47 protein-coding genes and 4 pseudogenes (1 of these 51 cut by a window edge) are annotated in these 57,403 nt (G+C 58.8%); 27 read left to right on the top strand and 24 right to left on the bottom strand.

What is annotated here, in order from left to right; all coding sequences use genetic code 11:
* From JV551A3_RS19180 to JV551A3_RS19165, 4 genes are all read left to right on the top strand, one after another.
* A protein-coding gene (locus tag JV551A3_RS19180) for an MFS transporter (RefSeq protein ID WP_133971272.1) crosses the window boundary here: on the top strand, positions 1-989 show its 3' portion. Its footprint begins 187 nt before the window's first position; 989 of the gene's 1,176 nt are visible here — the last part of the coding sequence; its start codon lies off the left edge, out of view; the stop codon is at positions 987-989.
* A gap of 47 nt (positions 990-1,036) precedes the next feature.
* On the top strand, positions 1,037-2,347 hold the full coding sequence (locus tag JV551A3_RS19175) for an oxidoreductase (protein ID WP_133971274.1): 1,311 nt from the start codon (positions 1,037-1,039) through the stop codon (positions 2,345-2,347).
* Positions 2,348-2,689: 342 nt separating this feature from the next.
* Complete coding sequence (locus tag JV551A3_RS19170; protein ID WP_166674240.1) at positions 2,690-3,064, top strand: EthD domain-containing protein; 375 nt, start codon at positions 2,690-2,692, stop codon at positions 3,062-3,064.
* Between the two features lie 58 nt (positions 3,065-3,122).
* Positions 3,123-3,923 (top strand): SDR family NAD(P)-dependent oxidoreductase, encoded by an 801-nt coding sequence (locus JV551A3_RS19165; RefSeq protein ID WP_133971277.1) that lies wholly within the window; start codon positions 3,123-3,125, stop codon positions 3,921-3,923.
* Positions 3,924-4,075: 152 nt separating this feature from the next.
* Here JV551A3_RS19165 and JV551A3_RS19160 read toward each other — a convergent pair whose 3' ends face one another.
* The 5 genes from JV551A3_RS19160 to JV551A3_RS19140 all read right to left on the bottom strand — a co-directional run bounded on the left by JV551A3_RS19160 (position 4,076) and on the right by JV551A3_RS19140 (position 12,689).
* Entirely contained in the window at positions 4,076-5,749 is a 1,674-nt protein-coding gene (locus JV551A3_RS19160; RefSeq protein WP_133971279.1) for an FAD-binding oxidoreductase, read from the bottom strand.
* Between the two features lie 2 nt (positions 5,750-5,751).
* A complete protein-coding gene (locus JV551A3_RS19155) occupies positions 5,752-7,092 on the bottom strand; it encodes a (Fe-S)-binding protein (protein WP_133971281.1) in 1,341 nt (446 codons plus the stop codon).
* Complete coding sequence (locus JV551A3_RS19150; RefSeq protein WP_133971283.1) at positions 7,089-8,549, bottom strand: FAD-binding oxidoreductase; 1,461 nt, start codon at positions 8,547-8,549, stop codon at positions 7,089-7,091. The genes JV551A3_RS19155 and JV551A3_RS19150 overlap by 4 nt, the downstream gene beginning before the upstream one ends.
* Positions 8,550-9,159: 610 nt before the next feature.
* Positions 9,160-11,622: an efflux RND transporter permease subunit gene (locus tag JV551A3_RS19145; RefSeq protein ID WP_133971285.1), complete on the bottom strand. Its 2,463-nt coding sequence runs from the start codon at positions 11,620-11,622 to the stop codon at positions 9,160-9,162.
* Positions 11,619-12,689 carry a WD40/YVTN/BNR-like repeat-containing protein gene (locus JV551A3_RS19140; RefSeq protein ID WP_133971287.1) on the bottom strand — a complete coding sequence of 357 codons (1,071 nt, stop codon included), beginning with the start codon at positions 12,687-12,689 and terminating at the stop codon, positions 11,619-11,621. The genes JV551A3_RS19145 and JV551A3_RS19140 overlap by 4 nt, the downstream gene beginning before the upstream one ends.
* Positions 12,690-13,263: 574 nt before the next feature.
* Here JV551A3_RS19140 and JV551A3_RS19135 point away from each other — a divergent pair.
* The 5 genes and pseudogenes from JV551A3_RS19135 (at position 13,264) to JV551A3_RS19120 (ending at position 18,237) form a co-directional block, all read left to right on the top strand.
* Entirely contained in the window at positions 13,264-14,037 is a 774-nt protein-coding gene (locus JV551A3_RS19135; protein WP_133971289.1) for a TetR/AcrR family transcriptional regulator, read from the top strand.
* Positions 14,038-14,365: 328 nt separating this feature from the next.
* Positions 14,366-15,163: pseudogene (locus tag JV551A3_RS31445) on the top strand (Tar ligand binding domain-containing protein); the annotation flags it as partial.
* Between the two features lie 153 nt (positions 15,164-15,316).
* Positions 15,317-16,021: a methyl-accepting chemotaxis protein gene (locus JV551A3_RS31440; RefSeq protein WP_413038296.1), complete on the top strand. Its 705-nt coding sequence runs from the start codon at positions 15,317-15,319 to the stop codon at positions 16,019-16,021.
* Between the two features lie 377 nt (positions 16,022-16,398).
* Positions 16,399-17,253 (top strand): ABC transporter substrate-binding protein, encoded by an 855-nt coding sequence (locus JV551A3_RS19125; protein WP_133971293.1) that lies wholly within the window; start codon positions 16,399-16,401, stop codon positions 17,251-17,253.
* Between the two features lie 3 nt (positions 17,254-17,256).
* Positions 17,257-18,237 (top strand): fumarylacetoacetate hydrolase family protein, encoded by a 981-nt coding sequence (locus tag JV551A3_RS19120; RefSeq protein WP_133971295.1) that lies wholly within the window; start codon positions 17,257-17,259, stop codon positions 18,235-18,237.
* A gap of 61 nt (positions 18,238-18,298) precedes the next feature.
* Here JV551A3_RS19120 and JV551A3_RS19115 read toward each other — a convergent pair whose 3' ends face one another.
* The gene (locus tag JV551A3_RS19115; protein ID WP_133971297.1) at positions 18,299-18,910 is read right to left on the bottom strand and encodes a TetR/AcrR family transcriptional regulator; all 612 of its coding nucleotides are present in this window, start codon (positions 18,908-18,910) and stop codon (positions 18,299-18,301) included.
* Positions 18,911-19,197: 287 nt separating this feature from the next.
* On the opposite strand from JV551A3_RS19115, the gene JV551A3_RS19110 reads away from it, so the two are divergent.
* The 3 genes from JV551A3_RS19110 (at position 19,198) to JV551A3_RS19100 (ending at position 22,725) form a co-directional block, all read left to right on the top strand.
* Positions 19,198-20,130 (top strand): VOC family protein, encoded by a 933-nt coding sequence (locus JV551A3_RS19110; RefSeq protein ID WP_133971299.1) that lies wholly within the window; start codon positions 19,198-19,200, stop codon positions 20,128-20,130.
* A gap of 88 nt (positions 20,131-20,218) precedes the next feature.
* Complete coding sequence (locus JV551A3_RS19105; protein WP_133971301.1) at positions 20,219-21,121, top strand: SphA family protein; 903 nt, start codon at positions 20,219-20,221, stop codon at positions 21,119-21,121.
* Positions 21,122-21,612: 491 nt separating this feature from the next.
* Positions 21,613-22,725, top strand: a complete 1,113-nt coding sequence (locus JV551A3_RS19100; RefSeq protein ID WP_133971303.1) for an FAD-dependent monooxygenase — start codon at positions 21,613-21,615, stop codon at positions 22,723-22,725.
* A gap of 86 nt (positions 22,726-22,811) precedes the next feature.
* Here the strand turns inward: JV551A3_RS19100 and JV551A3_RS19095 are convergent, their stop codons facing one another.
* From JV551A3_RS19095 to JV551A3_RS19075, 5 genes are all read right to left on the bottom strand, one after another.
* Positions 22,812-23,840, bottom strand: coding sequence for a hypothetical protein (locus tag JV551A3_RS19095; protein WP_133971305.1), 1,029 nt, complete (start codon positions 23,838-23,840; stop codon positions 22,812-22,814).
* 192 nt (positions 23,841-24,032) lie between these two features.
* Positions 24,033-25,031: a transketolase family protein gene (locus tag JV551A3_RS19090; RefSeq protein WP_133971307.1), complete on the bottom strand. Its 999-nt coding sequence runs from the start codon at positions 25,029-25,031 to the stop codon at positions 24,033-24,035.
* The gene (locus tag JV551A3_RS19085) at positions 25,028-25,876 is read right to left on the bottom strand and encodes a transketolase (RefSeq protein ID WP_133971309.1); all 849 of its coding nucleotides are present in this window, start codon (positions 25,874-25,876) and stop codon (positions 25,028-25,030) included. Before JV551A3_RS19085 ends, JV551A3_RS19090 begins: the two co-directional genes overlap by 4 nt.
* 20 nt (positions 25,877-25,896) lie before the next feature.
* Positions 25,897-27,195, bottom strand: coding sequence for an MFS transporter (locus JV551A3_RS19080; RefSeq protein ID WP_133971311.1), 1,299 nt, complete (start codon positions 27,193-27,195; stop codon positions 25,897-25,899).
* A 76-nt stretch (positions 27,196-27,271) separates the two neighbouring features.
* Positions 27,272-28,021 carry an SDR family NAD(P)-dependent oxidoreductase gene (locus JV551A3_RS19075; RefSeq protein WP_133971313.1) on the bottom strand — a complete coding sequence of 250 codons (750 nt, stop codon included), beginning with the start codon at positions 28,019-28,021 and terminating at the stop codon, positions 27,272-27,274.
* A 196-nt stretch (positions 28,022-28,217) separates the two neighbouring features.
* Between JV551A3_RS19075 and JV551A3_RS19070 the strand changes: the two genes are divergently transcribed.
* From JV551A3_RS19070 to JV551A3_RS19025, 9 genes and pseudogenes are all read left to right on the top strand, one after another.
* The gene (locus JV551A3_RS19070) at positions 28,218-29,138 is read left to right on the top strand and encodes a LysR substrate-binding domain-containing protein (protein WP_133971315.1); all 921 of its coding nucleotides are present in this window, start codon (positions 28,218-28,220) and stop codon (positions 29,136-29,138) included.
* Between the two features lie 70 nt (positions 29,139-29,208).
* A complete protein-coding gene (locus tag JV551A3_RS19065) occupies positions 29,209-29,961 on the top strand; it encodes a FadR/GntR family transcriptional regulator (protein WP_133971415.1) in 753 nt (250 codons plus the stop codon).
* Entirely contained in the window at positions 29,958-30,329 is a 372-nt protein-coding gene (locus tag JV551A3_RS31435) for a response regulator transcription factor (RefSeq protein WP_133971317.1), read from the top strand. The genes JV551A3_RS19065 and JV551A3_RS31435 overlap by 4 nt, the downstream gene beginning before the upstream one ends.
* A gap of 251 nt (positions 30,330-30,580) precedes the next feature.
* Positions 30,581-31,674 (top strand): annotated as a pseudogene (locus JV551A3_RS19055) (class II histone deacetylase).
* A gap of 307 nt (positions 31,675-31,981) precedes the next feature.
* Positions 31,982-33,259 (top strand): sodium:solute symporter family protein, encoded by a 1,278-nt coding sequence (locus tag JV551A3_RS19050; RefSeq protein ID WP_205125958.1) that lies wholly within the window; start codon positions 31,982-31,984, stop codon positions 33,257-33,259.
* A 273-nt stretch (positions 33,260-33,532) separates the two neighbouring features.
* Positions 33,533-34,168 (top strand): annotated as a pseudogene (locus tag JV551A3_RS19045) (OprD family outer membrane porin); the annotation flags it as partial.
* Positions 34,169-34,543: 375 nt separating this feature from the next.
* A complete protein-coding gene (gene hpaR / locus JV551A3_RS19040; protein ID WP_133971321.1) occupies positions 34,544-34,966 on the top strand; it encodes a homoprotocatechuate degradation operon regulator HpaR in 423 nt (140 codons plus the stop codon).
* Positions 34,967-35,392: 426 nt separating this feature from the next.
* Positions 35,393-36,562 carry a p-hydroxyphenylacetate 3-hydroxylase oxygenase component gene (locus JV551A3_RS19030; protein ID WP_133971323.1) on the top strand — a complete coding sequence of 390 codons (1,170 nt, stop codon included), beginning with the start codon at positions 35,393-35,395 and terminating at the stop codon, positions 36,560-36,562.
* A 78-nt stretch (positions 36,563-36,640) separates the two neighbouring features.
* Complete coding sequence (locus tag JV551A3_RS19025; RefSeq protein ID WP_133971325.1) at positions 36,641-37,582, top strand: p-hydroxyphenylacetate 3-hydroxylase reductase component; 942 nt, start codon at positions 36,641-36,643, stop codon at positions 37,580-37,582.
* 69 nt (positions 37,583-37,651) lie between these two features.
* On the opposite strand, the gene hpaI is transcribed toward JV551A3_RS19025, so the two are convergent.
* The 8 genes from hpaI to JV551A3_RS18985 all read right to left on the bottom strand — a co-directional run bounded on the left by hpaI (position 37,652) and on the right by JV551A3_RS18985 (position 45,015).
* A complete protein-coding gene (gene hpaI / locus JV551A3_RS19020; protein WP_133971327.1) occupies positions 37,652-38,455 on the bottom strand; it encodes a 4-hydroxy-2-oxoheptanedioate aldolase in 804 nt (267 codons plus the stop codon).
* A 10-nt stretch (positions 38,456-38,465) separates the two neighbouring features.
* Positions 38,466-39,269, bottom strand: coding sequence for a 2-oxo-hept-4-ene-1,7-dioate hydratase (hpaH, locus tag JV551A3_RS19015; protein ID WP_133971329.1), 804 nt, complete (start codon positions 39,267-39,269; stop codon positions 38,466-38,468).
* A gap of 17 nt (positions 39,270-39,286) precedes the next feature.
* Positions 39,287-40,594, bottom strand: a complete 1,308-nt coding sequence (locus JV551A3_RS19010) for an MFS transporter (protein WP_133971331.1) — start codon at positions 40,592-40,594, stop codon at positions 39,287-39,289.
* Between the two features lie 45 nt (positions 40,595-40,639).
* Positions 40,640-41,050, bottom strand: coding sequence for a 5-carboxymethyl-2-hydroxymuconate Delta-isomerase (locus tag JV551A3_RS19005; RefSeq protein ID WP_133971333.1), 411 nt, complete (start codon positions 41,048-41,050; stop codon positions 40,640-40,642).
* Between the two features lie 56 nt (positions 41,051-41,106).
* Positions 41,107-42,030, bottom strand: coding sequence for a 3,4-dihydroxyphenylacetate 2,3-dioxygenase (gene hpaD / locus JV551A3_RS19000; RefSeq protein WP_133971335.1), 924 nt, complete (start codon positions 42,028-42,030; stop codon positions 41,107-41,109).
* A gap of 83 nt (positions 42,031-42,113) precedes the next feature.
* Positions 42,114-43,574, bottom strand: coding sequence for a 5-carboxymethyl-2-hydroxymuconate semialdehyde dehydrogenase (hpaE, locus tag JV551A3_RS18995; RefSeq protein WP_133971417.1), 1,461 nt, complete (start codon positions 43,572-43,574; stop codon positions 42,114-42,116).
* A 5-nt stretch (positions 43,575-43,579) separates the two neighbouring features.
* The gene (locus JV551A3_RS18990; RefSeq protein ID WP_133971337.1) at positions 43,580-44,347 is read right to left on the bottom strand and encodes a fumarylacetoacetate hydrolase family protein; all 768 of its coding nucleotides are present in this window, start codon (positions 44,345-44,347) and stop codon (positions 43,580-43,582) included.
* Complete coding sequence (locus tag JV551A3_RS18985; RefSeq protein WP_133971339.1) at positions 44,344-45,015, bottom strand: fumarylacetoacetate hydrolase family protein; 672 nt, start codon at positions 45,013-45,015, stop codon at positions 44,344-44,346. Before JV551A3_RS18985 ends, JV551A3_RS18990 begins: the two co-directional genes overlap by 4 nt.
* Positions 45,016-45,173: 158 nt before the next feature.
* Between JV551A3_RS18985 and hpaA the strand changes: the two genes are divergently transcribed.
* From hpaA to JV551A3_RS18960, 5 genes and pseudogenes are all read left to right on the top strand, one after another.
* The gene (hpaA, locus tag JV551A3_RS18980; protein ID WP_133971341.1) at positions 45,174-46,079 is read left to right on the top strand and encodes a 4-hydroxyphenylacetate catabolism regulatory protein HpaA; all 906 of its coding nucleotides are present in this window, start codon (positions 45,174-45,176) and stop codon (positions 46,077-46,079) included.
* Positions 46,080-46,263: 184 nt separating this feature from the next.
* Positions 46,264-46,686, top strand: coding sequence for a homoprotocatechuate degradation operon regulator HpaR (hpaR, locus tag JV551A3_RS18975; RefSeq protein WP_133971343.1), 423 nt, complete (start codon positions 46,264-46,266; stop codon positions 46,684-46,686).
* Between the two features lie 168 nt (positions 46,687-46,854).
* Positions 46,855-47,994: an aminotransferase class III-fold pyridoxal phosphate-dependent enzyme gene (locus JV551A3_RS18970; protein ID WP_166674241.1), complete on the top strand. Its 1,140-nt coding sequence runs from the start codon at positions 46,855-46,857 to the stop codon at positions 47,992-47,994.
* Positions 47,880-48,692: an aminotransferase class III-fold pyridoxal phosphate-dependent enzyme gene (locus JV551A3_RS31065; RefSeq protein ID WP_256660778.1), complete on the top strand. Its 813-nt coding sequence runs from the start codon at positions 47,880-47,882 to the stop codon at positions 48,690-48,692. Before JV551A3_RS18970 ends, JV551A3_RS31065 begins: the two co-directional genes overlap by 115 nt.
* Positions 48,691-49,371: pseudogene (locus JV551A3_RS18960) on the top strand (carbohydrate porin); the annotation flags it as partial. The gene JV551A3_RS31065 and the pseudogene JV551A3_RS18960, both read left to right, overlap by 2 nt.
* A 235-nt stretch (positions 49,372-49,606) precedes the next feature.
* Here the strand turns inward: JV551A3_RS18960 and JV551A3_RS18955 are convergent.
* The 5 genes from JV551A3_RS18955 to JV551A3_RS18935 all read right to left on the bottom strand — a co-directional run bounded on the left by JV551A3_RS18955 (position 49,607) and on the right by JV551A3_RS18935 (position 55,826).
* Positions 49,607-50,473 (bottom strand): urea carboxylase-associated family protein, encoded by an 867-nt coding sequence (locus JV551A3_RS18955; RefSeq protein ID WP_133971351.1) that lies wholly within the window; start codon positions 50,471-50,473, stop codon positions 49,607-49,609.
* A gap of 38 nt (positions 50,474-50,511) precedes the next feature.
* The gene (locus JV551A3_RS18950) at positions 50,512-51,183 is read right to left on the bottom strand and encodes a GntR family transcriptional regulator (RefSeq protein ID WP_133971354.1); all 672 of its coding nucleotides are present in this window, start codon (positions 51,181-51,183) and stop codon (positions 50,512-50,514) included.
* Entirely contained in the window at positions 51,180-52,679 is a 1,500-nt protein-coding gene (locus JV551A3_RS31265) for an amino acid ABC transporter permease/ATP-binding protein (protein ID WP_133971356.1), read from the bottom strand. Before JV551A3_RS31265 ends, JV551A3_RS18950 begins: the two co-directional genes overlap by 4 nt.
* A gap of 15 nt (positions 52,680-52,694) precedes the next feature.
* Positions 52,695-53,525: an ABC transporter substrate-binding protein gene (locus JV551A3_RS18940; protein WP_133971358.1), complete on the bottom strand. Its 831-nt coding sequence runs from the start codon at positions 53,523-53,525 to the stop codon at positions 52,695-52,697.
* A 906-nt stretch (positions 53,526-54,431) separates the two neighbouring features.
* Positions 54,432-55,826 (bottom strand): tyrosine-type recombinase/integrase, encoded by a 1,395-nt coding sequence (locus tag JV551A3_RS18935; RefSeq protein ID WP_133971360.1) that lies wholly within the window; start codon positions 55,824-55,826, stop codon positions 54,432-54,434.
* Positions 55,827-56,280: 454 nt separating this feature from the next.
* Between JV551A3_RS18935 and JV551A3_RS18930 the strand changes: the two genes are divergently transcribed.
* Positions 56,281-57,243 (top strand): hypothetical protein, encoded by a 963-nt coding sequence (locus JV551A3_RS18930; RefSeq protein ID WP_133971362.1) that lies wholly within the window; start codon positions 56,281-56,283, stop codon positions 57,241-57,243.
* Positions 57,244-57,403 lie beyond the last annotated feature (160 nt).

Raw genomic sequence — 57,403 nt, 5'->3', positions numbered from 1 at the left:
TGCTGACCCTGTTCCTGGGTTCGGTCGTGCTCAGCAGCCTGTACTTCGCGCCCAGGCTCACCCGGATCAACCGCCGGCGCATCCAGCCGATGGCCTATGCATTGGCTGGCTTGGCCTTTGCCTGGATGACCCAGGTCGGCAGCAACTATGGACTGCTGGCGACCACGCACGTCATCGCCGGTCTGTCGGTTGGCTGCGGCCTGTCGATTGTGCATGGCACGATGGGAGGGACTGGCAATCCGCACCGCACGGCTGCGATTGCGTTCACCATGTTGAGCCTGGTGTCCACACTGATGCTGTCGATCCTGCCGCCCCTGGTCGGCAGGATCGGCCCGAACGTGTTCTTCTACACAATGGCGGGCATCATGTTCATTGCTTCCTTGGCCGGGCTGCTTGCTTTCCCGCAGATCGACAAGGTGGCCAAGCACGAGAGTCTGGCAGTCAGCAGGCTACCGGCACGCGTCTGGTTCGCCATCGCCGGCGTCAGCCTGCTGATGGTGACGCACTCGATGATCCTCGGCTTTGTCGAGCGCATTGGCGTGTCGCATGGTTTCAGCACCGCGCAGATCACCACAGTGTTGGTCGTCAGCGGCTTGGCAAACCTTGTGTTTGTCACCCTGTCCGGCCCACTGGGGAGCCGCCTTTCGGCTGGCTGGGTGGTTGTGATCGGGCCGTTGATCCAGGCCACTGCCGCCTTGACCGTGGCTCAGCTGTCGATCTATGCGACCTACATTGTGGGGACCTCGATCTTTATCTCCGTGCTGACCTTCACCCATGTCTTCGCATTCGGGCTGATTGCGCGCATGGAGCCCACCGGCCGCGTACTGGCGGCGACACCGGTGATGATCATGGCCGGTTCCGCTGTCGGGCCGCTGCTCGGTGGCATGCTGGCGCAGCACGTCGACTATGCCAGTCTGGGTTGGGCAGCGGTGGCGTTTGGTCTACTGGCGGCCACGAGCTTTGGCCTTGCCACCCGCGGCCTGCGCTGAAGCCCTTCATATCCGTTGAATACCCATCCAATAGGCAAGGCACAACCATGACTACCACATTGAACAATGCGGCTGCGGTGCTGGGAAGCCCACTCAAGATCAATGGGCTGGAGATCAAGAACCGGATCATCCTCGGGCCGATGTCGGTCCTGCGCCCGACCCCCGACGGGCGGCCTAGCGCACAATCCATCGCCTTCCTGCAGCGGCGTGCTCAGGGTGGAGTAGGGCTGGTCATCGTCGGTGGCTCGGTGGCGACGACGCAGGCCTGGGACGAGTCGCCGTTCACGCCGCTTATCCGCTTCGACAAGGATGAATTCGTCGGCGATCTCAAGCGATTGACCGATGCCGTGCACGTTTATGGCACGCCGGTGTTCGCGCAACTGTTCCCCAGCTTCGGTCGCATGGGCGTGCCGCGCAACGGCAAGTGGATCTCGGCGGCCAGCCCGAAATCGGTGAACATGGGTGTGGCCGGGCTACCCGATAACATCTATATCCCCGGTGGTCGCATTACACCGCTGCCGCACGAGGCAACCGTCGAGGACATCAAGGCGCTCGAGGCCGGCGTTGTGGCTGCGGCACGGCGAGCGAAAGCGGCGGGTTTCGATGGTGCCGAGATCGCCGCGCACATGAGCTATTTCTACTCGTCGTTCCTCTCGCCGCTGGCAAACCAGCGCACGGATCAATACGGCGGCTCGGCGCAGAACCGGGCCCGGGCGCTGCGCGATGTGGTCGCTGCGGTGCGTGCTGAAGTGGGCGCGGATTATCCGCTCGGCATCCGCATGAGCGTGAACGATCACCTGCCTGGCGGACAGGGCCCGGATGGATTCGCCGAAGTTGCGGCGCATATCGTCAAGGGCGGAGTGGATTTCATCTCGCTCAGCGAGGCCAATTACGACAACATGCGGGTCAACGTGCCGAGCAGGTCCGGCACCATGCTTGAGTTTGGCGAGCCACAGGCGTTTCGCAAGGTACTTGGTCCTGGGGTCAAACTGTTCCTGTCGAGCACCCCCGACCCGCAGCAGGCGGCGGACGCGATCGTGGACGGGCATGTCGATGCAAACATGTTGGCCCGGCAGATGCTGGCCGATCCGGACTACGCCGTGAAAGTGCTTGAAGGCCGAGTGGCGGACATCAACTGGTGCGACCATGCCAACTCATGCATGCGTCGCTTGATCCTCAACGTGCCGGTTGCTTGCCATAAAAACCCAGAGATGGGCCGCGAGCACCCGGATGCCGAGCGTGCGAGCCTCGGTCAGGCGCTTGCGGTGTGGGCCGCAGGCAACAAGCCGCTGATGACGATTGCCGACAAGCTCGCCCGGGCCAAGCAGAAAAAGCAACCCTCGGCCGCCAGTCAGTGAGCGAGCCACTGTCCGGCATCACCTACAAGCTCGTCGTCTTGCTCAAGGCCCGGGAGGGGGTGTCCCTGGATACCTTCGCCGATGCCTGGCTGGCGCTGGAGGCGCGCGCTCCGATTGTCGGGGATGGACTAGTAAGGGCGGTCTTCGCGCGCCCGTTGTCAGGACCATCACCGATTGCCAACGCGTCGACCGCGCCGTATGACGCGGCCCTGGAGACATGGTGGCAGCGTGAGGATGATGCGTTCGGCTGGGCGTCGTCTCGTGATTTCGAGCAACGCTGGTTGCCACAGCGCTTGGCGTTGCTCGCAGGCCCTCCAGCCGCCATCGGGGGGGCAGCCGCAGATGATCTGGGCGCGCGAGCAACCGGCCGGGCTGGCCCCGGTCACGGTGTTGGTATTGCCTGTCGCACGGCGAAATATGGGGTTCCCCGCGTTCGTCGAGCATTGGACAGGGCCGCATGCACGATTGGCGCTTGGGGATCCGCACGCCGAGGAGCGACTGGTTCGGCTCGAGGATACCCCGTCGGCTGCAGTGCCGCCGGCATTTAGAAAGACCCGATACGACGGAGTCGGTGCGCTCACTTTCGCATCGGTACAGGCGCTCGCGGCCTCGTTCACTTCTGATTACTACCACGAGCATTTGGCGCCGGACGAGCAAAGGTTCACCGAGCCGCTGTTCTCGGTGGCGTTTCTGACCCAGGGGATGGAACTGCGCTAACGCGTCGTTCCGGAGCAAATGCGGCAGCGCCCGCACAACAACCTATGGATACTTAACAATGACAAAGAAATCGAGCAGTGAAGTCCGGGTGGGTCGGCTGCGTAGCAAGGTGGTGCTACTCACCGGCATTGGCAGTGGTATGGGCCGCGAAACGGCGCTGCTGTTCGCACGTGAGGGCGCGATCGTTGTGGGGTGCGACATCGATCCTGCGACCGCGCTGGAAACCGCTCGATTGGCGGCCGAGCAAGGCCACCCCATCGAGGCGGTCGCGCCGGTTGACTTGACTGTACGCGAACAGGTGCAGGGTTGGATCGAAGATGCGGCGGTCAAGCATGGCCGCATCGACGTACTCTACAACAACGCCAGCCTCCCGAGGTTCGCGCCGTTTGCCGTGCAGTCCGATGCCGATTATGTGTTCACCATGCAGAACGAGGTGGACCTGGTCTGGCGTGCTTGCCAACTGGCATGGCCGCACCTTGTCAAAGCCAAGGGCAACATTGTCAATATTGGTTCCGGTGCCGGCCTGCAGGGCGCGCGGGCTTTGCCTCAGGCGGCACATGCGGCGGCCAAGGGTGCGGTACTCGCGCTGACGCGCCAACTCGCTGCCGAAGGTATCGAGGTTGGTGTGCGCGTCAACTCGGTAAGCCCCGGGGTCATGAACACTGCGCCGATCCAAGCGATGTACCGCAACCTCGGTGCCAACGCACCGGTGGCGCCGATCGTCGAACGCACGATCACCGGCAGGCCTGGCGATCCGATCGCGGTTGCCTATGCCGGCCTCTACCTGGCCTGCGACGAAGCCCAGTGGGTCACCGGGATCAACATTCCGGTCGACGGTGGCGCCGGCTCGATCATGTAGTGGTTGCTTGGCGTGAACCCGGTCGTCGCGCTCGCAGTTCCCGCCAGGGCAGGCTCGATGATCCGGGTTCAGCCGTGCAAACGTGGTCACTGTGCCGTGGCTGGCCCCTTGGGCGACTGCCAGGAGCCGCCCCGGGTGCTGGCTGGGTCTGCTCAGTTGGACTTGAGCATCGCGCGCATGGCCAGCCGCATGATCATGGGTACGCGGGCAATGATCACCCGCATCACCGGCCATATCCTCCCCAGGCCCGTCTGGCCCTTGCCATGCGGGAACATGCCGTCGGAAGAGCCGGCAGGGTCGAAGGTTGCTTTCACGGTTCGCATCGCTTTGTTGACCCCGAACCGCTTGTTGTAGATGTCGATCAGCATCTGCCCGATTCCCATCGCGGTCAGGCCTACTGGCCGGCGCTCGTTTTCCTCCATGGTCTGAAGTACATAGACGTAGCCGTCGGCGGCGGAGACCACATCGTTGTTGTCACACGAGACGATGTTCTCTGCCCAGAGCTGGCGGCCCTCGTTCGGCCAGAGCCAGAACTCCTCGGGATGGCCCTCGGCAAGCGTTTTGTGCTCTTGCTTGAAGGGCCGCATGATTTTCTCGACGGTGTCGATCATGGTAGGCATCTGGTTGAAGGAGTCCCACATGCCAATACTGGTCAGGACGTTCCTGGCGCCGGTGCGGTAGGCACGAGGCACGTAGCACGCGGTGACGGCATTGCGTGCGATCACCTCGGCATGCACCTGTTCGACATCCAGGAGACGACCCTGCGTCTTGTCGACGATTGCGCGAATGGTCAGGTCGCGCCATTGGGCTTCCGCCGCGCTTTCGGACACGGCCAGCAGGGTCCACGAGATGCCGTTCTCTGCCCTGGCAATCCCCGGCAAGGTGCCGGTGCTGAACTGGTCGTAGAACTCACGGTTGGTCGGTGTCAGGATCCAGCCGTACTGATCGGGGGGGATTCGTACGACCAGCGTGGGGGCGTTCGAGATCATGAATTCATAGGCGGCTTTGGTTGGGCCGTTCCAATCGTCCCAGACGATCTGGTAGAGCCGCATGGTCTCGCTGAGGGCAATACCGACTTGCGGATGCTGGCCTCGATGCTCCAGCACACGAGGGCCGGCCCAGGGGTGTAGCTTGTAGCCAATCCGGGTGAAGATGCCGAGTGAGCCGAACGCGCCTGCGGAGCCGCGGATCATGCCACGAAATCCTGGTCCAGGGCCCTCGCCGGCAAACCAGCCGGCACCGCAGGCGGCCGAGCCGGCGCGGACGATCTCGCCTTCCGGCGTGACCCATTCCCAAGCGAGCAAATTGTGCACATTGAACCCGGTGTGGTTGCCCGAGATGCCTATCCCACCCATCGAGGTTGCTGACGCGAGCGGGGAGTGGGTCCAGCCGGCGCCGATGATATGGCTGGTGAGCCCCACCTTCATCGCCTCGGCCTGGAGCTGGGCGGCGGTAACGTAGGGTTCGATGACGGCCATCTGGTTGCGTGCGTCGAGCTCTACTATCTGGTTCATGCGCCGCAGGTCGACACTGACCACCCCGTGCTGGGTAACCGTATTGAACGAACCTGTGCCGGTGCTGTGCGCGCGAAACTTGAGGCCGTGCTCGATACAGGTGCGCACCACAGCCTGCACCTCCTCGGTAGAGGAGGGCAGTACCACTGCCGTCGGCCGTATGTCGTACAGCTGTCTCGAGGAGGGGGCGCCGCCGGTGCTGGTGACCCATGAGTAACCGGCGATGATCGCCGCATCATCGGACACATGGGCAGCGCCCAGGGCCGCCTCGAAGTCTTGCCGCGCCGCGGATGAAAGCTTGATAGCAGCCATCGTTATCTCTCCTGTACGGGCACGTCGACGCACCCCGCGAGTATTTCGAACAAGCCCATTACCCTGATGTTCCCGCCCGTGGCGCTGGCCACGTCGGCGAGGTGTCGCCGGCAACCACCACAAGCGGTGGCGAGAACCTCGGCCCCCGTAGACCGAGCCTCGTCCAGACGGTTCTGGGCGGCGAAGCGGGCAAAGTCCGGAAAGGCTTCGGGGGCGCCGCCAGCCCCGCCGCAGCAGTAGGACCCGACCCGGTTGCGCTCCATCTCGACCAGTTGCAGGCCGGCGACACGTTCGAGCAGCCTGCGCGGCGGTTCGTAGACACCATCGTTGCCGAACAGCACCTGCTTTGGCGCCTCATGGACCGACATCGTGTTCAATACCTTGGTCCAACGCGTGTCGGACGGCACGACCTGCTCGCTCAATCGGCCAAGTTTGCAAGGATCGTGGTACGTGACGGTGACGGGTTCACCTTTCAGCAGCGTTAGCCTCCCGGCCTCGAACAGGTCATCGATGAACTCGGTGACATGCAAGATCGGCTGCGCTAACGTGGGCAAACCCAGCCGCGGCCAGATGTTGCGGATGCCAGCAAAGCTGCTCGCCGAACAACTGACGACCTGACGTGCGCCTGAACGGGCAATCACCTGCGCCATCTGCTTGGCCAGCTCGCGTGCATCGTCCTGAAAACCCAGGTCGTAAGCACCTTCACCGGTTGAAACCTCGGCGGCGTGGGCCACACCGAAGTCAACGCCGGCGCTGCGCAGGAGTCGCACGATGGCGTGCAGTTCCGGCCAGAGCGCCTGATCGAATGCGTAGTCGCATCCGATCAGCAGCAGTACATCCACCTGCTCGGCGAGTGCGTCCTTCAATGCCAGGCCCTCGCTCCACAGGCTGCGCTCATTGCGCGGCCGGCCGAGGGCGTTGCCATGCTGACGGAGGTTGTCGCGCATTTGCAGATGCACCGGCAGGCTGTGCCCTTCCTGCGCGATATGGGCCCGCAGCGCGTACAGGATCGACAGCGGCTCGACCAGTTCAGCATTGTTGGTCTTGCACGAGGTGTCGCACGCGCCGCACATCGTGCAGGCGAATACACTCTGGAGCGCGGTTTCGGTGTATTGCGCCTCGCCTTCTTTCAGTGCGAAGGCAGTGATGACTTTACCGCCGCCGCTGTAGGCGTGGAACTGGCCCCACTGGATGCTGGGGCAGGCATGGGCAAAGGCGTTGCTCTTGGGCGACGGCGTCCATTTGCAGTGTGAGCAGCGCCAGCAATGGCTGATGTTGCCGGTCAATCCTGCCAGCGGTGAGCGGTCGTCGGGCGCCGGGTTCAATAGACGTTTGTTGCTCATAGCAAACCTCCTAAGCTTTGGGCTCCCGGCTGAAGCACCGTTTGAGGATCGAAAATCGACTTGCTCTTGGCGAGCAGTGCAACGATGGTCCTGTCGCGCTCGAAGGGCACGTGAGCCCACGGGTAGTACGGGCGGCTGAAGAAGCCGCCCGCGGCCGCGAGTGTTTCGGCGACACCGACTGCCTGCGCGCTCAGTGCCGTTGCCTCGTTCACCGGCGCGAGCAGGGTCAGTTGGCAATGGGCATTGACACCGTGCACCAAGGGTTGGAGGTAAATGCAGGGCTCGTCGGCAATCGCGCCTGTCACCCGTTCGAGCAGGCCTTCGACCCTGTCGAGCTGGCTCAGGCAGAAGACTTCTTCGCTGGCGAGACCCAGATTGCGCCCTGGCTGGTCGTCGAGTGCCTTGAACCGGACAGCCAGATGGTGTGCCGGGATACCCGACACCTCGCGGGCCAAATCAGCGTTGAGCTCAGCTGCATCGCACTCTACAGCCGCGAGTTGATAGGCTATCGACTCGTCAGGGAAGTAATCCGGGGCGCAAAGCTCGAAGTAGAGCAGCCACCGTGGCAGCATGGCTGCGAGCGCTCGGTAGTGGGCGACGTCGTTGGCGCAGAGCAGAGCCAGTTGGCGCCCGTTCATCAGGAACAGTTGGCCGGCTGGTCGTCGGCGCAGAAGGCGGTAGGCCAGCTCTACAACGGGGGCGAGCCTGTCGGCCGAGGCAAGCAGTGGCAGCTCCCGGGCGGGAAGTCGCTGGCAGTAGATCGACGCCCAGGTGACGACGCCGAGCGCCCCTTGTGAACCCTGGAGGACGCGGGCAAAGTCGGTATGCGCCGGGCCGACACCCAGCATCTGGCGATTGCCGGCCGCCAGATTCTCTTCGAGCGTCCCTGGGAAGGCCCCCCCGCCAGTGCGGTAGGGTTTACCGGTACCGAATACGAATTCTGTCGCACCCAGTGGATCGGCCGAGTCCCAATGCTGCCCGGGTACGGTGATCGGCTCGCGCTCGAGAAAGGCGGCAATGACCGATTTAGCCGGTCGTGCGAGCAGCGGTCGGAAACTGCGCAGCCCGTGCGGGCGCAGCGCCTTGTCGAACGCTGCGAAGCTAACCCCGGGCTCGATGACGGCGATGGCATCGCGGCCGTCAACGTGGATGATGCGGTCGAGCCTCGATAGATCGAGGATCAACGCTGGCCTGGAGCAGACTGTGTCGCCACGCCGTCGCGGGCCTTCGGCCGAACTTGCCGGGACCAGCGGCACGCCCGTGAGGTTCGCCCACTGTATGACTTGCTGGACCTCGTCGGCCGATACTGGCCGTGCAATGGCCAGTGGCACTGCCCCGCGGCGGCGGCTGGCATCAGTCGCCCAGCCGATAAGCTCGGCCCTGTCCAGGACCAGTGTCACGCCGGCGGGAAAGCCCGCAAGCTCTCCGCCGGCGCGCTTGGTAGTGGCTGTATTCATGGATGTCCTTCCCGAAGGATATGTCGAGCGAGATCGCCCTTTTTGTTGGTTCTTGTCACAGACGATGGTGTTCTCGTCGAGGCGCTGGCCTGCGTTTGTTCCCGAGGCCTGTATGGTAGGTCGGCAGCTGATGAAGAACCGCTCGTCACGTCCGTGATATCGACTGTCCCGTCCATTTCTGCCGCGGCTGGTCACCGCCACAAGCCTGTGCGGATACGCCTATCAGTGGCACTGATTGGCGGTGCCTGGCACATTGCTTCAGCGCGATCCGGGGTAAAGAGGATGAATGCAGGGCAAGCGGCGACCTGAGCACAGGATGGTCAAGGCGTAGGGTGCCCTGCGATGGCAGGGCGGTGGGCAATGCAATGGGGTTGAGGCAAGCGTGTCGTGTCAGCGTTGGTGACCATCGAAGGGCGTATGGTGCTTGGCGGCGTATAGGCCGCGCTGCCATCGATGCCCTGCGCCGGTCTCTTGCTTAGCGCTCAGGAAGATACCGTGGCCAGACCGTGCAGCTCGCTGGCCAGGTGCTCGAAATGCGTGTGCGCATGGGGGCCGTAGCGGGGGCTCGTGTCTCCCGCCAGAAGCACCGTCGATCCCGCGCCTATGCTGCTCAACGTCCACTTGTACTCGGAGTCGCGCATGTCATTGCCAGTTCGCTATCTGCCTTCACCGGCATGGAGGCAACGGCCGCCGAGGTGAGGCCGCCAGGTGATTTTGGCTTCAAGAGGAAATGTGCAAGGGCCGGGATCAGAATCATCGCGCCGAGCATGTTCCACAGGAACATGAAGGCGAGCAGCAAGCCCATGTCGGCCTGGAACTTGATCGGGCTGCCAACCCAGGTGACGACGCCGATGGCTAGCGTCACCCCTGTCAGCATCACCACCTTGCCGGTGAACAGTAGTGCTCGGTAATAGGCCTCGGACAGGTTTTTGCCCGCACGCAACTGGGCCATCGTTACCGACAGGATATAGAGCGCGTAGTCGATGCCTATTCCCACTCCCAGGGCTATCACCGGCAGCGTCGCCACCTTCACGCCCATGCCCAGCGCTACCATAAGTGCCTCGGCAAGCACGGAAGTCAGCATCAAGGGCAATATGGCGACCAGGACCGCGCGCCAGGAACGGAAGGCGATGAAGGCGAGCACCACCACCGCGCCATACACTAGGAACAACATCTGCCGCCAGGCGTCCTTGACCACGATATTGGTCGCTGCCTCGATCCCTGCAGCACCTGCGGCGAGGAGGAATTTTACCTCTTTAGTGTCGTTATTGCGGGCGAAGGCTTCGACGTGATCGACCACGCGTGTCAGGGTGTCGGCCTTGTGGTCGCGTAGATAGACATAGAGCGTGAGGAGATTGCAGCTGTCGTTGTAGAGGCCGCGTGGTGCGCCTGCGGTGACGGTGTTGAGCATGTCCTGGTTTGGCAGGAACTCGTACCACTTGGGGTTGCCTTCGCTGAGTCCGGCCAACATGCGGCGGTTGAGCAGCGCCAGCGAATTGGTTGCCTCGACCCCATCGAGTTGACGCAACTGCCACTCCAGTGCATCGACTTTGTTGAGTGTGTCGTAATGGGCGCAGCCGCCTTCTGGCGTTCGCACCATTATCGCGAGCACGTCGCTCGAAGCGCCGTAACTGGCATTCATGAACGCGACGTCCAGGTTGTAGCGGCTGTCTGGGCGCAGTTCGGGCGCACCTGGGTCGAGGTCACCAATCTTGAGCTGGGTACTGATGGTGAAGCCTGCCAGCCCCAATACCACCGCGGCCGTGACGGCCACGGTGGCCATCCGACGCTGGGTGAAACGGTCGAGGAAAATCCATAGCGGATGCTTGGCGGCGCCAGCGGCATCGGCTGTTTCGGTACGCAGGCTGCGCGCCGCTGCTTTGGCACTGACCCCCGTGTAGGACAGCAGGATGGGCAGCAGGATCAGGTTGGTGAAGATCAGCGCGGCTACGCCGATCGATGCTGCAACGGCCAGTTCGCGGATCACTTGTATGTCGATGACCAGCAGTACCGCGAATCCCACTGCGTCAGCCAGCAACGCTGTGAGGCCGGCAAGGAACAGGCGACGGAAGGTGAAGCGTGCTGCCACCAGCTTGTTCATACCGCGTCCGACATCCTGCATGATGCCGTTCATCTTTTGCGCGCCGTGGCTCATGCCGATGGCGAAGACGAGGAAGGGCACCAGGATCGAGTACGGGTCAAGGACGTAGCCCAGCGTTGGCAAGAAGCCCAGTTGCCACACCACGGCAATCAGGGAGGCCGTGACCACCAGAAGTGTCGAGCGCACGCAGCGCGTGTACCAGAACACCATGACGGTTGCGATCATCACCGCCAGGGCGAAGAACATCAACACCACGCGTACACCGTCGATGAGATCGCCGACGAGCTTGGCGAAGCCGGTGATGTGAATCTCCACACCTTCCGCTGCGTATTTTGTGCGCAGAGCCTCGAGATGCTTGGCAAAGGCGGCGTAGCTCAACGTATGGCCCTGGGTATCACGGGCCAGCAGCGGTACGTAGATAACCGTTGACTTGGCATCGAGTGCGACGATCTGGCCGACTTCGCCGGAGCGAGCGATATTGCTCGCGAGTTGCTCCAGGCTGGCCGGCGAGCCGTCGTAGCCATCGGGGATGACCGGGCCCCCCTCGAGGCCTTCCTCGGTCACCCCCACCCAGCGGGTCGATGGCGTCCATAGCGATTTCATCTGCATCCGGTCGACCCCAGGTAACAGGAACAACTCGTCGGACAGGCGGCGCAGTACATCGAGGTAGGTGGGATCGTAGAGAGTACCGTGTGGGTTGGCGACGGCGATCCGGACTGCGTTGCCAAGCCCGGTGAGTTCACCCTGGAATTGCAGGTAGTTCTGGATATAGGGGTGCTGGGCGGGAATGGTTTTCTCGAAACTTGCGTTGAGACTCAGCTTGGTCGCCTGCCAGCCCAATAGCGCGGTGACGACCGCGCACAGTATTACTACCAGCAGCCGGTGGTTGAACAACGCTCGCTCGATGAGGGAACCGGAGCGCGGGTCGAAAATGTCGGGCGTTTTGGCGATGGGCAAGGGGGCGGATTTCACTTGTGGTCTCCGGTAGGAACGAGGGAGGCACCATGGATGCCGAGCGTAAGGAAGGTGCCATCCTGTTTCGGCAGGATGCTGTTGAGCGGTGGCAGAGGAGGCGCACTCAAGGGCACAAGCGTGCCGTTGCGTTCGCCCAGTACCAGGCCTGCCTGATTCACCAGCACCAGCGCCCCGTCCGGCCGTAACGCCGAGGCCGTGATGGACGCGGGAACCGGCACGGTCATCTGGGTCCAATTCGTGCCAGCATCTTGCGTGCGCCACACGTTGCCAAGCAGCCCCGCTACCACGATGTCGTTCGGGGTAATGAACTCTGCAGTGAAAAAGCTGCCTGGGTAGGGCGTTTGGACTTGCGTGAACGTCTGGCCGCCATCCTTGGATAGACGGATCAACCCCTGCTCACCAACGATGAGGAGGTGTTCGCCTTGGCGTCGAATGGCATACAAATGCAGGCCCTGGGGGTTGTCGAGGCGCTCTATCCAAGGGGCCCAGGTCTTGCCGCCATCATTCGTTGCAAACGCCAAGCCGTAGGCACCGACGACGACGGCGTGTTGCGCATCGAGCAGCAGCAGGTCGAGGAACGGCTTGTCGGGTCCATCGGCCACCAGGCGCTCGGCTTCGCGCAGAGCGGCGGCATCGCCGCGATTACGGGCTGCGGCGAGTGCAAGGTCAGCGGCACGGCGGCCGTCGAGGCGGCGCTCCCAGGTTTCTCCGCCGTCATCGGTGGCAAGTACGGTGCCGCCGTGGCCGACCGCGTAGCCATGCTTCGCATCAGCGAAACGCACTGCGGTGAGAGTGATGCTTACCGGCGTCGCTACCTGGCGCCAGCGCGTGCCGCCATCGTCAGATATCACCACGATGCCGCGTTCGCCCACGGCCACCAGGCGTTGACCCGCCTGGGCTGCGCCAAGCAATACCGCGTGCGGCGTCTGCTGTGAGATCACCGCTGGTCGCTCGAGGGCATCTCCTACCGGTGCCGGCCAAGCTGTGGCCATACTGGTCGAACTGACACAGGCGACCAGCATGGCCAGTGACTGGCGCTGGATGCGGACGCGGAATGAAGTCATTGACTTGTACCCTCTTGTTGTTTTTGTTGTCGCGCCGCAGGTAAAGGCGCGGGCCCATCATGTGGCTTCAATTCGCAGCTACCACAGCTGCGACGTTGCAAAACACTGCAAATTGCGTGGGAGCGCTGGGCTGTATTTTCTCCTCGTTGGAGCGGGTATCGCTGTCGGAAGCGAATGAACCGTGAACGGGCCGCGCATTGGCCTCGCCAAGCTTGTGGGTTGTGTGCATCCTCTAAGTCGAGTGCGTCCTGATCTGCAAAAAAACGATACGGGTCGTATCAAAAAAACTCTATTGATGAATCAATCCTATGTCAATGGACTTTTCCCAAAGCAGTGGCTCAGATAAAGGCAAAAATATGCTAGTATTCGGATACGATACGTATCACAAAGCCTGCAGCCGGTCTTCAAGGTGTGCGGTGGGTACGAGGCATCATGCATGAACTGCGCTTACGGCAAACGTTGACTGGGCTCGCTTCCCGTAACAGGCGGCCTAGGCCATAGGTCAGGGAAGGTTGGGATGCTCGCCCGAGCGAACAGTCACCGGCGCGGGTCCTGTGGGAACGCATCGGTATGCATGATTCACTTCTGTTTTACTTATGAGAGAAATGCTGTGGCTTCGAGAATAACTGTCCCCGAGACGGGTTCGCCCAAGGGCAAGCGGTCGTCTAAGCCGACCCCGGCAAGCGGGAACGATGCGCCTGCACCAGCACGTAAGGAGCGTGGCCGTCCGCCGGGGCGGACGCGCAGCGACGCTGCCCGCATTGCGATTTTCAACGCCACCTTGAAACTGCTTGAAACGCAGACGGTGCAGCAGATCACCATCGAATCGATTGCCAAGGAAGCGGGAGTGGGCAAGGCGACGATCTACCGGTGGTGGCCCTCGAAAGCCTCAGTCGTGATCGATGCCTTCGTTCAGAACCACATCGTCCACACGCCCTTGGCTAAGGGGGGGAGCTGCCGCGAGACGCTCGCCAAGCACATGCACCTGTTGGTCGAGCAGTACAGCGGTTGGCCTGGGCAGCTCGTCGCCCAGATCCTGGCTGAGGGCCAAGCGGATCCAGATGTGTTGCGCGAGTTCAGGGAGCGCTTCTTCTACGGTCGACGCGCCGTGGTCCGAGAGGTTATCGATGAGGGGCGCAGGTGCGGCGAATTTCGTACAGACATAGATCCTGAGAATCAGATGGACTTCCTGTACGCCCCCATCTATTTCCGGCTCCTGTTTGGTCATGCGCCTTTGGATCAGGTGTTCGCAGACAAGCTGGCCGACACCATGCTGAAACTCTTGAGCCCACCTGCTGGGCCTGAGATTGACTTAGAGCCACCGGCTAAACCTGGCAACGTCGGCTGAGCCGTTATCATTGAGCTCAGGTGCGTCTATATCCTGCCTCGAGAACCCCTCCTGGCAGCATGTAGGCGTGGCCTAACCTGTGGATGTATGCAGTGCAACTGCTCCGCAGGCATTAAAGAAGTGAGCACAGGGCTTGTGCGAGCGTAGAAACTCGCTATAAAGTGAAACGGAACGAGTCGTATATCAACTGGTGGCGCTCCATTTGCCGCTCAGACATTGAGCCGATTCTTCAGTCAGCATGGGGCAGGTAGCGACAGAGGTGGAGCGATCGCTCAATGCCCTCCGATGGCCGTTAACCCGATAAAAACAATAACCGGGAGGCAGGGCTATGCGTTTTCTCGCCCGATATTCGATTGGAACCAAGCTACTGATGACGCCCACGCTCGTCACCGTCCTGCTTCTGTTGGTGGCGGCTGCGGCCTGGTATGGGCTGTGGGCTCAGCACGCCGCGTTGCAGCGTATCTACGAGGTACGCATCCAGCGTCTGAGCGCTACCACTAACGGCCTCAATGAGGTGCGCTCTCTGAATGAGGACGTTTACATCGTGCTTGCCGACTACCAGCAGGCAATCGCTGCTGGCGACGCGGGCTTCGGCGAATTGAAAGGGCAGGCCGAGGATATCCGCCGCGGGATCGTCCAAGCGAGGCAGCACTTCGAAAGCGCATCGCAAAAGTCCGGCCTTACTGACGAAGAGCAAGCTGCCTATAAGGACGTGCTCACCGCCATCACCGGGTACGGCGAAGCGCTCGAGCCCCTGATACAGATGTTGACGGGCGAAACAGGGGTGCAGAGCGACAGCCAGATTTCGATGGCTTGGAACTGGTTTGGCAGTTTTCTCAGTGCTGCGGGAAGACTGAACGAAATCCAGGACCGCCTCAGCGCTGAAGACTATCGACAGGCCAAGCGCATCGCATCCTTCTCCATGGCGCTCTTGGCGGGCGTCGTGCTGCTGGCGATTCTCGTGTCCGTGGGGTGTGCTTTAGCGATCCGGGCACAGATCGTCGAGGCCGTTCTAGATATCCGTGAGGCCGCGCTGCACCTTCAATCAGGTGACCTGACCCGTCGCGCCCAAGTGTTCGGACGCGACGAGGTCGCGCAGAGCGCACAAGCCTTCAATCAATTGGTGGACGGGCTCCAGAAGCTGGTCACACAAGTCCTGAAGGGGGCAAGCGAGCTCTCCGCTTCCGCTCGTAACCTGGCCTCTGATGCCAACAAAGTAGAGCGCGGTGCCGCCCGCCAGTCAGAATCGATCGATGCCGTCGCGGCGACGATCGAGCAAATGAGCGTGAGTATCGCTGCAGTTGCAGATGGCGCCGAACAAGTGCGTGTGAACTCCCAGCAGAGCCTGCAAGGCACGCAGGCTGGCTGCCTGGCGCTGAAGAGCATGCAAGGTGAGGCCGATCGGGTGCAGATCGCTTTCGCCGAAATACAAGGTTTGGTTGAAGATTTCCTCAACCGCACAGCCGCGATCTCTGACCTGACCCAAAAGGTGAAGGACATCGCCGGCCAGACCAATCTACTGGCTTTGAACGCCGCGATCGAGGCTGCTCGTGCGGGGGAGTTGGGGCGGGGGTTCGCCGTGGTTGCCGACGAGGTACGTAAACTCGCCGAGCATTCGAGTGGGGCCGCTAGCCACATCGAGGAAGTGACGTTGGCGCTGGGCGCACGCTCTGAGGCGGTGGGGCGCTCACTCGAATCGGGTCACCATTCATTGGTATCGACATTCGATCAGCTCGCAGCACTGCAGCGCATTGTCACCGATGCGGGGGAGGTGGTGGCGACCACGACGCACGAAATCGATGGCATCGTCGCCGCGGTGAAAGAACAGAGCAGGGGCAGTGTGGATGTGGCGCGCAATGTGGATGAAATTGCGCGTATGAGCGAACAGAACACCCAGGTGGTGGTCGAGGCTGCTGGCGCCGCGGCGCAGCTTGAGCGTTTGGCCGAGGGCCTGGAGTTGGCGGTTGCGCATTTTCGCGTCTAGCACTTGGTGCTGCCATGGCTGCGTGCAGCGCGCCAAGTTGCCACTTTAGCCTTTTCAAATGTCATATCGATAACAACAAGAGAGGACGCCCATGAAAACCCTGGTCCTATGCTTCGGTTGCTTTCTCCTGTTCATGATGGTCGTGGCTTTTAGCGTGGAGTTTCGCGTTAGGCCCAATCTCAGCGCCGGCCTCAATTCTGCGAATGGATGCCAGCATTACAATTGTGCTCTCCCTGCTTTCAATCCGGGTTGGACCGACGCTTTCCGCTAGTTTCTTGGGTCGGAGTGAGGGAGGTTTTATACCCTCGGTTTAGCTGATTGACGTTACGATACGTATCGTCTAGTATTTTAATCGTCACGTTTACTGGGCCTTGCTGATGCTAAAGAAAAACCTTCGCGTTATTTGGTTCGTTCCGCCCGCAGTGGCCATCGCGGCTGATTGGGACGCGCCAGATAATTTCCATTTGGATGCGGCCCGAACATTGTCTTCAGATGAACAGTTTGACGCCTTAGTCAACGGCACGGCCGATGCAGCCGTGACGTCCATGGACAACGTGTTCCACTGGAACCTGCGCCCAGGTCCGCAGGATTTCGTGATTGTTGCGCAGGTGGAAAGCACTACACCGTTGAGCCTGATGGGCTGGGCTGCAGGTGGAGCGGAGATGCTCGAAGGAATGACCGTGCTGGTCGATGCACCTGAGAATGGCTTTGTCATTGCTCTGAGGGCTTTGCTCGATGATGCCGGATTGGCTCAGGAGAGTTTTACCTTGCTACCGGTTGGTGGCGTGCGAGAGCGCTTTGAGGCGCTGATCAAAGGGCAAGGACATGCCACACTTCTGGGGCCGCCCTTTGACGCGCTCGCCCGTGCTCAGGGGTTGCACGAGATGGCGAACATCCAAGCAATCTACCCTTCTTTTCCGGGGCAGGGCGTGGTCGTCAGAAAAGCGCTGGCAGATCATGGGGGCTTGAAAGAATGGCTGAGGTTGCTTGTCAAGGCCGCGCGGGATCTACCAGATCACCTTGGGCAACTCCAGCGGACGCTCCTTAATCAATCGATGCCCGCAGGTGCGGTACAAGCGATGATTCAAACTTGCCCTACAACCTTGGTACCCAGCGTGCAAGGTATCGACTTGCTAATCAGTCATAGAAACCAACTGAATTTACCTGGTGCGGATGTCACGTATGAGCAATTGGTGGACATGGCTTTCCTCAGTGACTGCGGTGGAGTTTAATGAATGAGAAATTTTGCCATTGGTACTTTTTCAATGAAGGGCGACGGGGCGCCGAGATTTGCCGGCCTTGTGATTGACGGCAAGGTGGCCAGTATTTCCGACTTGTCCGATATTTATGACTGCCCGGCACTGTCGGAAAAAAGTGTTCTTCAGCTATTGGAAAACTGGCAGCAGAGCCTCAACGATTTGAATCATTTGGTTGAACAGGTATCCACCAGCGGTTGGTTCGATGAGCACGATCTGCTTGTGCATTCGCCGGTCGATTTGCCTCGCCAGATTTTTTGTACGGGTGCCAATTATCGTAAGCATGTTGTTGATCTTACCGTCGACTCCAAAGTCGGGCCGGCTGGGCTCAATGACGATGAGTTGCGCACCTGGGCTGAAAATATGATGGACCAGCGGGTGGCTCATGGCGAACCCTATGTATTTACGAAGCCGGTGTCGGCTGTTAGCGGCGCCTATGACGACCTTGTGTTGCCACCCACTACGCAAAAGCCGGATTGGGAGCTCGAACTGGGTGTTGTCATTGGCAAGCCTGCCTACAATGTAAGTGCGGCCGACGCATTGGACTACGTTGCGGGCTACACGATCGTCAATGACATCTCGGCGCGAGATCTGATTCCCAGAACCGACTATCAGATGCTGGGCACTGATTGGTTGCGCTCAAAGGGACAACCGGGATTTTTGCCGGTAGGGCCCTATCTGGTCCCTCGGCAGTTCATTCAGAATCCGTATGACCTCTCCATCAAACTCACGGTGTCGGGTTCGGTCATGCAAAATGAGACAACCGCTGATATGTTGTTTAGTATCGAACAACAGATCGCCTATATCACTAAGTACGCAAGGTTGTTGCCTGGTGATATCATTTGTACCGGCTCCCCTGCAGGTAATGGTACGCACTATAATCGGTTCCTGGTGGGGGGTGACACTTTGCAAGGGGAAATCACCGGTTTGGGAAGTCAACAGCAGCGCTGCGTAGTATGAGTTCTTGAATATCAGCAAACCTCTTTCCCTTCGCCGGCCCTGATGGCCGGCACGCTCCAATCTATGACTGCTGGATGCCCAGGAGATCGAACACATAAGCAAGATGGGATTGTGCGAAGTTCTCATCCAGTGGGGCATGGTTAAGCATGAGCCGCATGTAAACGGCGCCGTATATGACATCCATAAGGATATCAACATTCGTATCAGTCCTGATTTCACCTGTTGCTTTACAAGCTTCGAGGATTTCTCGCACGACGGCGCGGCGCCCATAGTGAAATCGTTCACGGAAGGCTTGCAGAATCGACGGATCAGATTGGCCTTCGGCAATGATCTGAGCAACCAGCCTTCCTGGCCAGCCGGCGTACTGTTCAATGAGAGATCGAAAATGATAGGTGAGCGCCTCTTTTCGGGCGACCTGACGAGGGATATTCGTCTTGACCAGATGGTTCTCGATGAATGCGTCGATCACCACCAACGCCTTTGAGTCCCACCACCGATAGATGGTGGCTTTGCTGACCCCCGCCTCACGTGCAATAGCCTCAATGGAGATTGCCTGGATGGTTTTTTCCTGAAGAAGCGTGAGCGTAGCATCGAGAATCTGGCGCCGTGTAGCTTCACTTCGCGGGCGGCCAACGCCGGGTTTCTCACTTGATGCTATCTTATTGATCTGCATTGAGTTTCCTATCGTGGCACTGGTCACCATGGGTTTATTAATAATACGATACGACTCGAATAATATATTCCCAAAATAGTCTTGTCACTAGTGCGTTGATAGCGCATCTGCGTATATTCCTGGCTGCTGATTGTTTGGCTAAACCCGACAGCACGGCGGATCAGTAAAATTCTTTACAAAACGATACGACCCGTTTACTTTGTTTTCTACTGCTGTTGAATGAGCGCGGAAGGTGAGTGGTCAGCGAAGGTTGGCCTGGTAAAACAATAATAAGCAGAGGTGATCGAATGAACATCCTAGGTCCTGATACGTTGGTTTTTGGCGTCGATGATGTCGCTGCCTGTGAGCGGTTTTTGATCGATTACGGTCTGCAGGCAACCGGAAAGGGTCGATTCGAAGCGCTGGATGGCACGGGAGTAGAAATTCGCCGTCGCGATGATCCTGCGTTGCCCAAGTGGGATCTGACCACTGCAAATATGTTGCGCAAGACGGTCTATGGTGTGCGCGATGCCTCTGTACTTGAGCAGATCAAGCAAGAGTTCGAGGGCGAGCGCGAGGTCAAGGTATTCAGTGATGGTTCCTTGGAGCTGGTTGATGACCTGGGCTTTGCCTTGGGGTTCCAGGTCACTGTCAGACGGCCGCTCGACTTACCAGCAGAAGTGGTCAATGCACCGGGCGACATCCGCCGTGCTGCCAATATTACGGGTGTGCCGTCAGGGGTGGCGACTGCAATCGTGGCGCGTCCGCGTACACTTTCCCATGTGGTGTACTTCGTCCCTGACTCAGATAAAGCAGAAGCGTTCTATACCGGTAGACTGGGTTTCAAGTTGACTGACAAATTTATCGGTATGGGGCCTTTCTTACGCCCAGCCGGAACCGCTGATCACCACACCGTGTTTTTCATTCAAACGCCTGCTCACCTGCAAGGTTGTGAGCATTTCACCTTCCATATGGGGGGGCCGACCGAAGTGCTCAGTGCAGGTTATGCCTTTGTCGCAAAGGGCTATGAGTCATTCTGGGGGCCCGGACGACACCGGTTTGGTTCTAACTGGTTCTGGTATTTCAAAACACCACTGGGTTGCCACATAGAATATGACGCCGATATGGATCAGCATGATGATAATTGGGTGCCGCGCGTGGCGCCTGGCATCATGGACAACTCGCAAGTTTTTCTCTTCCATTGGCATGAGCAGTGGGCGCCTGGCGGTAAGCAGCAATAAACTTTCATGACGGCGCCTTCACGGAGGTTAGTGTTGGATTCGGGCGTGTCTTGTCTTAATTAATACAATAAAATAGAAGGCATTGATCATGGCGCGTATGCGTGTTCCGAGGTGCTTGCTGTGCGGGCTGTGTATTACCGTTGCTGCTCAAGCACATGCGCTTGAGGGCGGTACTTCGAGTTATCCTTCAGGTGTGGTTACAGTGATGAGTGGCGCAGTGGGTGCATCGGGTGAAACGCATGCGTACAGTTATAATAAGTTAATCGACATCGACTCGGTGCGTAACGGACAGGGTGAAAAGGTATTCCCCAAGGCCAAAGGTAAGATACATGCCCATGCGTTGCGCCTTGTGCATACGCTGGAGCAGGCCCGTTTCTTGGGTGGGGATGTATCGCTGCAGGCAGCTCTGCCCTACGTTGACGGTCACATTGACATTCCTGTCCTGGGTTTTCGCGGGCGTGACTCTTCTGAAGGCATGGGCGACCCGATGTTCGGTTTTCTGCTCAGTTGGGCGTCGCCCACGTACTTGCACAACGTTGATGTCGAGTGGATCCAACCATGGGGTACGTATGACAGGGATGCACTGATCAATCCAGGTAACAATACCAAGGCACTTTACCTCGGGTATGCCTTCACGTGGTTTCCTGTAGGGAAGCTTGAGGTTAGTTCCAAGGTAAGCGCTAACTATAGCTTTGAGAACAAGGCCACTGATTACCAGTCCGGTATACAACTGGTGGCAGATCTGGGTGTCAATTATCGTATTGCGCAACACTGGTTGGCCGGCGTTGGCGGGTTTATATCGACCCAGTTGAACGACGATCAGTCTGATGGGCACACTGTCGGAAACCGCAGTCGCTCTACCAAGCTGGGGCCGCAACTAGGGTACGGCACTCGGGATTGGGGTTTTGTAGCGGCTTATCAAAAAGATGTATACGCGCGTAATACATCGGGTGGCGATACACTGATGTTTAATGGCTATATGAAATTCTAGTCAGTGACGCACTGATAATGGTATGCCCATGCATGGTGCTGTACGCAGGTGGTTCAGCTCATGGAGGAGAGCTTCACGCCTCAACGTCACGCACTGTAAGGCTTGGCTTGAGTGGACAGTAAGGCTGACTATAAGCCGCTCCAGTGGCGGCTGTGGCCTAGCCTTGGTTGAAGATGGATCGTCTGCTGCAACCTCCCTCGTAGCGGTTGACCAATCGCCGGGAGCGCGTCAGTGCTTGTATGGCGATACGTTGGCCTGCCAAGATCCAAAGACTTCACCTAAAGGAGCGGGCCTCGGTGGTTTACCGGGGCCAGCCACTGCTGTTGCTGGGTGGCCAGCGCCTCGCGCAGTATTCGTGTAAAAGTCTTATGCTACGTCCTCGTGTATGCGGTGCAGGACAACGCAGCGACACGTCTGGCCCGAATGCCTGGCGCCAGTTGCCAGTCATTCGGCAGCAACCACCCGCCATAGAAGCGGAGAGAGAACAATAAATGAATGAAATCAAAACTGTCTTGATTGTGGGAAGCGGGATCGGCGGAGCAACTGCGGCCTATGCGTTGCGCAGGATCGGAGTCGATGTGCATTGCATCGATATCAAGACCGAAACGCCACTGGTCGGATCCGGTATTTGCCTTCTGCACAATGCACTGCGTGCAATGGGCACTCTGAGCCTGGCAGAGCAGTGCCTGGACAGCGGCTATCGATTCGATGCATTTCGTCAGTTCGATGCAGCAGGGCATCTGCTGTGCAGTAACTCCGCTCCCCCCAGTTGCGGCATCCGGCGACCGGAACTGGCGCGCATTGTCGAGACCGCGGCTGCAGGCGCCGGAGCGATTTTCGACAGGGGAGTTACAGTAGACCGCCTGGTCAACCGGCCGGAGGGCGTCGATGTCTACTTTTCCAATGGTCGTCAGGCGACCTATGACCTGGTTGTTGCCGCAGATGGCGTTTACTCCCCGATCCGGCAGCAGATTTTTGGAGGCCATTACAATCCTGCCTTCGCGGGTCAAAGTGTGTGGCGCTTCAACACCGTGCGCCCAGTCGAGGTGGATGGTTTTTGCCTGTTCCGCACCCAGACGGGAAAAACGGTGGGCTCATTCCCAACAGGCCAAAACAGCTGTTACATCTTCTATTCGGAAAACAGCAAGGATCCGTTGCGAATCCCAGAGAGTGAGGCTCATCTGATGATTCGTGAGCGCCTTTTGGAATTCACCGCCCCGGCACTCGTGGCGTCATTGGAGCAGGTGACAAAGCCCAGGCAGGTGATTTTTCGGCCTCTGGATATCACGCTGGTGCCGGCGCCGTGGCATCGTGAGAGGGTAGTGCTGCTCGGCGACGCAGCGCATGCGCCAACCCCTCATATGACCTCTGGTGGCGGCATGGCCATCGAAGATGCTGTCGTACTGGCGGAGTGCATCACTTCGACGCAATCCGCCAACGCTGCACTGGAGCTGTATTCAAACCGGCGATTCGAACGCTGCAAGATAATCTACGGCGCCTCGCTGCAGCTGTGCCGAAATGAACAACAGGACCCCATTGGCAACCGTGAAAATTCGGCTGCACTGTTGTTGAAGACTTATCAGTACCTGGGCGAAACCGCCTAAACTCCGTCAGCCTGCTGCGCGGGTTGTCCACAATAATGGGCCCCGCCAGCCTACGTCTGTGCAAATGAGTGTGCGGGATGATTCGCTTAGAGGGTAAGCGCTCGCGCCCCTTTTTCCCCTGTTAATTGGGCGCGCAGTTCGGCGCCTGCTTGCTTAAGCCGCAGGACCATGTGTGCGGCGTCGATCAGCGTAGAGGGCAGGTAGAGCCCGGGTTGTGGCGGGCAGTCAGTTCTTAAGCCAAGCAATGCTTCGATTCCTACGGCAACCCCAATTCCTGTGAGCACGATCTGCCCTTCGGGGTGGGATAATTGTGCTGTTACTGTTGCTATTTCACCGTCAATCAAAGTGCCAGAAATTTCGTATACGATCTCTACAGATGGCCGGCCGCTTAAGCGGCGCCCCGGCGTTTCGGCGAGCACAAAGTCGAGTCGAATCGCCCGCGCGGAGGACTTTGCTGCGAGCTCGGGTACGTCGAACGATGGGAAGCTCACCCCTTCGTAGGCGGTGCCGTCCAGCAACTGGAAGGTTCGAATTTCCTGTGTGTTGTCGGGTTGAATCCAGGTCTGTGCGTCAACCAGAAAACCTGGCGCTCTATCCCCGAAGTTGACCACATCACTTTGGCTCGCAGGCCCTCCGAGATCTTGATCATCCATCACGGCGCCAATCTTGATGGTATCGACGTGGGAGAAACCATTCAGGATCTGTAGAGCGGTTAGTACCAGTGTCCCTGCGAAGCTGGTGTCCTGAAGCAAACTGGCCGACTGGCGGCTGCCGCCTATCTGCACGGCCAACTTTGGAGCAAGATGTACAAGTTGAGTGGCAATGCTTGTATAGGGTATACCCGCATTCACTGCATACTTTGCTGGAAAGGTGGAAAGATCATTGGTCAGCAGCGCGATGCCGCTGAGCGCTAATCCAGAAGGTAGGCCAAGGTCACTCCTGTTGGTGTCGACGGTCACCCCGATGGCGTTACCCCATGCAGCAGCAGCGGCCTGTGCTTTTTTCAAATTTCGCCCAGCAATGACGAGCGACAACGCTGGTTGAAATGTTCTGAGGGCTTTGACGACCGCTGTGCCAACTGCGCCGTAACCACCAATGATCAAGAAAGGTTTCATTCGGATACCTGGATACCATCATCGTTGCTAGAACATGTCGTTATAGGCTACTCCAATTGCAGAGCGCTTTGATAATTGTCGGTATCAATTATTCGAGGTTCGTCGGCCAGGCATCTACATTGTGGCGCGGGACCGTATAGGTCACCGCGCCGCGCTATCAATGCAATCGAACGACTCACCCAGATTTTGCGTTTACAGCCACGCCTTGATTTGCCGCGCCACAGCATCCGTGGAGATGCCATAACGATCATGCAAGGTAGGTAGTGCACCGGCATCCAGGAACGCATCCGGCAAGGCGATCTGGCGGAAGGTCGGCGTCACGCCGTTGCGCAGCAATACACTGGCAACCGCTTCTCCGAGGCCACCGATGATCGAATGGTTTTCTGCCGTTACCACCAGGCGGCCAGGCTTGCGAGCCTCGGCGAGAATGGTCTGCTCATCCAGAGGTTTGATGGTCGGCACGTGCAGCACCGAGACATCCACGCCGTCCTTTCGCAGCTGCTCTGCAGCTTCCAGTGCGCGCATGGTCATCAGGCCGCTGGCAATCAGCAGTACGTCTCGACCACCGTGCAGGACCTGTGCTTTACCCAGCTGGAACTTGTAGTCGTAGCGATCCAGCACCAAGGGCACGTTGCCCCGTAGCAAGCGCATGTAGACCGGCCCCTGGTGGGCGGCGATAGCGGGTACAGCCTGCTCGATTTCCAGTGCATCGCAAGGGTCGACGATCATCAAGTTCGGCATCGCGCGGAAAATCGCCAAGTCATCCGTGGCCTGGTGGCTCGGGCCATAACCGGTGGTCAGGCCAGGCAGGCCGCAGACGATCTTGACGTTGAGGTTCTCTTCGGCGATGGCCATGCAGATGAAATCATAGGCTCGGCGCGAAGCGAATACGGCATAGGTCGTGGCAAACGGCGTCATCCCTTCACGTGCCATGCCGGCGGCAGCGCTCATCAGCAACTGTTCGGCCATGCCCATCTGATAGAAGCGTTCGGGGTGGGCCTTGGCGAAGATGTGCAGGTCGGTGTACTTGGACAGGTCGGCGCTGAGTCCGACGATATCCTGACGCTGTTCAGCCAGGCTTGCCAAGGCATGGCCGAATGGCGCAGCCCGCGTAGGCTGGCCCTCGGCGGCGATGGAGGCAATCATCGCTGAAGTGGTCAGGCGTTTTTTTGCTGCATTCACAGTGCTCATGCTTGGCTCCCGGCGTCCAGCGCTTTGAGGGCAAGGTCCCATTCGTTCTCATCGACGCGGATAAAGTGCGTTTTGTCGCGGTTTTCCAGGAAAGGTACGCCCTTGCCCATGCGGGTATCACAGATGATCACACGCGGTTGTGCATCGGGGTGGGCGCGAGCCTGGTCAAAGGCGGTGACCAGGGCATCAAGGTCATTGCCATCGACTCGCTGCACGAACCAGCCGAAGGCCTGCCAACGATCAACGATTGGCTCGAAGGCAAGCACCTCGCTGGAATGGCCGTCGGCCTGCTGGTTGTTCACGTCGACGATCGCGATCAGGTTGTCCAGGCGCCAGTGGCTGGCGGACATGACTGCTTCCCAGGTCGAGCCCTCGTTGAGCTCGCCGTCGGATAGCAGGTTGTACACCCAGCTGTCCGAGCCCTTGCGCTTGAGGGCCAGGCAAGCGCCGACCGCGATGCCCAGCCCGTGACCGAGCGAGCCCCCGGTGATCTCCATGCCGGGGGTGTATGCAGCCATCCCGGACATAGGTAGGCGACTGTCGTCGCTGCCGTAAGTTTCCAGCTCTTCCTCAGGGATGACGCCAGCTTCGATCAATGCAGCATACAGCGCGATCGCATAGTGACCGATAGACAGGTAGAAGCGGTCGCGTTCTTCCCACTCGGGGTTGCTGGGGTCGATGCGCAGCGCATGGAAATAGGCAACAGCGAGCAGGTCGGCGGCCCCCAGCGCCTGGCCGACATAGCCTTGACCCTGGACTTGGCCCATGCGCAACGCATGGCGACGAATATTGCGAGCGCGCTCAGCCAGGGGCGGCGCCTCATTGTGGGTAGGCACAGCAGTCATTTGAATGACTCCTTTTGAAATCAGCGATTGACCAGATTGGCCGGGACTCGAGACACCAGGAAGGCGCCAAACACGAGTACGATGGTGATGAGATACATGCCGATGGCGTTGCTGCCCAAGGTCGTGGTGACCCAGCCGATCAGGTAGGGCGAGCAGAAGCCGGCAAGGTTGGCGAAACTGTTGACCGCCGCGATACCGGCCGCAGCTGAAACACCGCCCAGCAGTGTGGTTGGCAGCATCCAGAACAACGAAGAGGCGGACAGGATCCCTGCTGCGGCGAGACAGAGACTGAGGATCGACAGTGTCAAGCTGCTACTAAAGGCCGCGGCCAGGCTTAGGCCAAGTGCGCCTAGCAGCATGGGGATCGCCAGGTGCCAGCGGCGCTCACGGTGACGGTCGCCGCTGCGCCCAGCCAGCAACATGGCAAAGATGGCGCACAGGTACGGCACGCTCGTCAGCAGGCCGATGTGCAAGGGCTCGCTGACCCCGGCATTTCGCACCAGTGTGGGTAGCCAGAACGTGATCGCATACTGACCCATGACGACGCAGAAGTAGATGCCCGCCAGCAACCACAGCCGACGGTCGCGGATGAAATCCCCCACCGAGCCGTGATTGACCTTGTGTTGCTCGTCTTCAGCCAGCTCCTTGCGCACCAAAGCCTTTTCTTCATCGTTCAACCAATGGGCCTGGTCGACTCCATCTTTCAGGTAGCTCAGCACCAGAATGCCCACCAGTACGGTCGGAATCGCCTCGAGCAAGAACATCCACTGCCAGCCAGCCCAGCCATGAACGCCGGCGAAACGCTCCATGATCCAGCCTGAAAGAGGTCCTCCGATCATTCCCGAGAATGGAATGGCGATGAACCACAGTGCAGTCATCTTCGCCCGACGGTACGACGGGAACCAATAGGTGAGGTACAGCAACAGACCCGGAGCAAGCCCCGCCTCGGCAATACCCAGTAAAAAGCGCAGGGTATAAAACTGCCAGGCTGTTTCGACCAGTGCGAACATTGCCGAAATAATGCCCCAGGTGATCATGATGCGGGCGATCCAGCGTCGCGCCCCGACCTTGTGCAAAATGATGTTGCTTGGCACTTCGCAAAGGAAGTAACCAATGAAGAACATGCCGGCCCCCAGCCCGTAGACGGCTTCGGAGAGGGCGAGATCGTCCATCATTTGCAGTTTTGCAAAGCCAACGTTGACCCTGTCCAGGTAGGCACACAGGTAGCAGAGCATGAGAAAAGGCATCAGTCGCCAGGCCGTTTTACGGTAGGCACTGCTGCGCGCGGCGGACGCCGCATCGAGCGCTAATGTGGTCATTTCGTTCTTATCTCTTGTTGTTATCGAACGCGCGCGCTGGGCCGGGCTCAGGCCCAGCACGCGATGCAGCAGATGCTCAGTGGATCAGCATGCCGCCGTTGACATCCAGGGTGATGCCTGTCAGATAGCTCGACAGGTCGCTGGCCAGGAACAATGCCGCATTGGCGACATCGCGCGCCTCACCCAGTCGACCCAGCGGGATGCCTTCGATGATGGCGTGACGGCGCTCATCCTGCATCAGCCCACCCGTAATGTCAGTGTGAATCAGGCCCGGTGTGATGGAGTTGACGCGAATATTGTCCGGTCCCAGCTCACGGGCCATCGCCTTGCCCAAACCGAGTACGCCAGCTTTCGCAGCGCTGTAGTGCGGGCCACCGAAGATGCCGCCACCGCGCTGGGCAGAAACTGAAGACATGCAAATGATGCTGCCGGAGCCTTGAGCGCGCATGGTCGGGATAACCGCCTGAGACATCAACAGCGTTCCGCGCAAGTTCACGTTGAGAATGCGGTCGTAGTCAGGTCCAGTGATTTCCAGGGTTTTCACCGGCTGGGTGATGCCGGCGTTATTGACGAGGATGTCGATCCGACCGAAGTGCGCAAGCACTTGTGCGATGGCGTCACGTACTTGGGCTTCATCGGCGACGTTGGCTGACAAGCCACGGTGGCCTTCGCCGAGTGCAGCAGCGGCTTCGGCAGCGGCCGAGGCATCGAGGTCGAGGATGGCAACCCTGGCACCTTGATCAGCGAATGCCTGGGCAGTTGCGCGGCCGATACCGCGGGCAGATGCAGCGCCAGTGACTATGGCGAATTTTCCTGTGAGTAGCATGGAAGGTGCTCCGGGTGATTATTTTTGTGAGCGGCGGTTCAGGCAGAACCGATGGCCACAGCTTCGTTCCCGGCGGCAGCTGCAGCAACGCCCTGTGATTCATCCGATGCTGAAAAAAATTCAGCCCTTGGCTTGTACACACTCATCCCGCCGGAGTAAAACTACTGGTAGCCTGCGAACTTTTTCAGGAATGACCATGAGCCTGGACACCCTCAGGAAATCTCCTCAGATCCCTCCGCTGAAAGCAATTCAGTCCTTCGAGCAAGTCGCGCGTTTCGCCAACGTTGCCCGAGCTGCCGAGCAGTTGAACCTAACCCCCTCGGCGGTGAGTCATCAGATCGCCAATCTGGAGGCATTGATCGGGCGGCCTTTGTTCATTCGTGAGGCGCGCGGTGTTTCTTTGACACCCGCGGGTGAGCAATACCTGCGTGAGGTTTCCGGGATACTGCAGAGCTTGGCCACTGCGACTGAACGCGCTGGGAGTGCGGTGGGTTTCGATTGCTTGCGGCTTCATGCTGCTCCCAGCTTTGGCCTGCTCTGGTTGCTTCCACGTCTGGACCATTTTCGCAGCAGCCATCCGCAGATCCAGATCAATCTATCCTGCTCGTACGAGTCCCTGCACTTCGGTCGCCATCAGATTGACCTCGATATTCGTCATGGTTATCCCAATTGGCCCAGCCTTGAGGTGCGTACTATCCGACACGAACGTGCGACAGTGCTGGCTTCGCCGCAGTTTCTTGAGCGTACCCAGATCAGGAGGCCCAGCGACCTGCTGGGGCAAAACCTGATTCTGTCGGAAGCCGCATTGGTGCAATGGCCGCACTGGTTTGCCCAGCAAGGCGTGGCGTTGCCCCAGGCACCGTACTCGCTCAGTTTCGACCGCTCCTACATGAGTTTGGAGGCGGCCAGTCACGGATACGGTTTGGCCTTGGAGAGTTCTCTACTGGCGCAGGACTATATCGCTCGCGGAGAGCTGGTTTCTGTATTCGCAGAGGATCTGGCAACTCCAGTCAGTGCACACCATCTGGTATTTCCTCGAGGTCATGCCGAAACCTTCAGGGTTCGGCAGTTTCTTGAGTGGGTGCAAGGCCAGCTCGGTCATGATTTCAATTACTGAAAGAATGGAGTGGGCGGTACTCGCTGATCTTTTCCACACTAAGTGTCCGTCTCTGGCCGCAGGAACTATTATGACGCAGGATCAAGTACCAGGAGAGTTGAAGATCAGATTGCGCAGCTTGGCGCAGCAATTGGTAGCTGTGCTGACTGAGCGCATCCGCAGCGGTCAGCTCAAGCACGGGGACAAACTACCCACTGAGTCCCAGCTCATGGCCGAGCAAGGCGTTAGTCGTACAGTAGTTCGTGAAGCTATAGCTCGGCTGCAGGCGGCAGGGCTGGTGCAGACACGACACGGGATAGGTTCATTTGTGCAAGGCCCAGCGTTAAATAATTTCCAGATTGATGTCTCTGCCATGAGCACCCTCCGAGAAGTATTGCATGTGCTGGAGCTGCGTATAGCCCTTGAAGTGGAGTCCGCTGGCTTGGCGGCGCATCGACGAAGTGATGACCAGTTGGCTGACTTACGGGCTGCCCTAGATGAGTTAAACGCCAAATCCGCCGATGCCAGCGGTACGGTGTTAGAAGACTTTCGATTTCACCTTTGCATTGCACAAGCCAGCGGCAATCACTATTTCACGGATGTTGCCCAGCATTTGGGAGGTGGTGTTATCCCGCGTTCACGGATCAATTCGGCACAGCTAGCTCAACGCGATCAAGCGAGTTATATGCAGCGCTTGCAGTATGAACATGAAGCGATTTTCGCGGCGATTGCCCGACGTGATTCTGAGGGCGCGAGAATGGCTATGCGAATGCACCTCACCCGCAGCAAAGAGCTGTTTGACGAGGCGTTACTACGCGACTCAACCCCATCACCCATTAGATGAATGAGTCATGGATAGGTCTAGTTGCCTTTCGCGTCCGGCGTTACTGGCTGCAAATAAGCATTCTGGCCGGGGTGGTGCGCCAAACTGTTTTCAACGCTGATGCTCAGGTCAGTGAGGGTCTTCGAGGATTTGAACGAGTAGGTGAACAACTAACTGTCCGAGAGCAAGAGGTGGTCGGTCTGATGATTTCAGGCCTAGGTACAAAAGAACTTGCTCGGTATCTCGGTATCAGTATGCAAACGGTAAAGGTTCACCGTAGAAATATTTACTCAAAGCTAGGCATCAGTACAGAGTTGCAGCTTTGCAGTCTGTTCCTCAGGCCGGGAAACGCTTTTGATACACGAATGTCTGTTGCGCGCATCGGGTAGTCGAAAGCGATCATTCACGCAATTGGCCGCTCGCTCCTTTAAAATTGCTCTGAACAGGATGCCACTCAAAGAGCGAGGTTGGTTTTCATCTGGCCAGCTGACGGAGTGTGCTGCCCTACGTCCGTACTCCTGAGAGTGTAGTGCTTGTCTCATACCCCCATGGTGGCATATTCGTGGGTGGTGTATCTGGGTAATCTGAACCGGCAAGCTAAAATTCGTTTAATAACAATATTGATGCAAGAGGCAAATACATGGGCACTGGCTTCGTATGGCATGAATTATTCATATGGCATTCGACAGGCCGTCATGCAGGGATCTATCAGCCTGGGCTGACCATCCAACCTGGTACTCCCTTCGAAGAGGCTGAAACCAAGCGACGGTTCAAGAATCTGCTTGATGTCAGTGGTTTGGCCGACGAACTCCTCAGTATCCGCCCGCGTGCCCTGCAGCGCGACGAGCTGGAAATGGTGCATAGCGCTTCTTACCTCGACCAGTTGCAAGCAATGAGGAATGCCGGTCCCGGTGCATTTAGTGCCAATACTCCGTTGGGGTCTGGGAGCTTTGAAATCGCTTCACTGTCTGCCGGCGGCGTTGTCGAAGCTGTGGAGGCCGTAATCAGGGGGGATGTTGCGAATGCCTATGCCCTAGTTCGTCCGCCAGGGCATCACGCGGTTGCCGATACTGCCATGGGCTTCTGCTTGTTGGCCAATGCCGCACTTGCCGCCCGTCATGCAGTGCTCAAGTGCGGCCTTGAGCGGGTGGCAATCGTCGACTGGGATGTCCATCACGGCAATGGAGCTCAGGATATTTTCTGGGATTGCTCGCAGGTGCTCACGGTATCGATCCATCAGCAGGGTAATTACCCGAGCGACATGGGTGGGGTTAATGAGCGGGGCGTAGGGCAGGGGCTGGGCTACAACATCAATATCCCGATGTTGGTGCGTACATGGAGGCGATGAATTCAATTATCGTGCCGGCACTGGACGATTTCTCTCCGCAATTGATCATTGTGTCTTGTGGTTTCGATGCCGGCGCTTATGACCCGTTGGGCAGGATGCTGCTGCACAGTGACAGTTTTCGCGATATGACCCGCGCTTTGATGGATGTCGCGTCTGAGCACTGTGAGGGTAAGTTGATCATGTGTCACGAGGGTGGCTATGAACCGAACACTGTGCCTTACATGGGGCTTGCTGTGCTCGAAACCTTGAGTGGCCGGCGTACGACAGTTAATGACCCAAACTTGTTAGACATGAAAGGACTCTATGGGCAAGCCATTGAGCCTTATCAGTCTGCTCACCTGAACCATTTGAAGAACACGTTGCTGTGCGATGAGGCGCAGGCCTGAGGCCAGGTATCTGCACTGACCGAGATTCGCTACGGATTCACTTCCGTAGACGCCAAAATTAATAATAAATTCAAGGGTGCTGCTATGACGCGATCCACCGTCGGCCTTTCGCGGCCACGCCCACGCGATACACTAATAAAACTTATCGTCTTGATCGATTTTTCTCTATTCCTCATGCCGCCTCTGCATTGGTATTTTGGTGACGGGATCGCAGCGCACGCGCTCGGTTACTTTTTGGGCTCCAGTCTTCTGGTAGCACTTTCTTTGCCGATCATCTCGGTTTACGCCGATCACGAGGAGTATTGAGATGGATATGTTGATCGGTTATGGCGGCGTAGCGGCCTTCTTTTTTCTCGTCATCTATGTGCTGGAAAAGAGCCGCCGCACGTTAGGGACTGGGTCGTTTAGTGATTACGCCACGGGTGGACGTACCTTTGGTAGCTTTTATTCGACCATGGCATTTGTCAATACCTGGTTGCCTGGCACAATCTTCATTTCATTTGCCGGCTTTGCTGCATCGGCTGGCATCATCGGTTTCTACTACGTGCCTTATTCGCTGCTCGCAGTGGTGCTGATGTTTCTGCTGGCCAGACCTGTACACCTGTGGGGCAAGGCCTTCGATCTGCGCACGCAGGCAGACTTGCTGGGGTTACGTTATGGCTCCAAAGCGGTACGGGTAGTCGCCGCCGCAATTGGCATCATTGCCTCGTTTCCCTGGATAATACTGGACATGCAGTCGCTGACATTGGTGTTCACCCACTTGTCGTTCGGTGCGATCGGCTCCGGCACGGCAGTGTTTGTCGGCATTGCCCTGATCGTCGTCAGGCAGGTCTGGACCGTTCGGTTTGGCGCACGTGGTGTCATTATCAGTGATATGCTCCAAGGCATCGCAGCCTATCTGATCGGCACGCTGATCGCGCTGGGGTTGCTGGTCTGGTTGGTCAGCAATGGTCATGGTTTGGAGACGTCCAATCACAATCTCTTCACGCTGCCTGGCCCTGGAAGCGAACTGGGTCCTCTGTATCTGTTCTCCCTCATTGTGACCGGCGCCTTGGGCGGCTGGTGCTGGCCTGATATTTTCGTCCGGCTGTTTGCTTCGCGCAGTACACAGACGATCCAGCGTTCGGCCATACAGGCTGCACCGATTTTGCTGGTCTTTGGTACATCCTTCACCCTGATGGTGCTTTGCGCTTCGTCACTGCCTGGGGTTCAGCAGGCACCTGATTCAGTGTGGTTCATTGCGTCAGGAATCGGCGGAGTCGTTCTGGTGACGCTGGCGGGGATTTGCGTTGTGGCGGCTACCATGGGCAATGTCGGCGCCAACCTGCAGGCGCTCGGTGCGCAGACTGCTAACGATATCGTTGGTGTGATACAAGCGCGCCGCGTCGAGGACCGCCGTGTTGGGCAAATCGCGGTGGCCGTGTTGACAATATTGGCGGCCGCGTTTGCGGTTGTTACCACCCAGTCTGGCCACCTGATCGCTTTGGCGATGATTCCTATCAGGGGATTGTTCAGTTGGCACCCACCCTGTTTCTTGGGGTCTTCTGGAAACGCGGAACAGCACCGGCAGCGGTGTGCTCAATAATCAGCGGCTTTGTCTGTGCTGCCATCCTGCAGTGGTATTTCCCAACGTCGATACCTCAACTAGGCGGCCTGACATCGGGAGTTGCTGCCTTGGCCCTGAACTTCGGCGTCTATGTGTCTATCAGCCTCGCCTTTCCCGCCAAGGCGTATGAGCGAAAGCGGATAGAGGAGTTGTATCGCTCCATCGACGCTCCGGCATCAATAGCTGTGGCGGTAAAAAGGGCTACGGCTTGACGGCAGGCATTTGCCTTCGTTGGCTGCTCAACAGCCAACGGGGGCAAGCAGTAAAATCTGGAAGCAGTATTACGGTAATTTAAATTACAAATTTGTTGTCGATAGTAATCAAGATGTGACTGCTGACTTCAACGTATATAGAACGTTTGATGACGGCCAGGCGAAGGCGGGCGACATTGATACAACCGCTTACGGCTTGCAGCTCGCTTATCGGCTCTCGGCGCATACGTTCACATTGGCTCACCAACAGGTACGCGGTGATCAACCCATTGACTATGTAGGTTTTGGTGATACCGGTCGAGCGGGTGGATCCATCTACCTGCCTAACTCGGTTCAATATTCGGATTTCAACGGCCCAGGGGAAAAGTCCTGGCAGGCGCGTTACGATCTCAACATGGTATCGTACGGCGTGCCGGGCTTGTCATTTATGATTCGCTACCTCCACGGTAGCAATATTGATGGAACTCACGTTACATCAGGCGCTTACGTTGGTAAATATGGGCGTGATGACCGAGAGTTTGAGACTGACTTTGAAGCACGCTACGTCGTTCAGTCCGGGCCTGTCAAAAACCTGTCTGTCCGCGTTCGAACGGCGTGGCATCGAGGTGACTTGACTACCGGCGGCGATCAGGATCAATTCCGTGTGATCACGGAGTACCCGATCAATATCTTCTGATCATTCAGCAGTAAAGAGTTACGCGCGATATTTGCTCTTTGAAGGGCTAGGCTTCTGCGAGAAAAGGGCGACAACTTTTTGCAACCGTTCAGTCGGTGGAGTGACTTCTATGTCATTTCCGTTGGCATGCCGTGCGGATTGGTCATGACCACAATGGCTCAGGTTCTGCGAGATCGATTGATGCGGTGGCATGCGCCTTGATGGGGAAGTGGCCGGTTCAGTGGGCGCCAAATTGTCTCCCGGCCAGCAGCAATGGCGTGTGAGCCCTGGCAAAGAGCGCCACTCCAGTTGTTCGTTGGGTAATTTATTAATGTGTTAATGAACGCGTGCTGGCATACTCGTCGGCACGCTTTTCATTGATGAGCCCAAGCAGGCATGACCACACCAAGACCATCCCTTACGCTCACGCTGCTGCAGGCGCGTGAAGCTACCATGGCGTTCTTCCGCCCGGCATTGAATGCCCACGAGCTGACCGAACAGCAATGGCGGGTTATTCGAATCCTACGTCAGCAGGGCGAGTTGGAAAGCCATCAATTGGCGGACCTCGCTTGCATTCTCAAACCCAGTATGAGTGGCGTGCTCAAGCGCCTTGAGCGCGACGGTATCGTCGCCAGGCGAAAATCGATAGAGGATCAGCGGCGCATTTTTATAAACCTGACGGTTAAAGGGCAGCAAGCGTACTTGTCCATGAGCGAGGAAATGGACAGTAATTATGAAAAGATCCTCAGCCAGTTTGGAGCTGAAAAGCTCCAGATCCTGATGGAGTTGCTGAATGAAATGAAGAAAATCAAGCCGTGATACGCTTTTTCTCAGTCAAGACCTTCTTAAGCGTCTTTATTGGCAATGCGCAAAAAGCGAGCCTTTGCGCACACCAGCCAACTGAGCGATCTCGTTCAACGAGGAGGTGTTGTAGCCATACGCCGCCAAGTGCGCCGACAGCGGCATCACAGATATGTGCCGCAGAAGGAGAAAGCGCTTTCAATGATCCCTCGATCAATGGCGCGGGCAAGCCGTGCCCGGTTCGATGGGAAGTGTGGTGGCCACAGGGGTCAATCGCCTCGAACATAAGGTGGGGGGCAATGCCATGGAAAGTACAATTTTCCCCGCGTAACGTGCATTTCTCGACAACGGTCACCAACTCATACTGAGTGCGTCATTGAGGCTACTCGGCCACCCGCTGCCGCGCAGAAGGGGGCTGGTTATCCAATAATAAAGAGACCGTTCATGAAAAAGCCAAATCCCCTGCTGGAAGATCTCAAGGCCATCCTGCCGACCATTGCCGCCAATGCTTTCAATGCTGAGCGCGACCGCAGTGTTCCAGCAGAGAACATCATGTTGCTGAAGAACATTGGCCTGCACCGCGCGTTCCTGCCCAAGCACTACGGTGGCATGGAGATTTCCCTGCCGCAGTTCGCCCAGTGCATCGCACTGCTGGCGGGTGCCTGTGCCAGTACCGCCTGGGCCATGAGCCTGCTGTGCACCCACAGCCACCAGATGGCGATGTTCCCGGCCAAGCTGCAGCAGGATGTATGGGGCAGCGACCCGGATGCGACGGCCAGTAGCAGCATCGCGCCGTTCGGCCGCACTGTGGAGGTTGAGGGCGGGGTGACGTTCAGTGGTGAAATGGGCTGGAGCTCCGGCTGTGAGCACGCCGAGTGGGCGATCCTCGGCTTCCGTCGGCCCAATGCCGAAGGCACCCAGGACTACTGCTTTGCTGTCCTGCCGCGCAGCGACTATGAAATCCGTGACGACTGGTATGCAGTGGGCATGCGCGGCAGTGGCAGCAAGACGCTGATCGTGCGCGATGCCTTCGTGCCCGAGCATCGCATCCAGAAGGCTAAGGACATGATGGAAGGCAAGTCCGCCGGCTTCGGTCTGTACCCGGACAGCAAGATCTTTTTCGCCCCGTACCGCCCGTATTTTGCCAGTGGCTTCTCGACGGTCAGCCTGGGCATTGCCGAGCGCATGCTGGAAGTGTTCCGGGAAAAGACCCGCAACCGCGTGCGTGCCTACACCGGCGCTGCCGTCGGTGCAGCGACGCCGGCCCTGATGCGCCTGGCTGAGTCCACCCACCAGGTGGCTGCCGCCCGCGCGTTGCTGGAAAAGAGCTGGGACGAAATTGCCGAATACAGCGAGCGCCACGAGTACCCGTCGCGCACCACCCTGGCGTTCTGGCGCACCAACCAGGGCTACGCGGTGAAGCTGTGCATCCAGGCGGTCGATCGCCTGATGGAAGCGGCCGGTGGCGGTGCCTGGTTCGAAAGCAATGAACTGCAACGGCTGTTCCGTGACTCGCACATGACCGGTGCCCATGCCTACACCGACTACGACGTCTGCGCGCAGATCCTCGGTCGTGAGCTGATGGGTCTGGAGCCCGACCCGGCCATGGTCTGACCCGTTGGCTGGCTGATCCCCGAAACAACCATAACAACAATCGAGGGCAGGCCCGTTCGGCCTGCCCGGGAGTCTTGCATGTCCCATTCAACCGCCATCACCGATTTCGATACCCGCGCCTTCCGCCGTGCCCTGGGCAATTTTGCCACTGGCGTGACCGTGGTCACCGCCGCCGGGCCGAGCGGCCGCAAGGTCGGCGTCACCGCCAACAGTTTCAACTCGGTGTCGCTGGACCCTGCGCTGATTCTCTGGAGCATCGACAAGCGCTCCACCAGCCATGAGGTGTTCGAGGAAGCTTCGCATTTTGCCGTGAACATCCTGGCGGCCGACCAGATCGACCTGTCGAACAATTTCGCTCGGCCCAAGGAGGACCGCTTCGCCGGTATCGACCATGAGCAGGGGGCCGGTGGCGCGCCGCTGTTCGCCGATTGTTCGGCGCGTTTCCAGTGCGAGAAGTTCCAGCAACTGGACGGTGGCGACCACTGGATCCTGGTGGGCAAGGTGGTGGCCTTCGATGACTTCGGTCGCTCGCCGCTGCTGTATCACCAAGGTGCCTATTCGATGGTGCTGCCACACACCCGCATGACCCTGCGCGCCGAGGGCCAGGCGCCGAGCAGCCACTTCCAGGGCCGCCTGCAGCACAACCTGTACTACCTCATGACCCAGGCCCTGCGCGCTTACCAAGCCGACTACCAGCCGCGCCAACTGTGCACCGGCCTGCGCACCAGCGAAGCCCGCATGCTGATGGTGCTGGAGAACGATGCCGGGCTGAGCCTGAACGACCTGCAGCGCGAGGTGGCGATGCCGGCGCGTGAAATCGAGGAGGCGGTGGCGAACCTCAAGCGCAAGGGGTTGATCGCCGATGACGACGGCCGCGTGCGGCTGTCAGTCAAGGGCGTGGATGAAACCGAGGCGCTGTGGAGCATTGCCCGCGAGCAGCAGGACAAGGTTTTCGGGCAGTTCAGCGCGGAGCAGCTGGAGACCTTCAAGACCGTGCTCAAGGCCATCATCCAGATGTAAGAGGCCGGTGCTGGTCAAAGCAAACAATAACGGCGCCAGAAGGCGCCGTTATTGTTTGCTCAATTCAGCTCAGTAGACACCGCCCCCCGTACTGCTGAACGCCGGCGTGTCCTTGAACTTGCCGGCCAGATCCCGCAGCCCGCGCATCAGCACCGTGGTATCCACGCCCACCGCGACGAAAGCTGCGCCCAGCTCGATGTAGCGCCGCGCCAGCTTCTCGTCGGCACTGAGAATCCCCGCCGCCTTGCCGGCCTTGCCAATACGCACGATGGCATTCTCGATGGCCGCCTGCACCTCAGGGTGCCCGGGGTTGCCGCGATGGCCCATGGCCGCGCTGAGGTCGGCAGGGCCGATGAACACGCCATCGACACCTTCGACCGCAACGATCTCGTCGAGGTTGGCCAGGCCTTCCTTGTTCTCGATCTGCACCAGCAGGCACATCTGTTCGTCAGCCTGGTCCAGGTAACCGGCAATGCTGTTCCAGCGCGAGGCCCGTGCCAGGGCGCTGCCCACGCCACGCACGCCGGTGGGGGGGTAGTGCACGGCCTTGACCAACTGGCGGGCCTGCTCGGCGCTTTCGACCATGGGCACCAGCAGCGTCTGCGCGCCGATATCCAGCACTTGCTTGATCAGCGCGGTATCACCCATCACCGGACGGATCACCGCCTGGCTGGGGTAGGCGGCCACCGCCTGCAACTGCGCCAGCATGCCGCGCAGGTCGTTGGGTGCGTGCTCGCCGTCGATCAGCAGCCAGTCGAAACCGGCATTGGCAGCCAACTCGGTACAGTAGGCATTGGCCAGACCCAGCCACAGGCCGATCTGCGGCTCGCCGCTGCGCAGGCGTTGCTTGAAGTGATTGATAGGCATGTCCATGGGCAGGTCCTCAAACGAAGCGGCAGGCGATGGAGCCGAGCATGTCGTAGTCGACGTGGAAGGTGTCGCCAGGGCGCGCAGCGACCGGGCGGGTGAACGAGCCGCCCAGAATGATCTGGCCAGGTTGCAGGGTGACGTCGTACGGGGCCAGTTTGTTGGCCAGCCAGGCCACGCCCTTGGCAGGGTGGTTGAGCACGGCGGCGCTGACCCCGGACTCCTCGATTACGCCGTTGCGGTAAAGCACGGCTGGCACCTTGCGCAGGTCGATCTCGGTAGGGCGCACCGCGCGGCCACCCATGACCACGCCGGCGTTGGCCGCGTTGTCGGAGATGGTGTCGAATACCTTGCGGGTAGCCTGGGTTTGCGAATCGATCTGCTGAATGCGTGCGTCGATGATTTCCAGTGCCGGGATCACCCATTCGGTGGCGTCCAGCACATCGAACACGGTGACGTTGGGCCCCTTGAGCGGCTTGCCGAGGATGAACGCCAACTCCACCTCAACGCGCGGCACGATGAAGCGCTCGAAGGGGATGTCGCTGCCTTCGTCGAACAGCATGTCGTCGAGCAGGGCACCGTAGTCAGGCTCGGTGATGTTCGACGACACCTGCATGGCGCGCGAGGTCAGGCCGATCTTGTGGCCGACCAGCTTGCGGCCGGCAGCGATCTTCTTCGCCACCCAGGCGCGCTGGATGGCATAGGCATCCTCGATGGTGATGGCGGGCTGCTCCAGTGAAAACTGGCGGACCTGCTCGCGCGAGCGTTCGGCCTGGTCGAGGCGTTCGGCAGCCTGCTGGATGAATGCGTTATCAAGCATGGTGGGGATCTCTGGATTCAAGGGTTGACGATGGCGGCCCGGGTGCGCAGCACCAGCAGGCCACCGAGGGTGATGAAGACGGCCAGGGCGTACAGCGCAAGGCTGGCGCTTTGCGTGGTATCGCGGACCCAGCCGATGAAGTAGGGCGCCGCGAACGAGGCGATGCTGCCCAGTGAGCTGATCAGGGCGATACCGGCGGCCTGGGTGCGGGTATTGAGGAACGCCGGCGGTAGCTGCCAGAACATCGGCAGCGCAGCGCTGGCGCCCATGCCCGCCAGCACCAGCCCGGCCAGCACTGGCCAGGGTTGCTGGGGTGCCAGGCCGGTGATGGCGATGCCGGCGGCGGCCATCAGCAGCGGGATGCACAGGTGCCAGCGACGTTCACGCTGGCGGTCGCTGGAACGCCCGCAGGCGAGCATGAACACGCAGCCGGAGAGGTAGGGCAGGGCGCTGAGCAGACCGACGCTGGCGTCGCTGCCGATGCCGGCACCGTGAATGAGGCTGGGCATCCAGAAGGCCAGGGTGTTGACCGCCAGCATCACCGCGCAATACACCGCCACCAGCAGCCAGATGGCCGGGCTGGTGAGGATGCCGCCAAGGGACGTGACGCTCTTGCGCTGCTCTTCGCTGCCGAACTGGGCACGCAATGCCGCCTTCTGCCGGTCGTCGAGCCAGTGCACCTGCTCGAAGCGTTCCGGCAGTGCGGCCAGCACCACCAGGCCCAGCAGTATCACCGGCGCACCTTCGAGCAGGAACATCCACTGCCAGCCGCGCAGCCCGGCGCTGTCGTGCATGAACGCGAGGATCGCCCCGGACAGCGGCCCACCCACCACGCCGGCCAACGGCACGGCGATGGCGAACAGCGCGGTGACCTGGGCGCGGCGCCCGGCGGGGTACCAGCGGTTGAGGTAGACCAGGATGCCCGGGAAGAAGCCGGCCTCGGCTGCACCCAGGGCGAAGCGCAGCAGGTAGAAGGCACTGCTGCTCTCGATCAGCAGCATGCTGGTCGACAGCGCGCCCCACACCACCATCAGCGTGGCGATCCAGCGACGTGGGCCGACGCGTTCCAGCATCAGGTTGCTGGGCACGCCGAACAGCGCATAGGCAATGAAGAACAGGCCGGCGCCCAAGCCGTAGACCGTATCGGACAGCTGCAGGTCCTGGCTCATCTGCATCTTGGCGAAGCCGATGTTGATGCGGTCGAGGTGGGCAAACAGGTAGCAGACCAGCAGCAACGGCATCAGCCGCCAGGTGATCGTGCGGTGGGTGGCATCGGCCAGTTCGGCCGGGCTTTGTGCCGGCGAGGCATGTTCGAGTGTGCTCATTGGTTTTTGTACTTGTTGTGTGATGAGGCAACGGGCGACCTGGGTTCAGGCCGAGCGGTTGAACAGCGGGTGCAAGGTGCTGTGCTTGGCGTCGTAGACCTGCTGGGCGCTTTCGTCGATCTGCAGGGTGATGCCGATCGGGCGTTGTTGCAGCAGCCCGTCCAGGCGTTGCCTGAGCACCTGCAGCAGGTTGTCGCCGACGGCCTTGTGCACCTCGCGGCTGCGGCCGCTGCCCATGCGCAGGTTGGCATACAGGAAGCCGTAGTCGCCCTGGCCGTCAGCCACCGCGCAATGGGCGGCGGGGTAGGCCAGCACGCGGGTGCCGCCGGTGGGGAACACGGCCTTGCCGGTTTCGTCGCGCTGTTCGAGCATGCTGTCGGCCAGGGCGCGGCACAGCCCGGGGATATCGGCGTCGGCTTCCAGGTCGGGGGTATAGAGCAATACCAGGTGTGGCATGTAGGGCCTCGTCGTGGCAGAAGCGCCAGGCCACCTGTGGCAGCCTGGCGGGTGGATCACAGGCGGCTGGTGGACGCGACGGCAGCCGGATTGGCGGCTTGTGCCGGCGGAATCGCCGAGCCGTCTTGAGGCGTGACCGGGAAGATCGCGTTGATCTGGCCTGTGCCCGAAGAGCCGAAGTAAGGCGTCACCACCTCGGCCTTGCCGTCATAGCTGGACCAGCCCAGTACGCCCAACAGCATCGCGGTATCGTGCATGAAGCCTTCGCCGTGGCCTTTGGCGGCGTACTCCGGGAGCATCCCGCAGAATTCCTCCCACTCGCCGTTCTGCCACATCTGCACCACACGGTTGTCCAGGGTTTCCAGGAACGGGCTCCAGACCTTGGTAGCGAAATCCGGCGCCTGGCCGTTCTGGGCGAAGCGGTGTGACAGCGAGCCGCTGGCGAGGAATGCCACGGTGCCGTCGTAGTGGTCTTCCACGGCCTTGCGCATGGCCCAGCCGAGGCGGGCGCTGTCGGCCAGGTAGTGCGAGGTGCACAGCGCCGAGACCGAGACCACCTTGAAGTGCTGGTCCTGGTTCATGTAGCGCATAGGCACCAGGGTGCCGTACTCCGGGCCCAGGGTGGTGGCGTGGTGGGCCATGGTTTCGACATTGAACTGGTTGCAGGTTTCCGCCAGCAGCAGGCCAAGTTCGGTGTTGCCCGGGAACGCGTAGGCCATGTTGCTGATGAAGTGCGGCAGCTCGTTGCTGGTGTACACGCCCTCGAAGTGTGGGGCGCACAGCACGTGGTAGTTGGCGTTGACCAGCCAGTGGGTGTCGAACACGACGATGGTGTCGACGCCCAGTTCACGGCAGCGGCGGCTGATCTCGTGATGCCCGTCGATGGCGGCCTGGCGAAAGCCCTGGTGTGGGCCTGGCAGCTCGGACAGGTACATGGACGGCACATGGGTGATCTTGGCGGCAAGTGCGACTTTGCCCATGGGAGTCTCCGGTTAGAGGATGTTGTTATAGAAGCTGACGAGGTCCCTGTGGGAGCGGGCTCATCGCTCGGGCGAAAATTGCTCTACACGCCCCAGCGCGGAATGTGGTGGCTGCCCATCGAGATGCACACGTTCTTGATCTCGGCGAACACTTCGAAGCTGTACTGCCCGCCTTCACGGCCGGTACCGGAGCCTTTCACGCCGCCGAATGGCTGACGCAGGTCACGCACGTTCTGGCTGTTGATGAACACCATGCCGGCTTCGATGCCACGCGCCAGGCGGTGGGCCTTGCCGATGTCCAGGGTCCAGATGTACGAGGCCAAGCCGTACTCGGTGTCGTTGGCCAGTTGCAGCGCCTCGGCTTCGTCCTTGAACGGAATCAGGCACACCACCGGGCCGAAGATTTCTTCCTGGGCGATGCGCATCTTGTTGTTCACGTCGGCGAACACGGTGGGCTGGATGAACTGGCCCTTGGCCAGGTGCGCAGGCAGGTTGGCCGGGCGCTCCAGGCCACCGGCGACCAGGCGTGCGCCTTCTTCCATGCCGATCTTGATGTAGCCAGTCACCTTGTCGTAGTGCGCCTGGGTGATCATCGAGCCGACCTGGGTTTTCGGGTCGGTCGGGTCACCGACGATCAGGCGTTTGGCGCGGGCGGCGAACTCGGCGACGAACTGCGGGTAGACGCTCTCCTGGATGAAGATGCGGCTGCCGGCAGTGCAGCGTTCGCCGTTCAGCGAGAAGATGGTGAACAGCGCCGCGTCCAGCGCGCGCTCCAAGTCGGCGTCTTCGAAGATCAGCACCGGCGACTTGCCGCCCAGTTCCATCGAGTACTTCTTCAGGCCAGCGGTCTGCATGATCTTGCGGCCGGTGGCGGTGCCACCGGTGAATGAGATGGCGCGCACATCCGGGTGGCGCACCAGGGCGTCACCGGCCGTGGCACCGTAGCCCTGGATCACGTTGAGCACGCCATTGGGGATGCCGGCCTCGACGGCCAGGCGGCCCAGCTCGTTGGCGGTCAGCGGCGACAGCTCGCTCATCTTCAACACCGCAGTGTTACCCAGTGCCAGGCACGGCGCGGTCTTCCAGGTGGCGGTCATGAACGGCACGTTCCATGGCGACACCAGGCCACACACGCCGACCGGCTGGTACAGGGTGTAGTTGAGCATCTGGTCGTCGACCGGGTAGGTGTGGCCGTCCATGCGCGTGCACACTTCAGCGAAGAACTCGAAGTTGTGCGAGGCGCGGGGGATCAGCACGTTGCGGGTCTGGTGGATCGGCAGGCCGGTGTCGAGGGTTTCCAGCTCGGCCAGTTTCGGCACGTTCTGGTCGATCAGCTCACCGAGCTTGCGCATCAGGCGGGCACGTTCCTTGGCCGGGGTATTGGCCCACTTGGGGAAGGCTTCTTTGGCCGCAGCCACGGCCTGGGCAACTTCCTCGGCACCACCGCTGGCAACTTCGCAGATGGCGTCGCCGGTGGCCGGGTTGTAGTTGACGAAGGTGTCTTTGCTTTCGACCTCACGGCCGTTGATCCAGTGCTTGATCATGCTGCTCATGCCTTGTTGTTCTTGAAGAAGTCAGCTTCGCTGACGATACGGTTGACCAGGCGACCGACGCCTTCCACTTCCACCACCACTTCATCGCCCGGTACCACATCGGCCAGGCCTTCCGGCGTGCCGGTGGCGATCATGTCGCCTGGTTGCAGGGTCATGAAGCTGGAGAAGTATTCGATCAGGTGCGGGATGTCGAAGATCATGTCCGCGGTGGTGCCTTCCTGCTTCAGCTCACCGTTGATCCAGGTGCGCAGCTTCAGGTTGCTGACATCCGGCACGTCGGCGGCATCGACGATCCACGGGCCGACCGGGGTGGTGGCGTCGCGGTTTTTCACCCGCAGGTTGGGGCGGTAGTAGTTTTCCAGGTAGTCGCGAATGGCGTAGTCGTTGCACACGGTGTAGCCGGCGACATAGTCCAGGGCGTCTTCGCGCTTGACGTTCTTTGCTGGCTTGCCGATGACCGCGACCAATTCGCACTCGTAGTGCATGTATTCGACGTTGTCCGGACGCCAAGTGACCTGGTTGTGGCCGGTGTAAGTGCCCGGCGACTTGATGAAAGCCAGGGGCTCGGTAGGTGGAGCGAAAGCCAGTTCCCGAGCGTGGTCGGCGTAGTTCAGGCCCAAGGCAAACATGCTGCCGTTGGCAGGTGGAAGCCACTCGACTTGTTCTGCGGCGATAAGTCGACCGTCTTCCAGGCGAACGGCACTGTTGTCCTCGACGGTGACAGCATGAACGCTGCCCTCATAGCGAATGCGCGCGTGTTTCATGCTTGGCCCTCTGTGTCAGCCACGATGGTATTTGCCAACCGCCCAAGGCCGGTGATCTCGACCTCGACGAAGTCGCCAGGCTTCACATCCACACGGCCCTCGGGGGTACCTGTGATCAGTACGTCACCGGCGTGCAGGGTCATGAACTCGCTCAGCTCGGCAATCAGTTGGGGAATGCTGCGCACAAAGTTGGCCGTGGTGTTTTCCTGCACGACGTTGCCATTGACGTAGAGCTTCAAGGTCAACTGATGAGGGTCTTTCACTGCATCGGCGGGGACCAGTTCAGGCCCTATCGCGCAGAACCCGTCGCGGCACTTCGCCTTGACTGCCGGGCGGTAGTAGCTGTCTTCCGGCAGGCTGTATTCATTGACGATGGTGTAGCCAGCCACATGGGCCAGGGCGTCAGCGGCACTGACCCGGCTGGCGTCCTTGCCAATCACCACGCCCAGCGCCGGGCCCGGTTGCAGGCGCTCGCCGGCGGGGTGAATCACGTTGGCACCATGGGCGTTACGGGTGTTCGGCGTCTTGATGAACAGCACCGGCTTGACCGGGGCCTGTTTGTAAGGGGGCTGTCCGAACTCAGCCAGACGCTGCTGCAGCAGACCGTTGTAGTTCAGCGCTACGCCGAACACGGTGCCGTTCGCAACGTCATGCAACGCATGGCTCATGCTTTTCTCCTGGCAGTGGTGGAGCAGCTAGCTGCTCGGTAAATTCGTTAATGTGTTAATCTTATAGTTAATATGTTAATGATGGTCAAGGCCTCCTTGTCACTCCGACTCGACGGGGGCACCATGAGCCTTGTGAAGACAGGTCGAGACAACCAGCAATGAGCAACAGGCATCCCATTCCGAACATCAACATCGGCCAGGTCTACGACCAGCGCTACAGCGACAGCGAGGTGCATTACGACCGGCTCGGCAACCTGGCTGGGTTTTTCGGGCGCAACATGCCGGTGCACCGGCACGACCGGTTTTTCCAGGTGCACTACGTGAAGTCCGGCACGGTGCGGGTGTATCTGGATGACCAGCAGTTCATCGAGTCGGGGCCGATGTTTTTCCTTACACCGCCGACGGTGACACACTCCTTCGTCACTGATCCGGGCAGCGATGGGCACGTACTTACGGTACGGCAACAGCTGGTGTGGCAATTGATAGAGGCGGATGCCAGCCTGTTGCCTGCTGGAATGCAGGTGCGCCCGGTATGTGTGGCGCTGGCCAAAGTGCCCGCGGCGGACCTGGCTGAGGCCAGGCGCCTGGGGGCGTGGCTGGAGGCGCTTAGCGATGAGTTCGCGAGCCCTCATCCGGGACGAGATGCGGCGTTGCAATCGCTCACGCGGCTGATCATGATCAGTTTGCTGCGGCTTTGCCCTAACTCGCGCGAGGCAACCCCGGCCCGTCACGAGGACTTGAAGATTTTCCATCGCTTCAATGCGCTGGTCGAGGCGCACTACCTTGAGCATTGGCCTCTTGCAAACTATGCGGCTCAAATCGGCGTCACTGAAGCGCGGCTCAACGATATCTGCAGGCGAATCGCCGATCTGCCCTCCAAGCGCCTGGTGCTGGAGCGGCTGATGCAGGAGGCCAGACGCTTGCTGCTTTTCTCCAGCAGTTCTGTGAATGAGGTCTGCTACCAGCTCGGATTCAAGGACCCGGCCTATTTCAGCCGTTTCTTCAGTCGCTATGCGGGGCTCACGCCGGGGGAGTATCGGCAGCGGCAGGCGGAGTTGAAGTGAGGTGGCCAAGTGGCGATACCTGCGCAGAGTGGTCGTTATTTGATAGCAATACTCGCAGCTTGCAGGTTGGGCTTGAATGGGTTTTCCGTGGAACAGATTGCACTTTCCACAGGCTTCGCCAGTTGTCGCGGCAGTTAAATGTTCCTAATCTTGTGAGCTGGATCAGATGGCACAGACTCTACCCATGACTGAAACACGTCCTTCACTCACGCTGAGTTTGCTGCAGGCCCGTGAGGCTGCAATGGCATTTTTCAGGCCGCTTCTGAATGAGCACGAGTTGACCGAGCAGCAATGGCGAGTCATTCGCATCCTGCGCCAGCAGGGCGAGCTGGAAAGCCACCAGCTCGCACATTTGGCCTGCATTCTCAAACCGAGCATGACCGGGGTTATTAGCCGCCTGGAGCGGGACGGACTGGTGTACCGACGCAAGGGTATCGAGGATCAGCGCCGCGTTTTTGTGACGCTGACTGACTTGGGCCGCGCGAGCTTCGATGCCATGTGTGAAGGGATGGAAGCCAATTACCGCAAGATCCAGGAGCAATTCGGTGAAGATAAGCTGGAGCAACTGCTGCATTTACTCAACGAGCTCAAACGAATTGAGCCTTGAGCACCTTCTTTGGCCCGATCATTCAGAAGAGCCGGAGGGTGAGCCAGACAGCATTACCTGGCTCACCCGTTGAGGGTAGATACGCAATGCATGGTGTTTTTTACAGTGGTGCTCAAGGGAGCGGCTTTTAAGGTGCGCTCCACCTTGGAATCATCACTGGAGTACATCATGAACAGCAGCAACGCCTGGTTAAAAGCTCACAACGCCGTGCATCTCATGCATCCCATGCAGGATCCGAAGGGTCTGAAAGATAATCAGCCGGTTATCATTGAATCCGGTGATGGTGTGCACATCACAGATGTCGACGGTCGTCGATTCCTTGATCTGCAAGGAGGACTGTGGTGTGTGAATGCCGGGTACGGGCGCAAAGAAATTGTCGATGCCGTGACTGAGCAGATGCACAAGCTCGCCTACTATTCGCTGTTTCCCGGCAGCACTAACCCTGCAGCAATTGCCTTGTCTCAAAAGCTGATCGAGATCACCGAGCCGGAAGGTATGGCCAAGGTGTCATTCGGTCTTGGGGGGGCGGATGCGGTGGAAAGCGCGCTGAAAATCGCACGTCAGTACTGGAAGCTTGAAGGCCAATCCGACAAGTATAAGTTCATCTCGCTGTACAACGGCTATCACGGCCTGAACTTCGGTGGCATGTCTGCATGTGGTGGCATAGCCTGGCGGAGCAGCTATGAACCGCTGATGCCCGGCTTCATCCAAGTAGAGGGGCCACATCTGTATCGCAATCCCTTCACTCAGGACCCTGAAGAGCTGGTCGAGATCTGTGCTCAATTGATGGAACGCCAGATCGAGCTTCAGGGGGCCCATACTGTGGCAGCAATCATCGCCGAGCCGATCCAAGGCGCGGGAGGGGTGATTGTGCCGCCTGCGAGCTACTGGCCTCGCCTGCGTCAGATCGCCGACAAGTACAATATCCTATTGATTGCTGACGAGGTCATCACTGGCTTGGGGCGCAGCGGCGCACTCTTTGGCTCGCGTGGCTGGGGCGTCAAGCCCGATATCATGTGCCTGGCCAAGGGCATCTCCAGTGGTTACGTGCCCCTTAGCGCTACTCTGGTTAACCAGCGTGTGGCCTCGGCTTGGGAGCGCGACGCTGGCTTCACCTCGGTATACATGCATGGGTACACCTACCCGGCCATCCGGTGTCCTGTGCAGCTGGACTGGCGGCGATCGATATCGCTTTGCGCGAGAACCTGGCCGACAACGCCGCGCTGGTCGGCGAATACTTCCTGGAGCGCTTGCGGGAACTCAAAGACAAGCACCGTGCGATCGGTGACGTGCGTGGAAAGGGGCTGATGATTGCCATCGAGCTGGTGAAGGATCGTCAAACCAAGGAGCCCTTCGGCCCAGAGGAAGCATATCCGCTTGCGATCTCTGAAGGTTGTGTAAATAGTGGGGTGATGCTGCGCACTATCGTCAACAAGTTGATCATCTCGCCGCCGCTGACTTTCTCCCTGGAGAACTTCAGCGAGGCCTACCACCAGCCGTGGGTACATCCAGATACCGCCGACCACGAATTCCCAGCGACCATGGCCGAATACGGCGACGTCAGTGGGCCGTATGGGGTGTTCCATTTACGTCAAAGGAACCTGCTGCCGGTGCCAACTTTCTTCACCCCGGTCGAGGGCTTGCCCGAGAAACTGTTGAATACCGTCACCGTGTTCAATGTCTACCCGTACCTGCACGCATTGACCGACGCATCGACACCGCTGTGGCTGGATTTCAATATCAAGAGCGAGACCGAGCATGAATTGATCTGGAACGTTCTGCTGCCGAAGGGCACGCTCAAGAGTGAAACCCTAGAGGCTGAACAGGACAAGTTCCGAGCGTTCATCGAACCCATCCTCGCCGAGGACATCGGTGTGTGCACTGGCGTGGGTGAAGCGGTCCATTCCCGCTTCATCACGCCGGGACGTTACTCGCACATGGAAAAGACCGTGTATCAGTTTCACAACTGGTGGCTCGACCAGATGCTGTCCACCACCAAGTGTTGAGACGAACCCCTCCAACACGGAATCGCGCAACGGTTTCAAACTCAGCGGCAGCGGTACTGAAGGCGCGGTTTTGCCGGTCGAACTGGTGTGGCAACCGCGTTTCGATGGCCTGCCAGGGGAGTACCGTGCGGGTTACTACTACAGCAGCGCCAATGCGAATGACGTTCTCAAGGACAGCAATGGTCAGCCGGCAGTAGTCAGCGGCGCGGCCTATCGCAGCGCATCGAGCAAGCACGGCCTGTGGTTAGGGGCAATGCAGCAGGTTACCCAAGAGGTCAATGATGCTTCTCGCGGATTGAGTCTGTTCGCGATGGCAACGATGCACGACAAGAAAACCAGCAAGGTCGACCACTACGTATCACTGGGTGCTGTGTACAAGGGGCTGTTCGCGGCCCGTCCCAAGGACGACATCGGTTTGGCAATTTCCGAGGTGCACGTTAACCCCGCGTATCGCAAGAACGCCTCGCTGACGAACCTGGTCAATGGGGTGGAAGATTACGATGACCCAGTGTATCTGCCTGTGCAAGACACCGAGTACAACGCTGAACTGAACTACGGAGTTCATGTGGCAGATTGGCTGACAGTGCGGCCTAACCTGCAGTTTGTGCGTCACCCAGGAGGTGTGAGTCAGGTCGACGATGCCTGGGTCGGGGGGGTGAAGGTTCAGGCAATTTTTTGATACTAAGCGATGGACTAGCGTTTAAAGCCTTGTCGTTTAGGAATGCCTGCAGCCTAGCGCGGCCGATTGTTCAAGTCTTTTGTGAAAGATGGACTGCCTCAGCCTCGAAGCAGCCCATCACGACAAACTGAGCACGATCGGCTTCAGGTTGAAGCGCTCAGGCATTAATAATGTCACTGATGCCGTTGGAGTTTCGATCCGAGAAACTCCAAGAGCTCACCAGTCACTTGATATGCTACTGGCCGATCCCATGGGTGCGATCGTATCCACTGACGCTTGGCGCGGTCCACCCTTCAGGCCGCTGCGCTGCTTCGAAGATTTCTACCAGTAGCGGATAGCATTTCGCGGTGTCAGACGAATGTTCGGTTGAGCAGTCCCCACCGGGGCAGGCGGAAAGGCAACCGAGCAGGTCTATTTCTGCAAAAAATTCGAGATAATCGCCAGGTTGTACTGGGCTGGCCTTCATGAAGTATTGGCCCGTGTCGCGGGTAAAGCCGGTGCACATGAACACGTTCAGAACGTCATGTACATGTGGCTCGGCGTCATGCGGCGCCAGCCCCGTTGATGCAGACAGCGCGCGGGTCAGGTTGGAATGGCAGCAGTGGTGATATTGACCGCCATGACTAAGCAGATTGTGGGTGTAAGGATCGCAGCGCGTACCGATCACGTCGTGTACTGAGCCGCCGTATTCATCAAACCCATACCAGTCGAGCGTGTCATGGGTGATTGTCGCCATGGGACGCAGGTTGGGAAAGCTGGAGAATAGTTGATCGCCGACTCCCAAGTGTGTGCCATTCAATGCCCTGGTTTTACCTGTATAGAACCGCTCTGTGAGGTCATGTTGGTTGAAGAGATTCAGGTCGCCGACTTGCGGCCCTTCGGTCGAGACAATACGAAAAAAATTTCCCGCCGGAACGGTGAAAGTTGCTGCATCGCGGGCCGGCACCATAACGGTTCTGACATGCTTGAGTCCCTCGCGCAGCGCGCGATAAGTGCCGATGTCTGGGCGGGGTAATGTCTCCACCGGGTAACAGAGTACTGGCTTGATGGCCTTGCGTTGTGCAGCGTCATTCGGAGCTTGGGATAGGGGTGCAGGCTTCATGCGATTCTCCTTTGAGGTTTAGGCGGCCATGCCGTGGATTAGCCACGGGCAGGGTGGCTCAGTAGGTCGAGCAGAGCATGCTCGGAGTCATCCAGGTAACGGGTCATAGCCTCGGCGGCCTCGTGGCGACGGCCAGCGGCAAGCAGGTCGTGGATCTCGCAGTCTCGTTCCAGCCATGGGCGCTGGAAATTTTCTTCGTCAGGGGCCACGGCGAATACCAGGCGCATCTGCGCGGCGATATTGGTGAAGAAGGCGTCCAGCAGTGGGCTGCGTAACAGCCCGACGATGTGCTGGTGAAAGCGTAGGCTGTGGGTGCCGAAGGCCTGCCAGTCTTCGCGGTCGCGGGCCAACTCGGCTGCCTCGATAGCGCCGAGCATCGAGTCGGACTGGTACTCGCGCAGTGGCTTGCTACCCAGGATTGCTTGGATCTCCAGAGTGCGGCGCACCAGGAATAGGTCGCGCACCTCAGCCAGGCCTATGCGGCGGACCATCACACCTTTGTTGCGTACGTAGCTGGTCAGTCCCTCTCTGCCGAGTTGGTGCAGGGCCTCTCGCACGGTGTTGCGCGAAGCGTTATAGCGGCTGGTCAGTTCGGCCTCAATCAGGGCCATACCTGGCAGCAAGCGTCCACCAATGATGTCCTCGCGCAGTTCGCAGGCCACCTGGTCCGCCAGCGACAACACTTGTACTGTGGGGAGCGTTTTGTTCATGCGAGTTGTACGTCCTTCAAGAAGCGACCCATGCGTTCGCTGCGATTGTCGAGCAGGTCCCGCGGTGCGCCGGCCTGGGCGATTTGCCCGCTCTCCATGAACACCACGCGGTCGGAGACTTGGAAGGCAAACTTCATTTCGTGAGTGACGATAACCATGGTCATGCCTTCGCGGGCCAGCTCTTCGATCACCTTGAGCACGTCGCCTACCAGTTCCGGATCGAGGGCCGAGGTGGGCTCGTCGAACAGCATCACTCGCGGGCGCATGGCCAGCGCCCGGGCAATGGCCACGCGCTGTTGCTGGCCGCCGGAAAGTTGGTGCGGGTATTTGCCGGCATGTTCTCGCAATCCCACCTTGGCCAGCAGCGATAGGCCCAGGGTGCGCAGTTCGGCGTCATTGGCGTGCCCGTGATGGCGGGGCGCAAGCACGACGTTCTCAAGTACCGTCTTGTGTGGGAACAGGTTGAATCCCTGGAACACCATGCCGACTTGGACGATTCCTTCCATGTGCAAGCGGCCGGACAAGCTGCCGCCGTCGTCCAGGCGACCGCGCAGGAACGGCTTGCCACACAGTTCGACTTGGCCGCGGTCGAGGCCTTCCAAGCCATTGAGTGTGCGGATGAGGGTGGTCTTGCCGGAGCCTGACGGGCCGATGATAGAAACTACCTCGCCGAAGCGGATGTCCAGGTCGATACCCTTTAGCACCTCGAGCTCGCCGTAGTGCTTGCGTGCTCCCAATACACGCAGGGCGAAATCGCCCTGGTTTGGAGTTACGGGGGCGGTCGGCAGGAAGGCGTGACTGTCCGGGATGGGGCGCGGGGTGCGCTGGCTGACGTCCAAGTGACGTTCAAGGCGTTTGAGCAGGTAGCTGAACACCGTGACGATCAGCACGTAGTAGAACGCGACCGCCAGCATGGTTTCCATTACCAGAAAATTCTGGGTATAGAGCTGTTGGCCCACCAGCAGGATCTCCGACAGCGAGATCACCGACACCAGTGACGTCAGCTTGACGATGGTGATGTATTCGTTGGCCAGGGTCGGCAATGCCACCCGCAGCGCTTGAGGAATCACGATCAGTCGCTGAGTGCCGGTGTAGCCGATACCCAGTGCCTTTCCAGCCTCGAGTTGTCCTTTGGCCACGGCCAGTAGTCCGCCCCGATGAATTTCCGCGATATAGGCCGCTTCGCTCAGCACCAAGGCGATCAGGCCTGCCGCATAGGGGTTGGAGAGCAGTACGCTGGTTGCTGGGAATACCTGGGGGAGGTTGTAGACGAAGATCAGCAGCACCAACAATGGAAGGCTGCGGAAGAACCAGATGTACAGGGCTGCGGCGCGGTTGACGATGCTGTGGCGCGACTGTCGGGCCAGGGCCAGGATAAAGCCCAGCACGATGCCCGCCAGCCAGGTTTCGACACTAAGTTCCACGACCGTGCCGACCGCCTTCCAGAAGTCACCGTTGGCAAGGAGGCTTGCGGTGTAATGCCAATCAAATTGCATGCTGTGTGCTCCGGATTACTGCGAAACCGCTTGAGGGCCCTGGCCCAGGGCCTGGGCAACGTCGCTTGGGCTGGGTTCGCCCAGGTTGTAGCGGCTGAGTAGAGTCTGGTAGTCGCCGCTTGCTTTCATGGCGGCCAGGCCCTGATCGAGTTGCTTGAGCAACACGTCATTGCCCTTGCGAACTGCAAGGCCTATAACCACTGGGTAGATCAGCGTCTGTGAGCTGAGGGTGATACGACCCTTGAGTTTTTCGGCGGTGATGGCGGCCACGGCAGCGTCTTCGAACTGCACGTCCACGGCCTTGGCTAGCAGGGCCTGAGCGGCTTCAGGGGAGGTCGGGAATTCGCGGGAGTCGATTGGCGCCTGGCCGTTGGCCTGGCAGTAACTTTTGGACAGAGCCATCAGCTTGGGAATCCACGATCCGCCTTTGATCGAGCCGACGCGCTTACCGCACAGGTCTTCGGGCCGCTGCGGGCGGAAGTTGTCGTCGGCACGCACCATCAGCGAGGCGCCACTTTTCAGGTAGGGCACGAAGTCCACTTGCGCGGCGCGCTCGGGGGTGACGTACAGGGCCGAGGCCACCACATCGAACCGCCGTGCATTCACGCCCATTACAAGGTTGGCAAAGCGGGTGTCATGGAACTGCGGCGTGAGTTTGAGCTGCTGACCGAGCAGGGCCATGAACTCTGGGTCGAAGCCGGCTGGCTTGCCCTCGGCAAGGTAGGTGTAAGGCGGGTAGGTCAAGTCCGAACCGATAATCAGGTGCTCGGGCTGCAAGGTGCCGTCGGCGGCGTGCGCGGAGGCGACGAGAGTCAGGGCAAGGGTTAAGGCAACTGCGCGAGGCATGGGGGACGCTCCACTTATGATTGTTCAACAATCGGTGCAAGTGGTTATATCAATATCTGTGCCATGTTTGAAGTTTTTGGCGTGTAATCCTCGTTCGTCTTGCGACCTGCACCAAAAAAGCCCAGAAGTGTTACGGGTAGAAACAGAGTGGTGCGCGTGTCGTTTGCCAGAAACAACTGATAAGCGAGTGGATAGGATCTCTGCGATACCACGGCATACGTCCACCCTCTCCCCATTTCGGCCATTCAAATAATTCTGAATTGAAACCGTGTGGGGTTGATTCACAGGAGCCTGCATGGGGCCGGGTCCCTGGCGCTGACTGAGTGTGCTTGGCAAGACGAGCCGTGGTCTCAGAAGCTGCTGAGTGGCAGGCGCTCTGGTTTGATCTCAGCGGTGCCGGATGTTTAGGTTCCGGGCGGAGCAGGAGAGGCCAAAAGCCGTAACCCTGTTGCCCACCGCTGAGAAGCAGGAGCCGTATGCGGTCGTTCCGCACGTACGGATCTGTGCAGGGGGCGGCAGGTATCTGCCGTTCCTAGCGCGACCAGAACAGCGAGGTAAGCGCTCGGTCAGCCGAAGAGAGTGCTCCCGCAAGGACTTGAGTGCGCGACTGCGTTATGGCGTGTTTGGCACCGAGATGCAGCGTGATAGCGACGAATATCGGGTAATTATGAGCTATTCCTGTCGACCTCTTCTGATCCAGGGTCGAGCAGACCTATTACGCGGGGGTGGGTCTGTGATTTTTCAGGCTAATTTCCGTTCTCCCCAGTGCCAACCTCCGAGAGAGGCGCATTGATTACCGCATGGGTGTTGCTGTGGCTGGAAACTGGAACGTATCTGGCGGGAGTGGACGTTGATAACGAAAGGTGAGTTTTCGCCCTGTCAATGACCTTAGACTGATTTCGTGACTCAAGTCAGAATGTGCATTAGCCTATCGCCAAGTAGGCGCCAGGCTTCGGTTTTCTCCTTGGCGTAATCATGGTGCAGGTAATGCCTACGTACTTTAGACCCTGCCAGGAGGTGATTTTGGCATCGGTCAATAATGTCCAGTGTTACACCAAGCTCCTGCATCATGGTTGCGCCAGTACGGCGAAGGTCGTGAGGGGTCCATTCGCCCTTCGCGCCATCGCTGAGCACCAGCGAGTCGTCGTGATGACGACCGGATAACGGTTTACTGCGTTTTTTGAAGCGGCATTGTCGATCGCCTATCAGTTTGCTCACCGTTTTAGTGTCTACATGGCAGTCACCATTTCTACTCGGAAAGCAGTATGGGCCGTCTCCAGTTTCTGTCTTCAAACGCTTAAACTGCCTCAAAGCGAACTCAGAAAGAAAGACATGGTGATCCTGGCGCTTGCCTTTACGACCTTTCGTGGTAAGCGCTGGGATGAGCCAGGTGCCTTTGTCCAGATCTACATTCTTCCATTCGGCCTTGAGTAGCTCACCAATACGGCAAAGGGTGCTCAGGCAGATCCATGCCGCGCACTGCACGCGAGAGCTGACAGCTCGGATGCCGGAGTATTTTCTACCGGCGGGTAACGCCTCGTAGTCGTGCTCCAGGCGGACGAAGATATCTGCCAGTTCACGGATTTCGCTAGGGGAGAGCAGGCGGTCACGCTCTTCCTGATAGTCGTTGTCCAGTAGCGTCAGCACATCGACCAAGTCGATGGGGTTCCCGTCAATCATTAGCGATCGCCAAGGTTTGCGCTTTTCAGCCCAGCGCAGCATCTGCCCAATGTCGTTGTACAGGATCACCACTGTACGGTTAAGACCGCGAGCACGAACTGCACGTAGGACAGTCAATAAATCTCTCTCTGTCAGGGTACGCAACGGCTTCTTGCCAATGGCAGGGAGTATGTCCTTCTTGAAGCTGCGGCGTAACTCCGCGTTTCCATCCTGGCGAGAAACGCCGTCGATTACCCATTCGTTGAACAAGTCTTCAATGGTCTTATTTTCCGCTGCCTGCCGTTCGGCCTCGGCAATCGTGGCGGCAATGGCGGTTTGCGCTTCAATTTTGGCTGCCTTCTTGGCAGATGTCGGATCAATACCTTCAGCTACACTTCGACTCGCGTTCCTATGCTCGGCTCTTATTTCGGACAGGGATTTACTTTTGCTGCCAGTCTTGGCCCATGTGCCGCAGGCGAAGTCTTTGAATTTTCCGTCCCACTTGAAGCGATAATAAAAACTTACCGAGACGCCTTTCTGGCGAGCAATCACTTTGCCTATCAAGTTCCCGTCGTCGCGAAGGGTCTTCCCATTATCCTCAACGGTAAGCGATTCCAGCTCTCTGACGGTTATTTTGGCCATTCTCTACCCCTTGCACGCGTGACGAGTTGGAAAAATACCCCTACTTATACCCCTACCGTGGGCACGGCTCTCGGTGGAAAGCTATGGGCTGGGGTAGATAGAATAATAGCCTGAAACCCCTGTGTTTGCTAGGTTGGTGATATGCCTCTGTGTTCTTTCAATTTCCATCAAGAGCTAATAAATAATCGAATTGGGTGCAAGGGGTCGAGTGTTCGAATCACTCCGTCCCGACCATTATTGAAACGAGAAAGCCCAGTCGGTGACGACTGGGCTTTTTTGTGCTCATAAAATGGATTGCTATGCTGATGACTTTATTTCTGAAAATGAAAGTCTTCACAGATAAGGCTATTGAAGGGTGGCTTTTTCTCCGTTGGTATGATGATATTGAAATGATTGCACGAATGTATCGCGCGGATTATTCCAATAGCTCATTAAGTGTGGTGCGGGGGATTAAATGGAATTTCAAGGTTACCTTGGTTACATTAAGTATGATGGAGATCTGACTGTAGGCGGGGTTATGGATGGAAGGAAGCAAGCCGAGGCGCTACTTGGTTTCGATTATGCCCTTCGTCATTTCCTATTAAAACTTGCTCCAGATCTGAAGGCTGTAGATTTTGAAATTCCGGTAAAAGTAAGAGACGGTTCATGGGAAGCCCTAATTCCAGAAACAGTTGCTGGTTGGATGCAAGCTAGCGCTGGAATTGTTGCAACTGCGTATGCCACTCAAGCGGCTCAGAAAATGGCAGAGCGGGACTTTGCGGATTTCGGTGTCCGTGACCTATTCAGTAAAGCCTTAAATGCTATTAAGTGGTTTGCTCGTATTGCGAAGCATATGGGGGATGTGAGTGTAAAAAGCTTTGAGTCTGTGAAATTTTCTGATGATAAAGCGCTAATTGGAATCAGGAATGAGGTCGGTGAATATATTTATGTTCCTAAGTATGCGTTGGATTTATATGTCCAGGCTGGGAATAGACTTTTGAGCAGACTAGCATGTTTGATTGAAGAAGGTAGAGTGCTGAAGATAGGGAGCATTTTAGAGGATGGAGTCGATGAAGTGGTGCTGGAAGTTTCCGATAAATATATTTTCTGCGATGAAGAAGAGGAGGATTCGGAAGATTTTTTGTTTCCTGAACTCCGGCATGGTGAAAATGTAGTGTTAGAGGGTGAGGTGACTAGGGAGAACAAAACTTCAAACTCTATGGGGTTTAAGTACATGGATCATATTTTAACCTCTTACCCAGAGGTTGGAAGCATCGTTCGCTACAAGCAGTTGCTTTTCTTGCGGTGTAGAATTTTTGGAGTAATTGATAGGATAGATGATAAAGGGCGTGCGTTAGCCAAGAGACCAAAAATCTATTTTTCTCACTTGGAAGCCTTGGAGCACGAGGATAAAGTAGACCTTTTTTCAGGGTTATGACTCGTTGAGTATTATTTTGTTTATGCGGGAGATGAGCTTCAAGCCTATCTATGAGCCTCCGGTTGTCGAGCATATCTCTTCGGGGGGGCGTTGTTGCGTTGGTTTTCTGAAGATTTTAGTTTGTGGGTGGATTTTTCTTGGCTGTTACGTTTGATACTAC

The sequence above is a fragment of the Pseudomonas inefficax genome, from assembly GCF_900277125.1.
Classification (GTDB): Bacteria; Pseudomonadota; Gammaproteobacteria; order Pseudomonadales; family Pseudomonadaceae; genus Aquipseudomonas; species Aquipseudomonas inefficax.
The sequence above is the reverse complement of the archived record's forward strand: the minus strand, read 5'-3'. Positions and strand labels throughout refer to the sequence as shown.

What these genes read in the sequence shown, in the direction of transcription:
- JV551A3_RS19175 (WP_133971274.1), top strand. Translation starts at nt 1,037, where the DNA reads ATGACTACCACATTGAACAATGCGGCTGCGGTGCTGGGAAGCCCACTC.
- JV551A3_RS19170 (WP_166674240.1), top strand. Translation starts at nt 2,690, where the DNA reads ATGATCTGGGCGCGCGAGCAACCGGCCGGGCTGGCCCCGGTCACGGTG.
- JV551A3_RS19165 (WP_133971277.1), top strand. Translation starts at nt 3,123, where the DNA reads ATGACAAAGAAATCGAGCAGTGAAGTCCGGGTGGGTCGGCTGCGTAGC.
- JV551A3_RS19160 (WP_133971279.1), bottom strand. Translation starts at nt 5,749, where the DNA reads ATGGCTGCTATCAAGCTTTCATCCGCGGCGCGGCAAGACTTCGAGGCG.
- JV551A3_RS19155 (WP_133971281.1), bottom strand. Translation starts at nt 7,092, where the DNA reads ATGAGCAACAAACGTCTATTGAACCCGGCGCCCGACGACCGCTCACCG.
- JV551A3_RS19150 (WP_133971283.1), bottom strand. Translation starts at nt 8,549, where the DNA reads ATGAATACAGCCACTACCAAGCGCGCCGGCGGAGAGCTTGCGGGCTTT.
- JV551A3_RS19140 (WP_133971287.1), bottom strand. Translation starts at nt 12,689, where the DNA reads ATGACTTCATTCCGCGTCCGCATCCAGCGCCAGTCACTGGCCATGCTG.
- JV551A3_RS19135 (WP_133971289.1), top strand. Translation starts at nt 13,264, where the DNA reads ATGATTCACTTCTGTTTTACTTATGAGAGAAATGCTGTGGCTTCGAGA.
- JV551A3_RS31440 (WP_413038296.1), top strand. Translation starts at nt 15,317, where the DNA reads ATGAGCGTGAGTATCGCTGCAGTTGCAGATGGCGCCGAACAAGTGCGT.
- JV551A3_RS19125 (WP_133971293.1), top strand. Translation starts at nt 16,399, where the DNA reads ATGCTAAAGAAAAACCTTCGCGTTATTTGGTTCGTTCCGCCCGCAGTG.
- JV551A3_RS19120 (WP_133971295.1), top strand. Translation starts at nt 17,257, where the DNA reads ATGAGAAATTTTGCCATTGGTACTTTTTCAATGAAGGGCGACGGGGCG.
- JV551A3_RS19115 (WP_133971297.1), bottom strand. Translation starts at nt 18,910, where the DNA reads ATGCAGATCAATAAGATAGCATCAAGTGAGAAACCCGGCGTTGGCCGC.
- JV551A3_RS19110 (WP_133971299.1), top strand. Translation starts at nt 19,198, where the DNA reads ATGAACATCCTAGGTCCTGATACGTTGGTTTTTGGCGTCGATGATGTC.
- JV551A3_RS19105 (WP_133971301.1), top strand. Translation starts at nt 20,219, where the DNA reads ATGGCGCGTATGCGTGTTCCGAGGTGCTTGCTGTGCGGGCTGTGTATT.
- JV551A3_RS19100 (WP_133971303.1), top strand. Translation starts at nt 21,613, where the DNA reads ATGAATGAAATCAAAACTGTCTTGATTGTGGGAAGCGGGATCGGCGGA.
- JV551A3_RS19095 (WP_133971305.1), bottom strand. Translation starts at nt 23,840, where the DNA reads ATGAAACCTTTCTTGATCATTGGTGGTTACGGCGCAGTTGGCACAGCG.
- JV551A3_RS19090 (WP_133971307.1), bottom strand. Translation starts at nt 25,031, where the DNA reads ATGAGCACTGTGAATGCAGCAAAAAAACGCCTGACCACTTCAGCGATG.
- JV551A3_RS19085 (WP_133971309.1), bottom strand. Translation starts at nt 25,876, where the DNA reads ATGACTGCTGTGCCTACCCACAATGAGGCGCCGCCCCTGGCTGAGCGC.
- JV551A3_RS19080 (WP_133971311.1), bottom strand. Translation starts at nt 27,195, where the DNA reads ATGACCACATTAGCGCTCGATGCGGCGTCCGCCGCGCGCAGCAGTGCC.
- JV551A3_RS19075 (WP_133971313.1), bottom strand. Translation starts at nt 28,021, where the DNA reads ATGCTACTCACAGGAAAATTCGCCATAGTCACTGGCGCTGCATCTGCC.
- JV551A3_RS19070 (WP_133971315.1), top strand. Translation starts at nt 28,218, where the DNA reads ATGAGCCTGGACACCCTCAGGAAATCTCCTCAGATCCCTCCGCTGAAA.
- JV551A3_RS19065 (WP_133971415.1), top strand. Translation starts at nt 29,209, where the DNA reads ATGACGCAGGATCAAGTACCAGGAGAGTTGAAGATCAGATTGCGCAGC.
- JV551A3_RS31435 (WP_133971317.1), top strand. Translation starts at nt 29,958, where the DNA reads ATGAATGAGTCATGGATAGGTCTAGTTGCCTTTCGCGTCCGGCGTTAC.
- JV551A3_RS19050 (WP_205125958.1), top strand. Translation starts at nt 31,982, where the DNA reads ATGGATATGTTGATCGGTTATGGCGGCGTAGCGGCCTTCTTTTTTCTC.
- hpaR (WP_133971321.1), top strand. Translation starts at nt 34,544, where the DNA reads ATGACCACACCAAGACCATCCCTTACGCTCACGCTGCTGCAGGCGCGT.
- JV551A3_RS19030 (WP_133971323.1), top strand. Translation starts at nt 35,393, where the DNA reads ATGAAAAAGCCAAATCCCCTGCTGGAAGATCTCAAGGCCATCCTGCCG.
- JV551A3_RS19025 (WP_133971325.1), top strand. Translation starts at nt 36,641, where the DNA reads ATGTCCCATTCAACCGCCATCACCGATTTCGATACCCGCGCCTTCCGC.
- hpaI (WP_133971327.1), bottom strand. Translation starts at nt 38,455, where the DNA reads ATGGACATGCCTATCAATCACTTCAAGCAACGCCTGCGCAGCGGCGAG.
- hpaH (WP_133971329.1), bottom strand. Translation starts at nt 39,269, where the DNA reads ATGCTTGATAACGCATTCATCCAGCAGGCTGCCGAACGCCTCGACCAG.
- JV551A3_RS19010 (WP_133971331.1), bottom strand. Translation starts at nt 40,594, where the DNA reads ATGAGCACACTCGAACATGCCTCGCCGGCACAAAGCCCGGCCGAACTG.
- JV551A3_RS19005 (WP_133971333.1), bottom strand. Translation starts at nt 41,050, where the DNA reads ATGCCACACCTGGTATTGCTCTATACCCCCGACCTGGAAGCCGACGCC.
- hpaD (WP_133971335.1), bottom strand. Translation starts at nt 42,030, where the DNA reads ATGGGCAAAGTCGCACTTGCCGCCAAGATCACCCATGTGCCGTCCATG.
- hpaE (WP_133971417.1), bottom strand. Translation starts at nt 43,574, where the DNA reads ATGATCAAGCACTGGATCAACGGCCGTGAGGTCGAAAGCAAAGACACC.
- JV551A3_RS18990 (WP_133971337.1), bottom strand. Translation starts at nt 44,347, where the DNA reads ATGAAACACGCGCGCATTCGCTATGAGGGCAGCGTTCATGCTGTCACC.
- JV551A3_RS18985 (WP_133971339.1), bottom strand. Translation starts at nt 45,015, where the DNA reads ATGAGCCATGCGTTGCATGACGTTGCGAACGGCACCGTGTTCGGCGTA.
- hpaA (WP_133971341.1), top strand. Translation starts at nt 45,174, where the DNA reads ATGAGCAACAGGCATCCCATTCCGAACATCAACATCGGCCAGGTCTAC.
- hpaR (WP_133971343.1), top strand. Translation starts at nt 46,264, where the DNA reads ATGACTGAAACACGTCCTTCACTCACGCTGAGTTTGCTGCAGGCCCGT.
- JV551A3_RS18970 (WP_166674241.1), top strand. Translation starts at nt 46,855, where the DNA reads ATGAACAGCAGCAACGCCTGGTTAAAAGCTCACAACGCCGTGCATCTC.
- JV551A3_RS18955 (WP_133971351.1), bottom strand. Translation starts at nt 50,473, where the DNA reads ATGAAGCCTGCACCCCTATCCCAAGCTCCGAATGACGCTGCACAACGC.
- JV551A3_RS18950 (WP_133971354.1), bottom strand. Translation starts at nt 51,183, where the DNA reads ATGAACAAAACGCTCCCCACAGTACAAGTGTTGTCGCTGGCGGACCAG.
- JV551A3_RS31265 (WP_133971356.1), bottom strand. Translation starts at nt 52,679, where the DNA reads ATGCAATTTGATTGGCATTACACCGCAAGCCTCCTTGCCAACGGTGAC.
- JV551A3_RS18940 (WP_133971358.1), bottom strand. Translation starts at nt 53,525, where the DNA reads ATGCCTCGCGCAGTTGCCTTAACCCTTGCCCTGACTCTCGTCGCCTCC.
- JV551A3_RS18935 (WP_133971360.1), bottom strand. Translation starts at nt 55,826, where the DNA reads ATGGCCAAAATAACCGTCAGAGAGCTGGAATCGCTTACCGTTGAGGAT.
- JV551A3_RS18930 (WP_133971362.1), top strand. Translation starts at nt 56,281, where the DNA reads ATGGAATTTCAAGGTTACCTTGGTTACATTAAGTATGATGGAGATCTG.